General features: G+C 71.7%; 50 protein-coding genes and 1 riboswitch. Of the genes, 22 read left to right on the top strand and 28 right to left on the bottom strand.

From position 1 onward, the window contains the following. From ACIPSA_RS46145 to ACIPSA_RS46125, 5 genes are all read left to right on the top strand, one after another. The coding region (locus ACIPSA_RS46145; protein ID WP_402646961.1) for a pectinesterase family protein at positions 1-858 on the top strand (858 nt) is incomplete at its 5' end. 2 nt (positions 859-860) lie between these two features. Continuing rightward, positions 861-1913, top strand: coding sequence for a pectinesterase family protein (locus tag ACIPSA_RS46140; protein ID WP_402646958.1), 1053 nt, complete (start codon positions 861-863; stop codon positions 1911-1913). A gap of 23 nt (positions 1914-1936) precedes the next feature. After that, on the top strand, positions 1937-3052 hold the full coding sequence (locus ACIPSA_RS46135) for a chondroitinase-B domain-containing protein (protein ID WP_402646957.1): 1116 nt from the start codon (positions 1937-1939) through the stop codon (positions 3050-3052). 99 nt (positions 3053-3151) lie between these two features. Further along, positions 3152-3949, top strand: coding sequence for an HAD family acid phosphatase (locus ACIPSA_RS46130; protein WP_402646954.1), 798 nt, complete (start codon positions 3152-3154; stop codon positions 3947-3949). Positions 3950-4094: 145 nt separating this feature from the next. Then, a complete protein-coding gene (locus ACIPSA_RS46125) occupies positions 4095-5249 on the top strand; it encodes a right-handed parallel beta-helix repeat-containing protein (RefSeq protein ID WP_402646953.1) in 1155 nt (384 codons plus the stop codon). A gap of 238 nt (positions 5250-5487) precedes the next feature. Here the strand turns inward: ACIPSA_RS46125 and ACIPSA_RS46120 are convergent, their stop codons facing one another. The 3 genes from ACIPSA_RS46120 to ACIPSA_RS46110 all read right to left on the bottom strand — a co-directional run bounded on the left by ACIPSA_RS46120 (position 5488) and on the right by ACIPSA_RS46110 (position 7820). Then, positions 5488-6318, bottom strand: coding sequence for a pectate lyase (locus tag ACIPSA_RS46120; protein ID WP_402646952.1), 831 nt, complete (start codon positions 6316-6318; stop codon positions 5488-5490). An 84-nt stretch (positions 6319-6402) separates the two neighbouring features. Beyond that, complete coding sequence (locus ACIPSA_RS46115) at positions 6403-7254, bottom strand: hypothetical protein (RefSeq protein ID WP_402646951.1); 852 nt, start codon at positions 7252-7254, stop codon at positions 6403-6405. Next, positions 7251-7820 (bottom strand): SigE family RNA polymerase sigma factor, encoded by a 570-nt coding sequence (locus ACIPSA_RS46110; protein ID WP_402646949.1) that lies wholly within the window; start codon positions 7818-7820, stop codon positions 7251-7253. Before ACIPSA_RS46110 ends, ACIPSA_RS46115 begins: the two co-directional genes overlap by 4 nt. Positions 7821-8058: 238 nt before the next feature. Here ACIPSA_RS46110 and ACIPSA_RS46105 point away from each other — a divergent pair, with 238 nt between their 5' ends. Then, positions 8059-9510 (top strand): NCS2 family permease, encoded by a 1452-nt coding sequence (locus ACIPSA_RS46105; protein ID WP_402646947.1) that lies wholly within the window; start codon positions 8059-8061, stop codon positions 9508-9510. 70 nt (positions 9511-9580) lie between these two features. On the opposite strand, the gene ACIPSA_RS46100 is transcribed toward ACIPSA_RS46105, so the two are convergent. The 5 genes from ACIPSA_RS46100 to ACIPSA_RS46080 all read right to left on the bottom strand — a co-directional run bounded on the left by ACIPSA_RS46100 (position 9581) and on the right by ACIPSA_RS46080 (position 14890). Further along, entirely contained in the window at positions 9581-11035 is a 1455-nt protein-coding gene (locus tag ACIPSA_RS46100; protein ID WP_402646945.1) for a peptidoglycan D,D-transpeptidase FtsI family protein, read from the bottom strand. Positions 11036-11089: 54 nt separating this feature from the next. Next, on the bottom strand, positions 11090-11761 hold the full coding sequence (locus ACIPSA_RS46095; RefSeq protein ID WP_402646942.1) for a response regulator: 672 nt from the start codon (positions 11759-11761) through the stop codon (positions 11090-11092). Beyond that, complete coding sequence (locus ACIPSA_RS46090; protein ID WP_402646939.1) at positions 11758-13068, bottom strand: sensor histidine kinase; 1311 nt, start codon at positions 13066-13068, stop codon at positions 11758-11760. The genes ACIPSA_RS46095 and ACIPSA_RS46090 overlap by 4 nt, the downstream gene beginning before the upstream one ends. Continuing rightward, positions 13065-14030: a hypothetical protein gene (locus tag ACIPSA_RS46085; protein ID WP_402646937.1), complete on the bottom strand. Its 966-nt coding sequence runs from the start codon at positions 14028-14030 to the stop codon at positions 13065-13067. Before ACIPSA_RS46085 ends, ACIPSA_RS46090 begins: the two co-directional genes overlap by 4 nt. 86 nt (positions 14031-14116) lie before the next feature. Next, positions 14117-14890: an IclR family transcriptional regulator gene (locus tag ACIPSA_RS46080; protein ID WP_316762132.1), complete on the bottom strand. Its 774-nt coding sequence runs from the start codon at positions 14888-14890 to the stop codon at positions 14117-14119. A gap of 163 nt (positions 14891-15053) precedes the next feature. Between ACIPSA_RS46080 and ACIPSA_RS46075 the strand changes: the two genes are divergently transcribed. The 7 genes from ACIPSA_RS46075 (at position 15054) to ACIPSA_RS46045 (ending at position 21472) form a co-directional block, all read left to right on the top strand. Continuing rightward, entirely contained in the window at positions 15054-16583 is a 1530-nt protein-coding gene (locus ACIPSA_RS46075) for an aldehyde dehydrogenase (NADP(+)) (protein WP_402646935.1), read from the top strand. 73 nt (positions 16584-16656) lie between these two features. Then, the gene (locus ACIPSA_RS46070) at positions 16657-17265 is read left to right on the top strand and encodes a DUF1349 domain-containing protein (RefSeq protein ID WP_402646933.1); all 609 of its coding nucleotides are present in this window, start codon (positions 16657-16659) and stop codon (positions 17263-17265) included. A 44-nt stretch (positions 17266-17309) separates the two neighbouring features. Then, entirely contained in the window at positions 17310-17813 is a 504-nt protein-coding gene (locus ACIPSA_RS46065) for a GNAT family N-acetyltransferase (protein WP_402646930.1), read from the top strand. A 75-nt stretch (positions 17814-17888) separates the two neighbouring features. After that, positions 17889-18614: a DsbA family oxidoreductase gene (locus ACIPSA_RS46060; protein ID WP_402646927.1), complete on the top strand. Its 726-nt coding sequence runs from the start codon at positions 17889-17891 to the stop codon at positions 18612-18614. A 96-nt stretch (positions 18615-18710) separates the two neighbouring features. Further along, positions 18711-19772 (top strand): aminotransferase class V-fold PLP-dependent enzyme, encoded by a 1062-nt coding sequence (locus tag ACIPSA_RS46055; RefSeq protein WP_402646925.1) that lies wholly within the window; start codon positions 18711-18713, stop codon positions 19770-19772. A gap of 58 nt (positions 19773-19830) precedes the next feature. Then, complete coding sequence (locus tag ACIPSA_RS46050) at positions 19831-20445, top strand: RNA polymerase sigma factor (RefSeq protein WP_402646922.1); 615 nt, start codon at positions 19831-19833, stop codon at positions 20443-20445. Positions 20446-20470: 25 nt separating this feature from the next. Then, positions 20471-21472: a maleylpyruvate isomerase family mycothiol-dependent enzyme gene (locus tag ACIPSA_RS46045; RefSeq protein ID WP_402646919.1), complete on the top strand. Its 1002-nt coding sequence runs from the start codon at positions 20471-20473 to the stop codon at positions 21470-21472. 27 nt (positions 21473-21499) lie between these two features. On the opposite strand, the gene thpD is transcribed toward ACIPSA_RS46045, so the two are convergent. From thpD to ectA, 4 genes are read right to left on the bottom strand one after another with little or no spacing between them, the layout of a single operon-like run. Next, complete coding sequence (gene thpD / locus ACIPSA_RS46040; RefSeq protein ID WP_402646917.1) at positions 21500-22384, bottom strand: ectoine hydroxylase; 885 nt, start codon at positions 22382-22384, stop codon at positions 21500-21502. A gap of 5 nt (positions 22385-22389) precedes the next feature. After that, complete coding sequence (locus ACIPSA_RS46035; protein ID WP_402646914.1) at positions 22390-22794, bottom strand: ectoine synthase; 405 nt, start codon at positions 22792-22794, stop codon at positions 22390-22392. 20 nt (positions 22795-22814) lie between these two features. Next, positions 22815-24086, bottom strand: a complete 1272-nt coding sequence (ectB, locus tag ACIPSA_RS46030) for a diaminobutyrate--2-oxoglutarate transaminase (RefSeq protein WP_402646912.1) — start codon at positions 24084-24086, stop codon at positions 22815-22817. A 13-nt stretch (positions 24087-24099) separates the two neighbouring features. Next, the gene (gene ectA / locus ACIPSA_RS46025; RefSeq protein WP_402646910.1) at positions 24100-24618 is read right to left on the bottom strand and encodes a diaminobutyrate acetyltransferase; all 519 of its coding nucleotides are present in this window, start codon (positions 24616-24618) and stop codon (positions 24100-24102) included. 476 nt (positions 24619-25094) lie between these two features. Here ectA and ACIPSA_RS46020 point away from each other — a divergent pair, with 476 nt between their 5' ends. The 5 genes from ACIPSA_RS46020 (at position 25095) to ACIPSA_RS46000 (ending at position 29774) form a co-directional block, all read left to right on the top strand. Continuing rightward, complete coding sequence (locus ACIPSA_RS46020) at positions 25095-25949, top strand: transporter substrate-binding domain-containing protein (protein ID WP_402646907.1); 855 nt, start codon at positions 25095-25097, stop codon at positions 25947-25949. Between the two features lie 4 nt (positions 25950-25953). Beyond that, on the top strand, positions 25954-26787 hold the full coding sequence (locus tag ACIPSA_RS46015; RefSeq protein WP_402646904.1) for an amino acid ABC transporter permease: 834 nt from the start codon (positions 25954-25956) through the stop codon (positions 26785-26787). Then, positions 26784-27593 (top strand): amino acid ABC transporter ATP-binding protein, encoded by an 810-nt coding sequence (locus ACIPSA_RS46010; RefSeq protein WP_402646902.1) that lies wholly within the window; start codon positions 26784-26786, stop codon positions 27591-27593. The genes ACIPSA_RS46015 and ACIPSA_RS46010 overlap by 4 nt, the downstream gene beginning before the upstream one ends. Positions 27594-27615: 22 nt before the next feature. Continuing rightward, on the top strand, positions 27616-28713 hold the full coding sequence (locus ACIPSA_RS46005) for an amidohydrolase family protein (RefSeq protein WP_402646900.1): 1098 nt from the start codon (positions 27616-27618) through the stop codon (positions 28711-28713). 149 nt (positions 28714-28862) lie between these two features. Continuing rightward, positions 28863-29774 (top strand): SCO1860 family LAETG-anchored protein, encoded by a 912-nt coding sequence (locus ACIPSA_RS46000; RefSeq protein ID WP_402646897.1) that lies wholly within the window; start codon positions 28863-28865, stop codon positions 29772-29774. 129 nt (positions 29775-29903) lie between these two features. Here ACIPSA_RS46000 and cobC read toward each other — a convergent pair whose 3' ends face one another. Genes cobC through cobM form a run of 6 tightly spaced genes read right to left on the bottom strand, consistent with a single transcriptional unit; the run spans position 29904 to position 36224 of the window. Then, positions 29904-30980, bottom strand: a complete 1077-nt coding sequence (gene cobC, locus ACIPSA_RS45995; RefSeq protein ID WP_402646894.1) for an Rv2231c family pyridoxal phosphate-dependent protein CobC — start codon at positions 30978-30980, stop codon at positions 29904-29906. Then, the gene (locus tag ACIPSA_RS45990) at positions 30964-31899 is read right to left on the bottom strand and encodes a sirohydrochlorin chelatase (protein ID WP_402646893.1); all 936 of its coding nucleotides are present in this window, start codon (positions 31897-31899) and stop codon (positions 30964-30966) included. The genes cobC and ACIPSA_RS45990 overlap by 17 nt, the downstream gene beginning before the upstream one ends. Continuing rightward, positions 31896-32480 (bottom strand): precorrin-8X methylmutase, encoded by a 585-nt coding sequence (locus ACIPSA_RS45985; protein ID WP_402646890.1) that lies wholly within the window; start codon positions 32478-32480, stop codon positions 31896-31898. The genes ACIPSA_RS45990 and ACIPSA_RS45985 overlap by 4 nt, the downstream gene beginning before the upstream one ends. Next, positions 32477-34171, bottom strand: coding sequence for a precorrin-3B C(17)-methyltransferase (cobJ, locus tag ACIPSA_RS45980; protein WP_402646889.1), 1695 nt, complete (start codon positions 34169-34171; stop codon positions 32477-32479). The genes ACIPSA_RS45985 and cobJ overlap by 4 nt, the downstream gene beginning before the upstream one ends. Beyond that, positions 34168-35400 carry a precorrin-6y C5,15-methyltransferase (decarboxylating) subunit CbiE gene (cbiE, locus tag ACIPSA_RS45975; protein WP_402646966.1) on the bottom strand — a complete coding sequence of 411 codons (1233 nt, stop codon included), beginning with the start codon at positions 35398-35400 and terminating at the stop codon, positions 34168-34170. Before cbiE ends, cobJ begins: the two co-directional genes overlap by 4 nt. A 5-nt stretch (positions 35401-35405) precedes the next feature. After that, positions 35406-36224, bottom strand: coding sequence for a precorrin-4 C(11)-methyltransferase (gene cobM, locus ACIPSA_RS45970; protein WP_402646886.1), 819 nt, complete (start codon positions 36222-36224; stop codon positions 35406-35408). A gap of 95 nt (positions 36225-36319) precedes the next feature. Here cobM and ACIPSA_RS45965 point away from each other — a divergent pair, with 95 nt between their 5' ends. Then, complete coding sequence (locus tag ACIPSA_RS45965; RefSeq protein ID WP_402646884.1) at positions 36320-37048, top strand: ZIP family metal transporter; 729 nt, start codon at positions 36320-36322, stop codon at positions 37046-37048. Positions 37049-37068: 20 nt separating this feature from the next. On the opposite strand, the gene cobI is transcribed toward ACIPSA_RS45965, so the two are convergent. From cobI to ACIPSA_RS45915, 10 genes are all read right to left on the bottom strand, one after another. Beyond that, a complete protein-coding gene (gene cobI / locus ACIPSA_RS45960) occupies positions 37069-37818 on the bottom strand; it encodes a precorrin-2 C(20)-methyltransferase (protein WP_402646883.1) in 750 nt (249 codons plus the stop codon). Then, a complete protein-coding gene (locus ACIPSA_RS45955; RefSeq protein ID WP_402646881.1) occupies positions 37815-39200 on the bottom strand; it encodes a cobyrinate a,c-diamide synthase in 1386 nt (461 codons plus the stop codon). The genes cobI and ACIPSA_RS45955 overlap by 4 nt, the downstream gene beginning before the upstream one ends. Continuing rightward, complete coding sequence (gene cobO / locus ACIPSA_RS45950) at positions 39200-39799, bottom strand: cob(I)yrinic acid a,c-diamide adenosyltransferase (protein ID WP_402646878.1); 600 nt, start codon at positions 39797-39799, stop codon at positions 39200-39202. Before cobO ends, ACIPSA_RS45955 begins: the two co-directional genes overlap by 1 nt. After that, on the bottom strand, positions 39799-41799 hold the full coding sequence (locus tag ACIPSA_RS45945) for a putative cobaltochelatase (protein WP_402646876.1): 2001 nt from the start codon (positions 41797-41799) through the stop codon (positions 39799-39801). The genes cobO and ACIPSA_RS45945 overlap by 1 nt, the downstream gene beginning before the upstream one ends. Beyond that, positions 41796-45449 carry a cobaltochelatase subunit CobN gene (gene cobN / locus ACIPSA_RS45940; RefSeq protein ID WP_402646873.1) on the bottom strand — a complete coding sequence of 1218 codons (3654 nt, stop codon included), beginning with the start codon at positions 45447-45449 and terminating at the stop codon, positions 41796-41798. Before cobN ends, ACIPSA_RS45945 begins: the two co-directional genes overlap by 4 nt. Further along, positions 45446-46954 (bottom strand): cobyric acid synthase, encoded by a 1509-nt coding sequence (locus ACIPSA_RS45935; protein WP_402646871.1) that lies wholly within the window; start codon positions 46952-46954, stop codon positions 45446-45448. The genes cobN and ACIPSA_RS45935 overlap by 4 nt, the downstream gene beginning before the upstream one ends. Next, positions 46951-47901, bottom strand: coding sequence for a cobalamin biosynthesis protein (locus ACIPSA_RS45930; RefSeq protein WP_402646870.1), 951 nt, complete (start codon positions 47899-47901; stop codon positions 46951-46953). Before ACIPSA_RS45930 ends, ACIPSA_RS45935 begins: the two co-directional genes overlap by 4 nt. 102 nt (positions 47902-48003) lie before the next feature. Beyond that, positions 48004-48146, bottom strand: a riboswitch (cobalamin riboswitch). A gap of 128 nt (positions 48147-48274) precedes the next feature. Next, entirely contained in the window at positions 48275-48502 is a 228-nt protein-coding gene (locus ACIPSA_RS45925; protein ID WP_402646868.1) for a hypothetical protein, read from the bottom strand. 43 nt (positions 48503-48545) lie between these two features. Next, positions 48546-49793: an anion permease gene (locus tag ACIPSA_RS45920; RefSeq protein WP_402646865.1), complete on the bottom strand. Its 1248-nt coding sequence runs from the start codon at positions 49791-49793 to the stop codon at positions 48546-48548. 144 nt (positions 49794-49937) lie between these two features. Continuing rightward, entirely contained in the window at positions 49938-50687 is a 750-nt protein-coding gene (locus tag ACIPSA_RS45915; RefSeq protein ID WP_402646863.1) for a lysozyme, read from the bottom strand. 197 nt (positions 50688-50884) lie between these two features. Here ACIPSA_RS45915 and ACIPSA_RS45910 point away from each other — a divergent pair, with 197 nt between their 5' ends. The 3 genes from ACIPSA_RS45910 to ACIPSA_RS45900 all read left to right on the top strand — a co-directional run bounded on the left by ACIPSA_RS45910 (position 50885) and on the right by ACIPSA_RS45900 (position 54527). After that, on the top strand, positions 50885-51616 hold the full coding sequence (locus ACIPSA_RS45910; protein ID WP_402646861.1) for a class II aldolase/adducin family protein: 732 nt from the start codon (positions 50885-50887) through the stop codon (positions 51614-51616). Between the two features lie 162 nt (positions 51617-51778). Then, entirely contained in the window at positions 51779-52906 is a 1128-nt protein-coding gene (locus ACIPSA_RS45905; RefSeq protein ID WP_402646859.1) for an alpha/beta hydrolase family protein, read from the top strand. 190 nt (positions 52907-53096) lie between these two features. Next, the gene (locus ACIPSA_RS45900) at positions 53097-54527 is read left to right on the top strand and encodes a hypothetical protein (protein WP_402646856.1); all 1431 of its coding nucleotides are present in this window, start codon (positions 53097-53099) and stop codon (positions 54525-54527) included. Positions 54528-54545: the final 18 nt, after the last annotated feature.

The following is a 54545-nucleotide window of genomic DNA, read 5'->3' as shown; positions in this document are numbered from 1 at the left end:
GCCTCAAGCGCTACGTCATCCGCGAGGTCTACCACCTGCTCCGACCCGCTCCACGGACAGCCTCCGGAGCGAGTTGACAACTATAGGAGCGTCAACGCGGCCGGCAGCCCCAAACCCGGCGGGGGCACGTACGGCACCACGGGATCCGCCACCACGACCGTGCAGGCGGACGGCTTCACGGCTCGCTGGATCACCTTCGCCAACGACTGGCTGCGCGCCGACCACCCGGAGATCACCGGCACCCAGGCGGTCGCCGTCAAGGTGCAGGGCGACCGGAGCACCTTCACGCACTGCCGGTTCCTCGGCCACCAGGACACCCTCTACGCCGACTCGATCGCGCTCGGCGTCTTCGCCCGCCAGTACTACCGCGACTGCTATGTCGAGGGCGACGTCGACTTCGTCTTCGGCCGGGCGACGGCGGTCTACGAGCGGTGCCACTTCCGCACCCTGAACCGCACCGACCTGGCCACGGCACCGTACGGCTTCGTCCTCGCCCCCTCCACGGCGGTCGCCAACCCGCGGGGTTACCTCGTCACCCGGAGCCGGATCAGCAGCGAGGCCCCGGACGCCTTCTACAAGCTGGCCCGCCCCTGGGTACCCGGCTCCGACCCCACCGCCCGCCCGATGCTCACCGTCCGGGACACCTGGCTCGGCCCCGGCATCGATCCGGTCGCGCCCTACACCGACATGTCGGCCGGTCATCCGTGGCAGAGCCAGCGGTTCGCCGAGTACCGCAACACGGGTCCGGGCGCCGGGATCACCGTCCCGGAGAACCGGCCCCAGCTCACCGACGAACAGGCCGGTTCGGCGATCCGCGAGGCCTACCTCGGCGACTGGACCCCGTGGAAGGAGTGCTGACGATGCGCAGACGCACCCTCCTCGCCGGTGGCGCCGGGGCCTTGGCCGCCGGGGCCCCGGGCGCCGCCGGTGCCGGCCCCGCCCTCGCCCGCGACCGCCGTGTCCTGCACGTTCGGCCCGGTGGGTCGGTGCAGGCGGCGGTGGACGCGGTGGACGGTCCGGGACGGACGATCGTCGTGCATCCGGGAACGTACCGCGAAGTCGTCAACGTCCCGGTCGGCAAGGTGGAGTTGACCTTGCGGGGAGCCACCCGTGACCCCCGTGCCGTCGTCATCGTCCACGACAACGCCAACGGGACGCAGAAGCCCGACGGTTCGGGCACCTACGGCACGGCGGGCTCCGCCACCTTCACCTCGGCCGCCGCCGGGCTGACCGTGCGCGACCTGACCCTCGCCAACGACTGGCTGCGCGCGGACCACCCGGAGATCACCGGCACCCAGGCGGTCGCCGCCTGTGTCACCGGGGACCGCTCGCACTTCGAGAACGTCCGGCTGCTGGCCCACCAGGACACGCTCTTCGCGGACACGACCGCGCTGGGCGCCTTCGACCGGCAGTACTTCCACCACTGCTACATCGAGGGCGACGTCGACTTCGTCTTCGGCCGGGCCACCGCCGTCTTCGAGCACTGCCACTTCCACACGCTGCAACGGGACGTCCCCTTCACCCCCAAGGGCATGGTCTTCGCCCCGTCCACGGCCCGTGCCAACCCGCACGGGATCCTCGCGGTCCGCTCCCGGATCACCTCCGGCGCACAGGACGGGGCGTACAAGCTGGCCCGGCCGTGGGTGCCGTCGTACGAGACGACGGCCTGGCCGTCCCTCGTCGTCCGGGACACCCGGATCGGGCCCGGCGTCGACCCGGCCGCGCCCTACACGAACATGCGGGACGCCTACCCCTGGCAGTCCATGCGTTTTCGCGAGTACCGCAACACCGGGCCGGGCGCGGTGATCACCGTCCCCGACAACCGGCCCCAGCTCACCGACGCCGAGTCGGCACTGCACACCCCCGCGGCCTACCTCGGCGACTGGCACCCCCGACCCATCCGCCCGCTCTGAACCGACGAAAGGACCCGCACGTCATGCGTCGTATCAAGAGCACCGTCACCGCACTCTCGGTCGCCGCCGCGTCCGTCGTGCTCGGTCTGGCCGCCACTGAGGCGCACGCCGCGACCGTGGTGGTCAGCAACTCGACCGACCTGTCCAATGCCATCAAGAACGCCACCGCCGGCACCGTCATCCAGGTCCGCGGCGGCACCTACTACCCGACGGCCACGCTCCAGTCGACGGCCAACGGCACCTCGTCCTCGCCCGTCACGCTCACCGCGTACGGCTCGGAGACGGTGAAGATCGACGGCTCGTCGCTGCCCTCCGGGGACTGGATCTTCAAGCTCACCGCGGACTACTGGAACGTCTCCAACCTCACCTTCCAGAACTCCCCGGACAGCGCCGTCGTCTGCCAGTCCTGCACCGGCACCAACTGGAACAACATCAAGACCGTCAACGGCGGTGACTCCGGCTTCACGCTCACCGGCGACGGCACCGTGAACAACACGGTCAGGAACATCGACTCGTACGGCAACTACGACGCCGCGAACCACGGTGAGAACGCCGACGGGATCGCCATCAAGTACGGCTCAGGCACCGGGAACCTGGTCACCGGAGCCCGCCTCTACAACAACTCGGACGACGGGATCGACTTCTGGTCCTTCTCCTCGCCCGTCACCGTCGAGCACACCTGGTCCTTCGGCAACGGCGTCAACCGCTGGTCCGACTCGGCCTTCGCGGGCGACGGCAACGGCTACAAGCTGGGCGGCGACGGCGAGGTCGTCGCGCACGTCGTCAACAACTCGGCCGCCTGGGGCAACGCCGGCAACGGCTTCACCGAGAACTCCAACACCGGTGCCATCGTCATCAACCGCACCACCGCCTACGCCAACGGCAACCGGGGCTACTACTTCGCCACCAGCGCCGCCCGCCTCGGCAAGAACCTCGCGGTGAGCAACGGCAGCGGCCCGGTCACCAAGGGCTCCTCGGTGGTCTCCGCCGGCAACAACTGGGACTCTGGCATCGCCACCCCGTCCTTCGTCTCCACCGACGCGTCCACGACGTACAACTCCCGTAAGTCGGACGGCTCCCTGCCGACGACGACGTTCCTGACGACGGGCAGTACGACCATCGGGGCGACCATGAACTGAGCCGGAAGGGTGAGGTGAGGCCCGTGTCACCTGCTGGCTTGATATCGATCAGGCAACGGGCCTCGCGCTCACCAGGGCGACGCGCGTAGAACCTTTGTCATGCATAAATCACTGCGTCTCGCGGCGATCACCGCCGCCTGTGCCGTCGTCGGCGGCGCCCTGTACGGGGCCGGCGCGGCCACCGCTCACCAGTCGACGGCGAACTCCACCCACGAGCCCTACAACATCGGGCAGTTGGTGAAGGACATCGACACGTACTACGGCACCACCGCCGACAGCAACGGTGTGTACCAGGCGTCCCCGGACAGCCCCTACGCCAAGGACCTGGCGAACCTCGACGCCGCCGCCAAGCGGTACATCGACCGCGCCGCACGCAAGGCGCACCACTGGGGCGAGAAGCCCGCGGTGGTCTTCGACATCGACGACACGCTGCTGCTCAGCCTCGACTACGAGAAGCGCTACAACTACACGTACAACTCGACCACCTGGGCCGACTACGTGAACAAGGCCGACCGTCCGGCCGTCTTCGGCAGCCCCGAGCTGGTCCAGTACGCCGAGTCCAAGGGCGTCGAGGTCTTCTACAACTCGGGCCTGTCCGAGGCGCAGCGCACCGCCGCGGTCGCGAACCTGAAGAAGATCGGTGCCGATGTGAACCTCGACACCGACCACATGTTCCTCAAGGACAAGGCCAACCCGCCGGCCTACCTGAGCGCCTGCGCCACCCCGGGCACCTGGACCTGCACGACCGTGCAGTACAAGTCCGGCACCCGCAAGCACATCGAGGACGACCTCGGGTACGAGATCATCGCCAACTTCGGCGACCAGTACTCCGACCTGGACGGCGGCTACGCCGACCAGACGTACAAGATCCCGAACCCGACCTACTTCGTGAGCTAGTACTCGGGACGGTCGAACAGGACCGTCCCCGCCGGGTCCATGATCCGAGCGGGGACGGTCCTGCTTTTTTGTCCGGACGCGGCAACCTCTTCCGGCCACGGCGGCAACTGGAATGCGTCCCAACTCCCTAGGAAAGGAACGCCCAGTGCGGCACAGCACCGGACGCCACCGCAGGACGCGCACCCTCTCGATCGCTGCGGCGGTGGCCGTCTCCGCCGGGGCCGGCGGCGTCTACCTCGGCCTGTCGAACAGCGGTGCCCAGGCCGCCACCACGACGGTCACCGTGTCCAGCACGGCCCAGCTGGAGTCGGCCGTGAGGAACGCGACCGCCGGTACCGTCATCCAGGTCCGCGGTGGGACCTACTACCCGGCGGCCACCCTCAAGTCCACGGCCGGCGGCACGAGTTCCAACCGCATCACCCTTGAGGCCTACGGCAGTGAGAAGGTGAGGATCGACGGCTCCAAGCTGCCCGCCGGCTCCTGGCTCGCCGGGATCTACGGCAGCTACTGGACCGTGCAGAACCTCACCTTCCAGAAGTCCCCGGCCCAGGGCTTCGTGGTCACCTCCTCCACCGGCGGTGTCTTCAAGAACCTGGTGACCGCGAACAACGGTGACTCGGGCTTCACCCTGCGCGGCGACAACACCGTGAACAACCTCGTCCAGAACCTCGACAGTTACGGCAACTACGACGCCTCCGGGCACGGCCAGAACGCCGACGGCATCGCCATCAAGTTCGGGTCCGGGACCGGGAACAAGGTGACGGGCGCCCGTCTCTACAACAATTCGGACGACGGCCTCGACCTCTGGCAGTTCTCCTCGCCGGTCACCATCGAGCACTCCTGGGCCTTCGGCAACGGCAAGAACCGCTGGAACGACTCGGCCTTCGAGGGCAACGGCAACGGGTTCAAGCTGGGCGGCGGAGGCGTCGCGGTCGCGCACGTCGTCAACGACAACGCGGCCTGGGACAACACCCTCAACGGCTTCACCGAGAACTCCAACACCGGCGCGATCGTGCTGAACCGCAACACCGCCTATGCCAACACCGAGGCCGGCTTCTACTTCGCCACGGGCAAGGCGCGGCTCGCCCGCAACCTCGCCGTGAGCGACAAGGGCGGCCTGGACAAGCTCGGTCCGTCCACCGTCTCCGCCGCGAACAACTGGGACAGCGGCGTCAGCACCCCGTCCTTCAAGTCGACGGACGCGGCCACGGCGTACGGCACCCGTGGCGCGGACGGCTCGCTGCCCGCGACCACCTTCCTGACCTCGGGCTCGACCACCATCGGCGCGACGATGAACTAGGACGGATTCCGGCGCGGCGCACCCGCGCGAACGCCCCCGCCGGTCGTCACCGGCGGGGGCGTCCGTCTGCCGGCCGAGGGGGGCTCTGGCCGGCGTGCTGGCCGAGGGGGGCTCAGGCCAGCAGATCACGCACTAGAAGGGACGCTGAAAATGGAGGTGTGGTTGTTTCCCCGGTCACCTCGACCCGCAGCGTGCGCGCGGCCGCGGTCTGCGCTTTGCGTCATGGCTGAACGATCACTCACTGGTACGTGATGTCCGACGCGGAGAAGAGGCAGGAGATTCCGTCGGGGCCGGTGCCCAGTTCCGTGGGCTCCTTGCCGGTGTTGTTGCCCTTGAAGCGGACGCAGGTCTTGACCTTCTTCTTGGTGTCGCCGTGGATGCGGATCTTGCGCAGCGACGCCGTGTCCCCGAAGTTGGAGTTGACGCCGACGATCGCCTTGAGGGGCGCGGTGACGTCCACGTCGTTGATGATGACCGTCCGCTTGAACTGCTTCTTGCAGTTGCCGCAGGAGCGCACCAGCTTGCCGGAGTTCTCCACCTGGAACTTGCTGACCACGAGCTTGCCCGCGCCGTTGAACTGCAGCACCTTGTCGTCGGCGTTCTTCGCGCCGCCGCCGTAGACCGTGTACACGGCCGAGGCGGACGTGCCCTTGAAGGTGGCGGCGTCCTCGCCGACGTCCAGCCACCACACGTTCTGCAGCGTGCAGCTGCCCAGGCAGTGCACGCCGTCGGCGGCCGGGGTGCCGATGATGACGTTCTTCAGGGTCGCGCCGTCGGCGAGCTCGAAGATCGGGCCCTGGTTCTCGTCCTGGCTGTCGGTGCCCAGGGCGCCCGAGCCGACGAACTTGGTGAGCTTGCCGTCGTAGGTGCCCGACACCTCGATCGTCTTCGACACGGCCTTGCTGCCCTTGGCCGTCGGCCAGGTGGTCGCTGCGCCCGCGGTGGACAGCAGTGTCGTAGTGACGATCGCGGCGCCGGTGATGCCGAGGGCGGCGGAACCGGCGATCAGCGCCCGTCGCTTCGTGACCCGGCGGCGGTGGCGGACGCGCTGTTCAGCTCGTGCAGTCATGCCCATTCCTTGCGTGGGAGAGGAACCTTGCGCTTCCTGGTCGCCACCGGTGGGGAAAGGGTTGCCGCGTCTCCGGGATCTTTTTTACGAGTCGCCGGCGGTGGTGTCGTGCGCCGCGAAGTCCCCGGTCACGGCGTACTGTTTGCCGCCCGCGCCGCCCGTGATGGTGTAGCGGTCGTCCTTGGCGTCCCGGCCGCCGCGCTCGTGGTTGTACTGCCCCGCGAACACCCACTCACCCACCGCGACCTTGCGGCCCTCCTTCAGCGTCCACGTGTAGACCAGGAAGCCGTCCTTCTCGGTCACCGTCTGCGTGAAGTCGGTCTCCGGCAGCGAGCGCCAGGCGCCGGCCGAGGACACCCCTCCGGTCTGCGCGACCTTCAACTGCACGGTGAGCGCGGTCAGCTGCCGCGAGACCTTCAGGGTCACATTGCTCTGTGCCCAGAAGTCGTTGCTGTGCGGGTCCACCGAGCCGTCCGACCACAGCGGCCCGTCCTGTTCGCCCTGGGGGGTGGGCGCCTGGGCCGAGGCCGAGGACTTGGGGGTAGGCGTGCGGGAGGAACTCGGCGTGCGGGACGGGTGCGTGGCGCCGGAGCTGGGCGGCGGAGCCGCCGAGTGGACCGGAGGCCGCATCGTCGCGTCGGGCGACGATGTGGGCGTCGGCGACACCGCGACCGTCTGCTGCGGAGGTTTGTCCTCCTTCACCGCGGACGCCACCGCGTACCCGCCGATCGCGAGGACCCCGGCGACCGCGGCCGTGGCGCTGACCACCCGCACCCAGCCGAACACGGGCGGACGCGTCGCGCGGTGGTCGGGGCGGGCCTTGGCGGCCATGCCCCGTTCGACCCGGGCAAGGATGCGCGCGCGGTCGGGTTCGTGCGCCTCGGCCGCCTCGTGCAGCCGGGCGCGCAGCTCGTCGTGCACGTCCTGCTGCCTCATCGGTTCCTTCCTCCGCTCTCGCCGCCACGCGCCGCCATCGCCGCGTGCACCTTATGCGGAACGCCCTGGGTGCCGAGCACCTTCTTCAGCTCGGCGATTCCCTTGGACGTCTGGCTCTTAACCGTACCCACCGAGATCCCGAGGGCGAGGGCGGTGTCTTTCTCCGACAGGTCGAACGCGTGCCGAAGCACCACACACGCCCGTTTCCGGAAGGGCAGCTGGCGTAGCGCGGACTGCACGTCCACCACGCCCGCCACGTCGGGGTTCTCGGTCTTCTCCTCGCGGTGCGACCAGAACAGCGCGATCCGGCGGCGCTCGCGCACCGCGCTGCGGATGCGGGTGCGGGCCAGGTTGGCGACGACGCCGCGCGCGTACGCCACGGGATGGTCGGCCGCGCGCACCCGGTCCCAGCGGTGCCACAGCGCGAGCAGCGCGTCCGCGGCCAGATCGTCGGCGGCGTCCGCCTCGCCGGTCAGCAGGTGGGCGAGACGCGAGAGTTCGGCGTAGTGGCGTTCGAAGAAGGCATGGAACTCCACGGAGGCGGCGTCGTCGACGACTGTGCCCACGGGTGACCTCTTCTGTCTGTGCGTGTCATGTGAATGACATGTGAACGGCCGGAGGGTGCCCGGACGAGATCGGGAAGCGTAGCAGTGATCATTTTGCCGTCTTCGTACGGGGTCTCGGACAAGGTGTGGCAGGCCGAACCCGATTCCGTAACACGGTGAAAACCTGAAACGGGTTCAACGGGGGAACAATCCAGCCAGCATCCGCGCACCGATCGCTCACGTAACGAGGAGTACGACCATGTCCGAGACAGAGAAGGCGGCCGACCGGCCAAGTCTCGCGCCACCGGCGGTGAACAGCGTCGACCGGTACTTCAGGATCTCCGAACGAGGGTCCACCTTCGGCCGGGAGATACGCGGCGGCTTCGCCACGTTCTTCACCATGGCGTACATCCTTGTCCTGAATCCCATCATCCTGGGCAGCGCCAAGGACAAGTTCGGCCACACGCTCGACACCGGCCAACTGGTCACCGCCACCGCGCTGGTGGCCTGTGTGATGACGATCATCATGGGCGTCGGCGGCAACCTCCCGCTCGCCATCGCCGCCGGCCTCGGCCTCAACGCCGTCGTGGCCTTCCAGTTGGCGCCGCTGATGAGCTGGGCCGACGCCATGGGCCTGGTCGTCCTCGAAGGCCTCCTGATCTGCGTCCTGGTCCTCACCGGACTCCGGGAAGCGATCATGAACGCCATCCCGCAACAGCTCAAGCAGGCCATCGGCGTCGGCATCGGCCTGTTCATCGCGTTCATCGGCTTCGTCGACGCCGGGTTCGTCAGCCGCATCCCGGACGTCGCGAACACCACCGTGCCGGTGCAGCTCGGTGCCGTCGGCCGGCTCACCGGCTGGCCCGTCCTGGTCTTCTGTCTCGGCGTGCTGCTGACGATCGCGCTGATCGCGCGCAAGGTGAAGGGCGCGATCCTCATCAGCATCGTCACCATGACCGTCGTCGCGATCGTCATCAACGCCGTCGCCGACATCAAGAGCTGGGGTCTGACCACCCCGAAGGTGCCCGACAAGATCGTCGACAGCCCCGACTTCGGACTCGTCGGTCACTTCAGCCTGTTCGGCGGCTTCGCCAAGGCCGGTGTGCTCACCGCGATCCTGCTGGTCTTCACCCTGATCCTGTCGGACTTCTTCGACGCCATGGGCACCATCGTCGGCATCAGCGCCGAGGCCGGACTGCTCGACGAGAAGGGGCAGGTGCCGGGCATCGGCCGCGTCCTGTTCATCGACGGCGCCGCCGCGGTCGCGGGCGGAGTGGGTTCCGCCTCCTCCAACACCGCCTATATCGAGTCCGCGGCCGGCGTCGGCGAGGGCGCCCGCACCGGCTTCGCCAACCTGATCACCGGCGGCCTCTTCGGCCTCGCGCTCTTCCTCACCCCGCTGCTGACCATCGTCCCGCTCCAGGCCGCGGCGCCCGCGCTGATCGCGGTCGGCTTCCTGATGATGACCCACGTCAAGCACATCGACTGGGACAAGTACGAGATCGCGATCCCGGCGTTTCTGACCATCGCCGCGATGCCGTTCACGTATTCGATCACCGACGGCATCGGTGCGGGCTTCCTCTCCTACGTCGTCATCAAGACGGTGCTTGGCAAGGCGAAGGAGGTCAACTGGCTGCTGTGGTGTGTCTCGGCGCTGTTCCTGGTGTACTTCGCGATCGATCCGGTGGAGCAGGTTCTCGGTGTGAAGTGAGGGACGCTGCGCGATCGGCCGCGGGTTGTCGGTGGCTGATCGCGCAGTTCCCCGCGCCCCTACGGGGCGCTTACTTCAGCGCCGCTTGCATCATCGCCTTGGCCACCGGGGCTGCCAAGCCGTTGCCGCTGACCTCCGACCGCGCCGCGTCCGACTGTTCCACCATCGCTGCCACGGCAACCTCCTTGCCGCTGCTGTCGGACTTGCCGTACGAGGTGAACCAGGCGTACGGCGTCTTGCTGTTGTTCTCGCCGTGCTGGGCGGTACCGGTCTTGCCGCCCACGGTCACGCCGTCGATCAGCGCGTTCGTACCGGTGCCGTCCTTCACCACCGTCTCCATCGCCGACCGCAACTGCTCGGCGGTGGAGGAGCTGACGATCTCCTTGCTGTCCGTGCTGTCGTCGTAGTTCTTCAGCACATCGCCGCCGCTGTCGGTGATCTGCGAAACCATGTGCGGCGAGACCAATTTGCCGTCGTTGGCCATGACCGCCGACACCATGGCCATCTGGAGAGGGGTCGCCGTGACGTCGAACTGGCCGATGCCCGACAGGGCCGTCTGCGCCTTGTCCATGCCCGACGGGTACACGCTCGCCCAGGCGCGCACCGGCACGTCCTGTTCGTCGTCGTCGAAGCCGAACTTCTCGGCCATCGCCTTCACCTTGTCCTGGCCGAGGTCGACGGCCATCTTGCCGAAGACGTTGTTGCAGGAGTACCGCAGGGCGGTGCGGATCGAGGCGTTCTCACAGGGCGCCGACTTGTTCTCGTTGGCGAGTTCCCGGGTCGTGCCCGGCAGCGTGTACGGGTCGGGGCTGTCGGTGTGCTTGTCCACGTTCTCGTACAGCCCGTCCTCCAGCGCGGCCGCCGCCACGACCAGCTTGAACGTCGAGCCCGGCGGCAGCGGCTGGCGCAGCGCGCGGTTGGTCAGCGGCTTGTCCGAGTCGGCGTTGAGCTGCTTCCAGGCGGCCCCCGCGGTGTTGGCGTCGGTGAGCGCCGTGGGGTCGTACGACGGGGTCGACACCACCGCGAGGATCTTCCCGGTCTTCGGGTCGATCGCGACGGCCGCGCCCTTGTTGCCGCCCAGCGCACGGTAGGCCGCCTTCTGCACGTCCGGATCGATCGTCGTGACCACGTTGCCCGGGGCGGCGCGCTCGCCGGTGACCGTGTCCATGACGGTCTTCAGCTGGTTGTCCGTGCCGTTGAGCAGGTTCTTGTAGATGCCCTCCAGCTGGGTCGGGGCGTAGGCCTGTGAGGCGTAGCCCGTGACCGCCGCGTACAGCTTGCCGTTCTTGTACGTCCGCTTGTACGCGAGGTCGCCGCCCTTCGTCCGCGCCGAGCCGGTGACGGAGTCGCCGGCCACGATGATGTTCCCGAGCGGCTCCGCGTACGTCTCGATCGCGTTGCGCCGGTTGTCCTTGTCGTCCGCGAGGGCCTGGCCGTCGTAGTACTGCACCCAGGTCGCCCTGACCAGCAGAGCGAACACGAGCAGCAGCGTGAAGACGGACGCCCGCCTGATCGTCTTGTTCATCCCGGACAGAAGACGAGCGCAACGGGGGCAGTCGTTCCCGTACGCCCGCTTTTCTCATCGCGGGTTCATGAAGCCCGCCTCGTACGCGGCGATCACCGCCTGTGTCCGGTCCCGTGTGCCGGTCTTGGCCAGGACCGCCGCGACGTGTGTCTTCACGGTGGCGGGGCCGACCTCCATGTGCCGGGCGATCTCGGCGTTGGTGAGCCCCGCGGCCATGTGCCGCAGCACCTCGCTCTCCCGTCCCGTGAGCCTCGCCACCCAGGCCGGAGGCGCCGGACACACGCGCGCGTGCTCCGCGGCCAGCCCCCGCACGGCCGACGGGAACAGCAGGCTGTCGGTGCGCGCCACCAGTCGTACCGCCTGCACCAGCGCGTCGGCTTCGGCCCGCTTGAGCAGGAACCCGGAGGCTCCGGCGCGCAGCGCGTCGTACACGTAGGAGTCGTTCTCGAAGGTGGTCACGACGACAATCCGCGGAGCATCGTCGAGCGTGGTCAGGATCTGCTCGGTGGCCCGGATGCCGTCGACCTCCGGCATGCGTACGTCCATGAGGACGACGTCGGGCCGCAGCTCCCGTACGACCGACACGGCCTCGGCCCCGGTCGCCGCCTCACCGACCACCTCCATGTCGGGCTCGGCGGAGAGAATGGCGCGCAGGGCCGTGCGGACCATGCGCTCGTCGTCGGCGAGGACGACCCGGATCGCCCGGATCGCCGGCGGATGGGTCATGCGGGTCCCTTCATCGGCAGTCGTACGTGCAGCCGCCACATCCCCTCGGCCGGGCCGGCCGTAACCGTGTCGGCCGTCACCGTGCCGGCCGTCACCGTGCCACCCGTCACCGTGCCGGCCGTCACCGTGCCGCCCAGGAGACGGACCCGGTCGGCGATGCCGCGCAGTCCGTGGCCGCCTCCGGGCCGCGAGGGGCAGGGGCCGCTCAGCGGGTTCTCCACAGTGATCGCCAGGTGCCCGTCGGCGGCCTCAATCCGCAGGGCGGCCTCGACCCGCGCGCCCGCGTGCTTGAGGACGTTGCTCAGGCCTTCCTGCACGATGCGGTAGGCCTCGCGGGAGAGCGGCGGCGGAAGCGTCGCCGGGTCGGCCGTGACGGTGGCCGTGACGCGCTGCCCGCCCGCCCGGGTGCGCCGCAGCAGCCCGTCCAGGTCGGCCGCGAGGGTCGGCGCGGGTGCCGTGCCGGGCGCGTCGCCGTCCCGCAGCACGCCGAGCACCGCGTCGAGTTCGCCCACCGTGCGCCGGGTGGTGTCCTCGATGGCGGCGAGGGCCTCGCGGACGAACTCCGGGTCGCTGTCGAGGACCCGGCGGGCCGCGCTCGCCTGCAGGGTGACCGCGCTCAGGGCGTGGCCGACGGAGTCGTGCAGCTCGCGGGCGAGCCGGTTGCGTACGGCGAGATCGGCGGCGCGCGCCTCGGCCGCCGCGAGCCGGTCCTCGGGGGTGGGCCCGAGCAGTGCGGGCGCCCAGCGGGCGAGGAGCGCGCCGCACCCGGCCGCGCACCCGGCGAGCGCGAGCAGCATGGCGACACCGGCGACCGGCGCGAGCGCCAACGCCCAGGTGTGGTCGAGTACTTCGGGCAGTGCGAGCCGTGTGTCGCGCAGCCACGAGAAGAGCGGCAGCACGATCAGCACCACCGCGAACGGCGGCACGGCGAGGGACATCCCCGAGATGATCCCGCCGAACCCCAGGTGCAGCGTGAACCAGGCCGCCGTCCGCCCCCTCGCGGCCCGGGTCCGGGCGGGACCGTGGGCCAGCGCGTCCGGGGGCACGCCGCACAGGGCGCGGACGGCACCCGCCTCCAGCGGGCGGGTCGGCGGAAACAGGGAGGTGACCGCGGCGATCGGCAACCCCACGGCGAAGGAGCCCAGTTGGACGGGCAGGTCGCCCCAGAAGCGGTCCGAGCCGAGGAGCGGCCCGACGACCACCTCGCCGACGAAGACGTACGGCATGGCGAGCGCGCCGCCCAGGATCAGATGGATCCAGCGGCGGCGCGCCGTGCGGCCGAACAGCGGCCGGGCGAGCGTCCTCACCGCGCGGGCCGCTTCGGGGCCCGGGCGGACCGCTCGGCGAAGAACCGGGCGCCGAGGACCGCGACGAGGATGCCGGTGATCGTCTGGCCGGCGTAGGCGAGGTTCTGCAGCTGTGTCGGGCCGTCGGCGCTGTCGTCCACCCCGGCGAGCGGGGTCAGTGACAGCCAGGCGCCCCAGCAGGCCGCCGCCCCTGAGCCGACCCAGGCCAGGGCGAGCGGCACGGTGACCGGCAGCGGGCGGCCGCGGCGGAAGGCGAGCTGCCAGGCGCCGGTGACGGCGGCGGCCAGGAAGCCGAGGAACACCACCTCCATCAGCCGGTTGCCGCCGGCCCGTCCGGTAGTGAACCCGCAGGCCCACAGCAGCCGGAGCGTCCCCGGAACCAGCGCGAGCACGGCCGCTGTCACGGCGGTGGCCCGCTGCGCGGCCGGCGCGCTCCGCGCGGGCAGCTCCCGCACCCGCCCCTGCCACAGGTGTCCCCACCGCTCGCGGGCATACCCGACGAAGAGCGCCCCCAGAGCGAGCCCCTGCACGATGAACCCCCCATACACGACCCCGAACACCCACCCGTCGAGGAACGGCCGGTCGTCCCCGCTGTTCGTACCCCCGTGGACGACCATCTGCAGCGGAAATCCCACCATGATCGGCGCGAGAAGTCCCGTGGCGACCCACATCGGCGCCGCGAGCAGCCAGGAGGGCACCCGTCGTCCCCACTGCTGGGTCAGCAACAGCGCCAGCACGATGACAGCCGCGTCCATCAGCACGGTGAGCCCGTTGGCGACCACCATGGTCACCCGGTGCTTCAGCAACGGACTCCCGTCCGGGATGCCGAGGTGACTCCCGGCGATCCAGGCGAGCTTGAGGCACAGATACGGCAGACAGGCGACGATGGCCACGAGCCGCAACAGGCGGCGGCGGGGGCCGGTGGCAACGAGGGCCGGGGCGGGCGCGGTCGATGAGGTCATGCCTCAACGCTCCCGCGCCGCCCGGCGGGTTCACCTCCTGCACGACGACGATCCGCCTCCGCCGCGCGGGGGAGACGCCGTCCTGCTCACAGCCTCCGCGTCGCCAGCGTCAGCCGGTCCCGCGCGTCGAACAGGGCGTCCTTGATCATCTGCTCGTGGGCGGGGGTCAGCCGGGCCACCGGTACCGAGCAGCTGATGGCGTCGCGGGCCGGGGTGCGGTAGGGGATCGCGACGCCGAAGCAGCGCAGCCCCAGCGTGTTCTCCTCGCGGTCGACGGCGAAGCCCTGCTCGCGGACCTGGTGCAGCTCCTCGATGAGCTTCTCCCGGTCGGTGATGGTGTGCTCGGTCAGCGCCGGGAGGGTCTCCGGCAGCAGTTTGCGGACCTGTTCGTCGGTGTGGGTGGCGAGCAGCGCCTTGCCGAGGGACGTGGAGTGGGCGGGCAGCCGGCGGCCGACGCGCGTGAACGGACGCAGGTAGTGCTGGGACTGGCGGGTGGCCAGGTACACGACGTTCGTGCCGTCCAGGCGGGCCAGGTGGATGGTCTCCGTGGTGTCGTCGGAGAGACGGTCCAGCGTGGGCCGGGCCGCCGCGACCACCTCGTCGCCGTCGATGTAGGAGGTGCCGACGAGCAGCGCCCGCACCCCGATGCCGTACCGGGTGCCCGTCGCGTCCGTCTCCACCCAGCCCAGCTCCACCAGCGTGCGCAGCAGCATGTACAGACTGGACTTGGGATAACCGACAGCCTCCTGGACCGCCGCGAGGGAGTGCATACCGGGCCGGCCGGCGAAGTATTCGAGCAATTCAACGGTCCGCACCGCGGACTTGACCTGCGCCCCGCCGCCTGTCTCGCCTGCCGACATCGCCCTTGACCCCTTCGTTCGACGAGAAGCTGGAGATATAGTCTCCGACAGCATATTCACCATCAGAGACAGCGTTCAGTATATCGAACATCCCTGGTGAGTGACCTGGAAACTGCGGCATTGCAGCGGCAATGCATCCGCAATGAACGTGGAGGGACCCGCGGTGGCAGCAGCACCAGTCTGGAGCGTCGACCCGCGCACCGGGAAGCAGCGTGAACAGGTTGCGGTGGAGGCCACAGCACAGGAGGTGGACGCCGCCGTCCGGGCCGCCCACGCCGCGCGCGGCTCCCTCGCCGACCGCGCCGTCCGCTCGGCCTTCCTGCGTTCCGCCGCCGCGGGTCTGGACGCGGCCAAGAACCAGCTGGTCGAGGCCGCCGACGCCGAGACAGCCCTGGGTCCGGTCCGGCTGACCGGCGAACTCGCCCGCACCACCTATCAGTTGCGGGCCTTCGCGGACATCGTCGACGAGGGCGCCTTCCTCGACGTCATCATCAACCACCCCGACGACACCGCGACCCCGCCGATCCCGGACCTGCGCCGCTACAAGGTCCCGCTGGGCGTCGTCGCCGTCTACTCGGCGTCCAACTTCCCCTTCGCCTTCTCGGTCGCCGGCGGCGACACCGCGAGCGCGCTGGGCGCGGGCAATCCCGTGGTCGTCAAGGCCCACCCCGACCACCCGGCGCTGTCCGAGCTGGTCGCCAAGGTGCTGCGCCGGGCCGCCGCCGAGCACGGCATCCCGGAGGGCGTGCTCGGGCTGGTGCACGGCTTCGAGGCGGGCGTCGAGCTCATCAAGCACCCGCTGGTCGCGGCGGCCGGCTTCACCGGTTCCGTACGGGGCGGACGTGCCCTCTTCGACGCGGCCGCCGCCCGGCCGGTCCCGATCCCCTTCCACGGGGAGCTGGGCTCCCTGAACCCCGTCGTCATCACCGAGGCCGCGGCCGCCGAGCGTGCCGAGGCCATCGGTACCGGTCTCGCCGGGTCGATGACCCTGGGCGTCGGCCAGTTCTGCGTGAAGCCGGGTCTGGTGCTCGCCCCGGCGGGTGCGGCGGGCGACCAGCTGCTGAAGTCCCTCACCGACGCCGTCAGCAACACCGAGGCCGGGGTCCTCCTCGACCACCGCATGCGGGACAACTTCGTCGCCGGCGTCGCCGAGCGCGCCGGGCTGGACGGCGTCGAGTCCCCGGTGACGCCGGGCGCGGGCGGCGAGCACACGGTGAGCGCGGGCTTCCTGACGGTTCCGGCGAGCAGGCTGGCGGCCGAGGGATCGTACGACCTGCTCCTGGAGGAGTGCTTCGGCCCGGTGACGGTCGTCGCCCGCTACGAGGACGAGAACGAGGCGACCGCCGTCCTGTCCCGGCTGCCCGGCAACCTCACCGCGACCGTGCACCTCTCGACGGAGGAGGCGGCGGGCGAGGGCCGTGGGGCGGAGATCCTGGCGGAGCTGACCCCGCTGGCGGGCCGCGTGCTGGTCAACGGCTGGCCGACGGGCGTCGCGGTCGCACCGGCCCAGCACCACGGCGGTCCGTACCCGGCGACGACCTCCACCTCGACGTCCGTGGGCGGCACGGCCATCGAGCGCTGGCTGCGGCCGGTCGTCTACCAGAACGCCCCCGAGGCGCTGCTCCCCGCGGAGCTGAAGGACGACAACCCGCTCGGCCTGCCCCGCCGCTACGACGGCCGCCTCGAACGCTGAACACCCCTGGCCGAACACCACTGGCCGAACACCCCGGCCCGTGACGGAGATCGGAAGCTGAGACACTCTGGCCATGGACGTGGAACTTCCCGAACTGCCCTTCCCGCTCCGTACATACGGGCCCGACGGCCACTGGTCCTACGAGGACGGCGTCCTCACCGGATGGGCCGGCCCCCGGCAGGACCGGTTCGTGCCGCCCACCGCCGAGGCGCTGGACCCGGCCTCCGACGCGCCCCGGCTGCTCGGGGCGCCGGAGGGGGACTTCCAGCTGATCGCGCGGGTCACCGTGGGCTTCGCCGCCGGCTTCGACGCGGGCGTGCTCTATGTCCACGTCGGCGACCGGGCCTGGGCCAAGCTCTGCCTGGAGTACTCCCCGGATGTGCCCACCGTGTGCACGGTGGTCACCCGGGGACACTCCGACGACGCCAACTCCTTCACCGTGGAAGGCAGTTCGGTGTGGCTGCGGATCAGCCGCACCGGCCGCGCCTTCGCCTTCCACGCCTCGCGCGACGGCGAGCGCTGGACCTTCGTCCGGCTCTTCACCCTGGGCGGGGAGAAGGAGACGGACGCGGCGCTGGTCGGCTTCATGACCCAGTCGCCGATGGGGGAGGGGTGTGTCGTCACGTACGACCACATCGAGTTCAGGCCCGCCTGGCCGGACGACCTGCGGGACGGGAGCTAGGCGGGAACCGGAACCGCACCGGCCCCGGTCACGTCCTCTGTTGCATGATCAGTGAACGAGTGACCGGTGGCCGGGTGATCCGCACGGCCCTGCCCGCCGAAGCCGAGATCATCGCCGACCTGCACTTCCGGGCGCGTTCGACGTACTACCCGGACGGCGTCCCGCAGGACGACTTCGACTGGGCCGAGGCGTGGCGCGGTTCCATCGAGCGCCCCGACGGTCATGTGCTGTGCGTCGTCGAGCAGGGCCGGATCGTCGGCATCGCCTCCTTCCGCACCCCGGAGGACGCCTCCACGGAAACGGTCAAGCTGTTCCAGTTCCACGTCGACCCCGACCGCTGGCGCTCCGGCCTCGGTACGGCCCTGCACACGGCCTGCGTCGAGGAGTGGCGGGCCGACGGCAAGCGGACCGCCGTGCTCGACGTGCACGTGGACAACACGCGTGCCCAGGCCTTCTACGCCCGCCAGGGCTGGGTCCCGGACCCGGAGAACCCGCCCGTCGAGGGAGACCACCACCTGGACCTGCGCTTCTCGGTGCCCGGGGAATGAAACCAGCTGCTTGAACGTTCATGCACTCGGCGGAGGGGGTCTCCGTACCCGAACGAGCTGGAGAGAGCCGAGAGCATGCGCGTCGAAATCTGGTCAGACATCGCCTGTCCCTGGTGCTATGTCGGAAAGGCCCGCTTCGAGAAGGCGCTGGCGGCCTTCCCGCACCGCGACGAGGTCGAGGTGGTGCACCGCTCCTTCGAACTGGACCCGGGCCGCGCCAAGGGCGACGTCCAGCCGGTGATCACCATGCTCACCCGGAAGTACGGCATGAGCGAGGCGCAGGCCCAGGCGGGCGAGGACAACCTGGGGGCACAGGCAGCCGCCGAGGGCCTGGACTACCAGACCCGGGGCCGCGACCACGGCAACACCTTCGACATGCACCGCCTGCTGCACCTCGCCAAGGAACAGGGCAGGCAGGACGAACTGATCCAGATCCTGTACCGGGCCAACTTCGCCGAGGAGCGGTCGGTCTTCACCGAGGGCGACGAGCGGCTGGTGGAGCTCGCCGTCGAGGCGGGCCTGGACGCCGACGCCGTCCGCGAGGTGCTCGCCGACCCGGCCGCGTACGCCGACGAGGTCCGCGCCGACGAGCGCGAGGCCGCCGAGCTCGGCGCGAACGGCGTGCCCTTCTTCGTCCTCGACCGCAAGTTCGGCGTCTCCGGCGCCCAGCCCGCCGAGCTCTTCACCCAGGCACTGAGCCAGGCCTGGGGCGAGCGTTCCCCGCTGAAGCTGGTCGGGACAGGTGACCAAGGGGACGGGGCGGCATGCGGCCCGGACGGGTGCGCGGTGCCGCAGCACTGAAAACCGCAGGTCGGCGCGGACGTATAAGCGTTCCTAAGCGGATCCACGCAAAAATCCGCAATGGACCACGACTTCATCGGGCCGCAGAGTGGACCCATGGAGACCACGGAGACGTTCGAGAGCCTCGTCCGCGCCGAGTTCACCCCGAAGACGACCTACCTCAACACCGCCAGCAACAGCCTGCTGCCGGCCCGTACCGTCACCGCCCTGCACGAGGCGGCGCTGCTGCGGGCCGAGGGCCGGCCGCTGACCCCGCTGTACGAGGACGTGGAGGCATGCCGGGCCGCATACGCCCGGCTCGCCGGAGTCCCGGCCACCCGGGTCGCGGCGGGCGCCTCGGTCGCCGCACACACCGGGGTGATCGCCGCCTCGCTGCCCGCCGGCGCCGAGGTCCTCACCGCCGAGGACGACTTCACCTCCGTGCTGAACCCGTTCCACGTCCGCGGCGACCTCAAGGTCCGCTCGGTGCCGCTGGAGCGCATCGTCGAGTCCGTCCGCCCGGGCACCACGCTGGTCGCGGTCAGCGCCGCCCAGTCGGCGGACGGCCGCGTCGCCGACCTGCCCGCCCTGCGGGAGGCCGCCCGCGAGCACGGGGCACGCACCTACGTCGACTTCTCCCAGGCCGCGGGCTGGCTGCCGATGGACGCGGGTGCCTACGACTTCACCGCCGCCGTCTCCTTCAAGTGGCTGCTCGGCCCGCACGGCACGGCCTTCCTCACTGTCCCCGAGGACTTCGGCGGGCTGACCCCGCTGCTCGCGGGCTGGACCGCGGGAGAGAAGCCGTGGGACAGCTGTTACGGCCCGGTCGCCGAACTCGCCCACTCCGCCCGGCGCTTCGACCTCACCCACGCCCTGTTCACCTTCGCGGGCCTGCGCCGTTCGCTCGACCTGATCGAGGAACTCGGCGTGGCCGCCGTCCACGCCCACGACGTGGCCCTCGCCGACCGGTTCCGGGCCGGGCTCGCGACGCTCGGCCACGCGCCCGTGCCCGCCCCCGGCTCGGCGATCGTCTCGGTCCCCGGGCTCGGTGACCGCCAGCCCGAGCTGAGCCGCGCCGGCATCGAACTCTCCAACCGCGCGGGCAACCTGCGCGCCTCCTTCCACCTGTACAACACGTCCGCCGACGTCGACCGTCTGCTGGACGTCCTGTCGGGCTGACCCACTGGCGCGGGCCGCCCCGGGACGCTAGGAAAGGCACCGGGGGGTGGTGGTGCCGGTGACCGACTCCGCAGACAACACGGACAAAGGGTCCGCCGATGCCGACCTGCACCGGCGGCTGGTCTACGGCGACGAGACCGCGCTGGCCGAGGCGTACACGGCGTACGGCGGGCTGGTGCGGCGGGTCGCCGTACGGGTCACCCGCAGCCCGGCCGCCGCCGAGGAGGTGGCGCAGGAGGTCTTCGCCCACCTGTGGAGCAGACCGTACGCCTTCGACGCGCGCCGTGGCTCGCTGCGCACCTGGCTCTCCGTGCTGGCCCACCGGCGGGCCGTGGACTGGGTGCGCGGCGAGGCCCGGCACCGCAAGGACGTCCGCGCCGACGACGCCGAACTGCACGCCATCCCGGAGCCCGGCCCCGGCCCCGACGAAACCGTCGTGGACCGTGAACGCTCCCTGCTCCTGCACTCCGCCCTCGCCGAACTCCCGCAGCCCCAGCGGGAGGTGGTCCACCTCGCCTACTTCGCGGGCCGCAGCTACCGGCAGGCGGCGGTGGAACTGGGCATTCCCGAGGGCACCGCCAAGACCCGGCTGCGCACCGCGCTGCGCACCTTGGCCGCGTCCCTGGCGGATTTGGCCGACCCGCAGGATCCGGCGCTGGAAAGGGGCGCATGATGGCTGGGGAAGGAGGCGCGCGGTGATGACCGAACACGACGGCGTACGGGACCTGCTGGCCGCCTGGGCCTTCGGTGCTCTGCCGCCCGCGGAGGAGAGAACGGTTCCCCCGCACCTGGCCGAGTGCGAGACCTGCGCGGCGGAAGCGGAACGGCTGCGGGAGACGGTACGACTCCTGGACGGCCCTGCCCGGAACGGCACCGGCGACCGGCCCGGCAACGGTGTGCTCTTGGCCGCCCTCTCCCGGCGGCGCCCCACCGCGACCCGAGTGGCCGGACACGCCGCCCCCTACGCCGCCGCCGTCTCCGCTCTGGCCGCGCTCCTGCCCGAGGCCGACGCACGGTGGGACACCCCCGTGGTCCACGACTGGGACGTGCACGCGACCGTCGCCCATCTCCTCGCCGCCGACGAGCACCTGGCCCTGCCGCTCGGCCTCGACGCGCGGGTGCCGCTCTCCCCGGCCGAGGGCGCGGGCTGGGAGGACGCCTGGAGCCGGCGGACCGCCGACGTGATCGCCCACGAGCGCGGCCGCGCCCCGGATCAGACCGTCGAGGCCTGGTCCGCGCAGGCGCACGCCCTGCTCGGCACGCCCGAGGCCCGCGACCCCGGGCGCGCCGCCCGCGCCGTGACACTGATGGGCGTACGGCTGCCGGTGGCCGACCACTTCCTGGTGCGGGCCTTCGAGACCTGGATCCACACCGACGACATCGGCAGCGCCCTCGGGCTCGCCGTCCCGCCGCCGCCCGAGCAGCACCTGAGCCGACTGGTCCGCCTGGCCGTGCGCATCCTCGGCTGGGCCCTCGGCCCCGCCGCCCCACCGGTGCTCTTCTCGGTCACCGGCGGGGAGGAGTGGGTCCTCGGCTCCGAGGACGAGCCGGTGCGCGCCGAACTCGCCCTGGACCCGGTCGACTTCTGCCTGCTCATCGGCGGCCGGTACGCCCCCGACGCCGTCCCGCGCGGCAGCGCGGGCGACGAGGGGGCCGTACGGCACGTACTGGAGCGGGCGGCCTCCCTGGCCTGGCTGTAGCCGAACGCAGCAGCTCGCAGCGGCAGCTCAGCGCACCGGAGTGAAGTCCCGCGCCCCGATGAACTCCGGCCGCCGTACCGGAGCCGCGAAGGGCTCGACCGCCGCGTTCTCCACGCTGTTGAACACGATGAAGACGTTGCTGCGCGGGAACGGCGTGATGTTGTCGCCGGACCCGTGCATGCAGTTGCAGTCGAACCAGGTCGCGGAACCGGCCCTGCCGGTGAAGAGCCTGATGCCGTACTCGCCCGCCATGCCGGTCAGCGCCTCGTCGGACGGCGTGCCCGCGTCCTGCATCTGCAGCGACTTCTTGTAGTTGTCCTCGGGTGTCGCTCCCGCACACCCGAGGAACGTCCGGTGCGAGCCCGGCATGATCATGAGCCCGCCGTTGGTGTCGAGGTTCTCGGTCAGCGCGACCGACACGGACACCGTCCGCATGTTCGGCAGACCGTCCTCCGCGTGCCAGGTCTCGAAGTCCGAGTGCCAGTAGAACCCGCCGGCCCCGAACCCCGGCTTGACGTTGATCCGGGACTGGTGGACGTACACGTCCGAGCCGAGGATCTGCCGGGCCCGCCCGACGACCCGCTCGTCCCGTACCAGGGCGGCGAACACCTCGCTGATCCGGTGCACTTCGAAGACGGAGCGGATCTCCTTGGACTTCGGCTCCACGATCGACCGCTCGTCGGCGCGGATCGCCGGATCCGACACCAGCCGGTCCAACTCCCGCCGGTAGACGGCCGTTTCGTCATCGGTGATCAACTGGTCGACGGTGAGGAAGCCGTCGCGCTCGTACGCCTGGAGACCGGCGGTCGGGATCGGGCCAGGAGTGTCGGGGGCGCCCCAGACGACGGGGTCCTGGCGCGGCACGGACACCTCGGCGGCGCCGCGGCTGGGGTAGAGATCGGTGACGGTCATGGTCCTCACACCTCCTCGGGTTCGGTGAGCAGGGGGTAGACGCCGTTCTCGTCGTGGTCCTCCCGGCCGGTCACGGGCGGGTTGAACACACAGATGCAGCGGAAGTCCTCCTGGACGCGGAGCGTGTGCCGCTCGTGCCCGTCGAGGAGGTACATGGTCCCGGCGGTGATGGAGTACGTCCTCCCGGTCTCGTGGTCGGTGAGTTCGGCCGCGCCCTCGACGCACACGACGGCCTCGACGTGGTTCGCGTACCACATCGACGTCTCCGTCCCCGCGTACAGGACGGTCTCGTGGAGGGAGAAGCCGACCCGCTCCCGGGCGAGGACGATGCGCTTGCTCTCCCAGGTGCCGGACGCCGACCTCACATGCCGGTCGGTGCCTTCGATGTCCTTGAACGAACGGACGATCACGGTGGTGCACAGCCTCCTTGCTAGACGGTTTCGCGAACGGCGCGGGCGAGGACGCTCAGTCCCTCGTCCAGTTCGTCGGGGGTGACGGTGAGGGCGGGCAGCAGCTTGACGACCTCGCCCTGAGGGCCGGACGTCTCGATGAGCAGCCCGAGTTCGAAGGCGCGCCGCGCGACCCGGTCGGCGCGTTCCCTGTCGTGGAACTCCAGGCCCCACACGAGCCCCCGGCCCCGGTACTCCTTCACGTCGGCGACGTTCTCCTCGGTGACGGCGACGAGCGCCTGCTCGATCCGCTCGCCGCGGGCCCGGGTCTGCTTCTCCATGGCGGAGCCGTCGGCCCAGTACGTCTCCAGGGCCGCGGTGGCGGTGACGAACGCGGGATTGTTGCCGCGGAAGGTGCCGTTGTGCTCGCCCGGCTCCCAGATGTCCAGCTCGGGCCTGAACAGGCACAACGACATGGGCAGTCCGTATCCGCTGATGGACTTCGACACGGTGACGATGTCGGGCACGATCCCGGCCTCCTCGAAGGAGAAGAAGGCCCCGGTGCGCCCGCATCCCATCTGGATGTCGTCGACGATCAGCAGCATGTCCTGCCGCTCGCACAGCCCGGCCAGGGCCCGCAGCCACTCCGGACGCGCGACGTTGATCCCGCCCTCGCCCTGCACGGTCTCCACGATCACGGCGGCCGGCTTGTTGAGCCCGGACCCCTGGTCCTCCAGGAGCCGCTCGAACCAGAGGAAGTCGGGGACCGTGCCGTCGAAGTAGTTGTCGAACGGCATGGGCGTCCCGTGCACCAGCGGTATCCCGGCGCCGGCCCGCTTGAAGGCGTTGCCGGTCACGGCCAGCGAGCCGAGGGACATTCCGTGGAAGGCGTTGGTGAACGACACGATCGCCTCGCGTCCCTTCACCTTCCGGGCCAGCTTCAGCGCGGACTCGACCGCGTTGGTGCCGGTCGGCCCCGGGAACATGACCTTGTACGGCAGGTCGCGGGGGCGCAGCACCAGATCCTGGAAGGTCTGCAGGAAGGACCGCTTGGCCGTGGTGGACATGTCGAGCCCGTGGGTGACCCCGTCCCGCGTCAGGTAGTCGATCAACGCCCGTTTGAGAACGGGGTTGTTGTGCCCGTAGTTGAGCGAGCCCGCGCCGGCGAAGAAGTCGAGGTACCGGTGCCCGTCCTCGTCGTACATCAGGCTGCCCCGCGCACGGTCGAAGACGGTGGGCCAGCCGCGGCAGTAGCTGCGCACCTCGGACTCCAGGGTCTCGAAGACGCTGAGGTCGGGCTGGGTGATGGTCACGGTTGATCGCTCCTCAGTGCGACGGGTGGGGGGTCAGCGGCCCGATGCGGTACAGGACCTCGGGCTCGTGCGGGCCGTCGGGGAACAGGCCCGCGTCGAACAGCACCTCGCGGGTGACGGAGGCGCCGTGCCGTGCGGCGTACGAGGTGAAGAGGCGCTCGGAGGCGGTGTTGTCCGGGGTGATGGTCGTCTCGACGCGGGTGATCCCGCGTTCGGCGCCGAGCCGCGCGGTCAGCCCGTCGAGCAGGGCGGCGGCGATCCCGCGACCCCGGTGTGCCGCGTCGACCGCCACCTGCCAGACGAGCAGGGTGCGCGGGCGCTCCGGCCGTATGTACCCGGTCACGAACCCGACCGGGCCCCCGCCCGCCCCGCGCGCCACCGCCGATGTGCCGGCGAAGTCCCGGCACCACAGCAGATAGCTGTACGAGGAGTTCAGATCGAGGGTTCCGGAATCCTTGGCGAGACGCCAGAGCGCGGCCCCGTCCGTCACCTCCGGACGGTCGATGAGCAGGTCTGCTTGTGCGGCAGTCATGCGGCTTGAATTTAGCGAGGCAAATTCGAAAATGCACGGACAGGAGTTTCGTGAGCTCGACGACCGGTGAAGAAATGTGCCGTTTTATACCGCACAAAAGCGGGCGAATGCTTCTGTTGTGTGGAGTGTGTCACAGGGTTGAAACCCGGACGAAATTCCCCCTGTTTAGCTCCGCAAAATGCGGGCAGAAGAACTCGGGAAAGCTATCGCCGGAAAGGGATTTCGGAATTGCTTTGAATTCATGCCCCGGTTGCTCCGTCGATACGCTGCCGCAGGATGGGCGCGTCGGGCCCGGCGAACGCCCGAACGGCCCCCTGATCCCGATCCCGGTCTCCGGGGCCTCGACGGTGTCAGGCCGATCACTCCTCCGACCGGCGACTTCCCAGGCCCGACGACCCCGAAGCCATGGGTTTGGTTTGAGGAACTCAAACTTCTCCTTATAATCGGAACCCACAGTTCCATCACAGGAGATCCCCATGAACACGCTCCTCGCGCGCCGGACCCGCGTTCTGGCCGCCACCACCGCGACGGCCGGGCTGCTGCTCGTGGCCGGCTGCTCCTCGAGTGACGGCGGGAGCGGCAAGACCACCGTCAAGGGGGTCCACCTGGTCAAGGCGGGCCAGCTGACCACCTGCACCCACCTGCCGTACCCGCCCTTCCAGTCGGAGATCGACGGCAAGGTGCAGGGCTTCGACGTGTCGCTGATCGACCTCGTCGCCAAGAACCTCGGTGTGAAGCAGCAGATCGTCGACACGCCGTTCGAGAACTTCAAGACGGGCGCGTTCCTGAACTCCGGCCAGTGCGACCTGGCCGCCGCCGGCATGACGATCACGGCCGAGCGCAAGAAGAACGTCGACTTCTCGGACCCGTACTTCGACGCCACCCAGGCCGTCCTCGTCGACAAGAAGAGCGGCATCAACTCGCTCGCCGACGTCAAGGCCAAGGGCAAGAAGCTCGGCGCCCAGGCGCAGACCACCGGCGAGGACTACGCGAAGAGCAAGGGCTACGACCCGATCTCCTTCGAGTCCTCCGACGCGGTCCTCAACGGGCTGCGCACCGGACAGGTCCAGGCCGTCGTCATCGACTATCCGGTGGTCCAGGGCTGGCTGAAGGACAAGGCCAACGCCGACGCCTTCAAGGTGGTCGACAACCTCAACACCGGCGAGCAGTACGGCTTCACGGTGAAGAAGGGCAACGCCGAGCTGCGCGCCGCCATCAACAAGGCGCTCGCGGACGCCAAGGCCGACGGCACGTACAAGAAGCTCTACGAGCAGTGGATCGGCCCGTACACCGCGTCCGCGTCCGCCTCCACCTCGCCCTCCGCCTCCTGACCCCATGGCCGGCACAGACGTACCACTCCAGCCGAAGAAAAAGGGTCTGACCCGGCGCCAGAAGCGCAGTCTGTCCCGGGGCGTGCAGTACACCGTCTTCGTGGCCGCCGTGATCGCCTTCGCGGTCGCGGCGGACTGGGGACGGCTGCAGAACCAGTTCGCGCAGCCGGACATCGCCAGGCAGATGTTCCCCGACGTCATCACGCTGGCGCTGAAGAACACCGTGCTCTACACGGTGTCCGGCTTCGTGGTCGGAGTGGCCCTCGGTCTGGTCGTCGCGCTGATGCGGCTGTCGTCCGTGGGCCCGTACCGCTGGGTCGCGAGCGTCTACATCGAGGTCTTCCGCGGCCTGCCCGCACTGCTGATCTTCGTCTTCATCGGCGTGGCCGTCCCGCTGGCCTTCCCCGGCACGGAGATTCCCGGCGGCACCTACGGCAAGGCGGCCCTCGGGCTCGGCCTGATCGGGGCCGCCTACATGGCGGAGACCTTCCGCGCGGGCATCCAGGCGGTCCCCAAGGGGCAGATGGAAGCGGCCCGCTCGCTGGGCTTCTCACCCGCCCGCGCGATGGTCTCGATCATCATCCCGCAGGCGTTCCGGATCATCCTGCCGCCGCTCACCAACGAGTTCATCATGCTCTTCAAGGACTCCTCCCTGGTCCTGCTCCTGGGTGTGACCCTGGAGGAGCGCGAACTGTCCAAGTTCGGCCGTGACCTGGCCAGCACGACCGCCAACTCCACGCCGATCCTGGTGGCGGGTCTGTGCTACCTGCTCGTCACGATCCCACTCGGCTTCGTCGCGCGGCGTCTGGAGGCCAATGCCCAGGAGGCCGTCAAGTGAGCACCCCCGTCATCCCTGGCACCGCTGAGATCCAGGTCCGCGGCCTGCACAAGTCCTTCGGCGACAACGAGGTGCTGCGCGGCATCGACCTGGAGATCGCCCAGGGCGAGGTCGTCTGCGTGATCGGCCCGTCCGGCTCCGGCAAGTCGACCCTCCTGCGCTGCGTCAACCTTCTGGAGGAACCCACCAAGGGCCAGGTCTTCGTCGGCGGCACCGAGGTCACCGACCCCGACGTCGACATCGACGCCGTACGCCGCCGTATCGGCATGGTGTTCCAGCAGTTCAACCTGTTCCCGCACCTGTCGGTGACCGAGAACCTCACCCTGCCGCAGCGCCGGGTGCTCCGGCGGGACAAGGCCACGGCCGCCCGGATCGCCGCCGAGAACCTGGAGCGGGTCGGCCTGTCCGAGAAGGCGGACGCCTACCCGTCCTCCCTCTCCGGCGGCCAGCAGCAGCGCGTCGCCATCGCCCGCTCGCTGGCCATGGGCCCCGAGGTCATGCTGTTCGACGAGCCGACCTCGGCGCTCGACCCCGAGCTGGTGGGAGACGTCCTCGCCGTCATGCGCATGCTCGCCAACGAGGGCATGACCATGATGGTCGTCACCCATGAGATGACCTTCGCCCGCGAGGTCGCCGACCGGGTCGTCTTCATGGACGGCGGTGTGATCGTCGAGGAAGGCAGCCCCGGCCAGGTCATCGGCGACCCCCGGCACGAACGCACCCGCCACTTCCTCTCCCGCCTCCTCGACCCCGCGATGGCGGACGTCGAGGAGGAGACCTCCGACCAGGTGGGCAAGGACGGCTGACCCGTTCATTAAGGTGCGGTACATGAGCGATCACGCGGTGCTGCACGTGAAGGGGCGGATCCTCGTCGGTCCGTACGACGAGAGTGTCCGCGACGAGCTGTGGGTCGTCGGCGGACGGATCTCTTACGACCGTCCCGCCGGCGCCCAGGACGTCCGGACCGTCGAGGGCTGGGCGCTGCCCGGCCTCGTCGACGCCCACTGCCATGTGGGCCTCGGCGCCCACGGCCCGGTCGACGCCGACGTCGCGGAGAAGCAGGCGCTGACCGACCGCGAGGCGGGCACCCTGCTCATCCGGGACGCGGGCTCACCCTCCGACACCCGCTGGGTCGACGACCGCGAGGACCTCCCGAAGATCATCCGGGCCGGCCGGCACATCGCCCGTACCCGTCGCTACATAAGGAACTACGCGCACGAGATCGAGCCGGACGAGCTGGTCGCGTACGTCTCTCAGGAGGCCCGGCGCGGTGACGGCTGGGTGAAGCTGGTCGGCGACTGGATCGACCGCGATCTCGGCGACCTGTCGGCCTGCTGGCCGCGGGAGGCGGTGGAGGCGGCGATCGCGGAGGCCCACCGCCTGGGCGCCCGCGTCACCGCACACTGCTTCGCCGAGAGCTCGCTGCGGGACCTGGTCGAGGCGGGCATCGACTGCATCGAACACGCCACGGGCCTGACCGAGGACCTGATCCCCCTGTTCGCCGAGCGCGGCGTCGCGATCGTGCCCACCCTCGTCAACATCGCCACCTTCCCCAAGCTGGCCGACGGCGGCGAGTCCAGGTTCCCGCGCTGGTCCGCGCACATGCGGCGACTGCACGAGCGGCGCTACGACACGGTGCGCGGCGCGTACGACGCCGGGATCCCGGTGTACGTCGGCACGGACGCCGGGGGTTCGCTGGCGCACGGCCTGGTCGCGGGCGAGGTCGCGGAACTGGTCACCGCCGGCATCCCGCCGGTCGACGCCCTGTCGGCGACGGCCTGGGGTGCCCGGAAGTGGCTCGGGCGGCCCGGTCTGGAGGAGGGGGCTCCGGCAGACCTGGTGGTGTACGAGGGCGATCCGCGGGCGGACGTACGGGTGCTGGCGGCACCGCGACGGGTGGTGCTGAACGGGCGGGTCGTCGAGTAGGGGAGCGTAGGGGAACGCTTGTGCCGGGGGATTCGAAAGGGTTGGCGGAAAGTCCACTATGGAGTGAAGTAACGCAGGATTGCTGACCGTTCACCCACAGTGCGTAATTCTTGCCGGGTCCCGAGCAAGTCTCGTCTGGGGGTCCCACCTTGAACGGCAACAACTTCCGCATGCCCGCACGCCGTCTCGCGACCGTCGCGACGGCCACGGCCCTCGCCGCGGGTCCCGCGGTACTGGCCGGCGCGGGCTCCGCGCACGCGACCACCGACCACGGTCGCGCGAGCGCCGTCGTTCTGCGCACCGGGCTCGATGTGTCCCTGCTCGACAAGTCCGTGAACGTCCCGCTCGCGGTCTCGCTCGACGAGGTCCAGGCACCGCAGAGCGCGGAGAAGACCGCGCTGACCACCCGGATCGACGGCGTGGCCGGCGGAAAGCCGTTCGCCGTGCTGGGCGCGGACGTCGCCGCGGCGAAGGCTACGGTGTCCGCGAGCCGCGCCGAGGGCTCCGTCCGCCTCGCCCACGCCGAGCTCCACGTTCCCGGTCTGCCCCTGCTCTCCCTCGTCGAGGTCGACGCGGTCACCGCCAAGGCGACCTGCGAGGCCGACAAGACGCCCGTGGCCTCGTCCCATGTGCCAGGCACGGTGACGGTGCTCGGGAAGAGGGTGACACTCACCGCGGGCGGCCCGACGGACGTGAAGGTGCCCGGGGTCGGTGAGGTGCGTCTCGATCTCTCCCAGCGGGAGACCACGTCCCGCACGGCCGCCGCCACCGCCCTGGAACTCAAGGTCTCCGTCAATCCGCTGAAGCTCAACGTGGCCGATGTTGAAGGAACGTTGACCCTGGCCAAGGCGACCTGTGAGAGCCCTGCCGGCCCGGCGAAGTCCGTCTCCGTTTCGCCGAGCGCCGATCCGGCGGCCGACGTCAAGGCGCAGGGTGCTCCGGCCGAGGCGGATCTCGCGGAGACCGGTGGTGGCTCGACGACGCCCTACGTCGTCGGCGGGGCGCTCGCGCTGGTCGTGGCGGGCGGGGGAGCGGTGGTGGTGGCCCGTCGGCGGGGCTGAGCGACGGGAGGGTTTCGCCCCCGCCGCCCCTGCCCTTCCCGTCCCTGGGGGCTGCTGCCCCCAGACCCCCGCTTCGGCCTGAACGGCCTCGTCCTCAAACGCCGGACGGGCTGATATTGCCCGGCGTCCTCACTGCCCAGCCAGCGTCACCGCCTTGTCCAAGGCCTGCAGGAAGCCGTTCACCGTCGTGCGGTCCCGCACCGCAAGGCGGAGCCACTCGTCGTCCAGCCCGGGGAAGGTGTCACCGCGCCGGACCGCATAGCCGAGGTTGCGCAGGTGGCGGCGGACCGTGGACGCCCGGGGCAGGCGTACGAGGACGAAGGGGCCCTCCGCCGGAGTCACCACCCGTAGCCCCTCCGGGGCGAACTCCTCCAGGCCCGCGACGAGATGAGCGCGGTCCGCCGCGATGCGGTGGGCCGCGTGGGCCGCCTCCGCCAGCGCCTGGGACGCCACGCACGCCCGCGCCGCCGCCAGCGCGGGGGTGGACACCGGCCACAGCGGCTGGGCCCGTTCCAGCTCCTCGATCGTCTCCGGTGCGGCCAGGACGTAGCCGATCCGCAGCCCGGCAAGGCCCCAGGTCTTCGTCAGACTGCGCAGGACGACCAGACCGGGTACGTCGGTCCGGCCGGCCAGCGCCTCCCGCTCACCCGGCACCGCGTCCATGAAGGCCTCGTCGACCACCAGCGTCCGCCCGGGCCGGGCGAGCCGGGCGATCGTCGCCGCCGGGTGCAGCACCGACGTCGGGTTCGTCGGGTTCCCGAGCACCACCAGGTCGGCGTCCTCGGGCACGGCCGCCGGGTCCAGCCGGAAGCCGTCCTCCTCCCGCAGCAGCACCCGGTCCACGGTGTGGCCGGCGTCGCGCAACGCCGCCTCCGGCTCCGTGAACTGCGGATGCACGACGACCGGCCGACGTACGTCGAGGGCCCGCGCGAGCAGTACGAACGCCTCGGCCGCGCCCGCCGTCAGCAGCACTCGCTCCGGCGGGACACCGTGCCGTGCCGCCACCGCCGCCCGCGCGGACCGCCCGTCCGGGTAGGCCGCGAGACCGGTCAGCGACTCGGCGATCCGCTCCCGCAGCCACACCGGAGGCGTGTCGGCACGGACGTTGACGGCGAGGTCGACCAGCGCCGACCCGTCGTCACGGACCTCGGCGTCACCGTGGTGGCGCAGATCGTGCCCGGTGGTGTCCTCAGTGCGCATGGGCATGTCCGCCGTGATGGTGATGCCCGTGCCCGTGGTGGTCGTGACCGTCGTCGTCCGGGTGGAAGTGCGGCTGCTGCGGCACGCCCACCTTGTTCTCGAAGCCGGGCAGCGCGATGCGGTACACGCACGAGTCGCAGTTCATCCGCAGGTCGCCCTTGACGGCCTCCTCGTAGCGCTCCATCACCAGGTCGAGCAGCTCGGGCTCGGGTCCGATGACATCGGCCGACCGCACGTCGATCTCCGGGTGCGCGGCCGCCCAGCCCTCCGTCTGCTGCCGCACACGGTCGGGCAGGATGCCGGTGAAGAGGAAGTAGGGCAGGACGACGATCCGGCGCGCCCCGAGCTTCGCGCAGCGGTCGAGGCCGCTCGGCACGTCCGGCGCCGCCAGCGACACGAACGCCGTCTCCACGCCCGCGTACCCGCGCCCCTCCCACAGCAGGCGGGCCGCCTTGTGCACCTCGGCGTTGGCGTCCGGGTCCGTCGAACCGCGCCCGACCAGCAGCACGGTCACGTCCGCCCGGTCCAGCGGGGCCCGCCCGCCCTCGGCGCCGAGGGCCTCGTCCAGGCGCCGCTCCAGCACGTTCAGCAGTGCCGGATGCGGGCCCAGCGGGCGGCCGTACGTGTACGTGATCCCGGGGTGCCGCTCCTTCTCGCGGCTCAGCGCGGCCGGGATGTCGCCCTTGGCGTGCCCGGCGGACACCAGCATCAGCGGGACGGCGGCGAAACGGCGCACGCCCCGCTCGACCAGCTCGGTCACGGCCTCGCCCAGCGGCGGCGGGGACAGCTCGATGAACCCGCCCGCGACGGGCAGTTCGGGGTGGCGGCGCCCCAGCTCCCGTACGAAGTCGCGGAACGCCTCGGCTCCGGCATCGTCCCGGGTGCCATGGCCGGCGATGAGCAGGGCGGGCGGCGGGGTGGTCACGCGTTCTCCTTCGAAGTGGGGTGGTACAGCAGGGCGTTGAGCGCGGCGGCGGCCACCGCGGAACCGCCCTTCTCGGACACGTTGCTGACGGCGGGCAGCCCGCTCTCGCGCAACGCGGCCTTGGACTCGGCCGCGCCGACGAAACCTACGGGCAGCCCGATGACGAGCGCCGGCGAGGCGTCCAGGGCGAGCAGCTCCTCCAGGGCGGTCGGCGCACAGCCGATCACCCAGAGCGCGCCGGGCCCGACCTGCTCGTACGCCAGCCGGATCGCGTGCGCCGAACGGGTCAGCCCCGGCCCGGCCTCGGCGTCCCCCAGCCGGCAGACGGTCTCCCGCCGGGTGATCCCGGCCGCGACCATCTCCACGTCCACGACCACGGGCGCCCCTGCGTGCAGCGCGGTGTGCGCCTTCTCCAGGTCGCCCTCGGCCATGACGAGGTCGGTCGCGTACTCCAGGTCGGCGGCGGAGTGGATGACCCGCTCCACCACCGCCCGGGTCAGCGGCGCGAAGTGCGAGGTGTCCAGGCGGGCGCGCAGCCGCCGGAAGGACTCCTGCTCGATCGGATGAACGACACGGTTCACTTGGCCTCCTCCTGGGAGCCTTCCTGCCAGCGGTAACCGCGCGGGGTGACCATGCGCCCCGCGATGTCCCGGGTCGCCGTGTTGCCCACGGTCACGACCGTCATCATGTCGACCGTCGCCGGGTCCAGGGCGACCAGGGTGGTCAGGCGGCTGGACTCGTCCGGCCGCGAGGCGTTGCGCACGACACCGACCGGCGTCGTCGGCTCCCGGTGCTCCGCGAGGATCGCCAGGGCCTTCGGCAGTTGCCAGTCCCGGCCCCGCGAGCGCGGGTTGTAGAAGGTCACCACGATGTCCGCCTCCGCCGCGGCCCGCACCCGCCGCTCGATGACCTCCCACGGCGTGTGGAGGTCGGAGAGGCTGATCGACACGTGGTCGTGGCCCAGCGGCGCGCCCAGGATCGCCCCGGCCGCGAGCGCCGCCGTCACACCCGGTACACCGATCACGTCGATGTCGTCGGACGCCTCGGCGAGCGCGGGGGAGGCCATCGCGTACACCCCCGCGTCCCCGCTGCCGATCAGCGCGACCGCATGGCCCGCGCGGGCCTCGGCGACCGCCGTCCGGGCCCGCTCCTCCTCGGCCCCGAGACCCGACTCCAGGATCCGGGTGCCGGGCCGCAGCAGGTCGCGGATCTGGTCGACGTACTGGTCGAGGCCGACGAGCACGGAGGCGCGCCGCAGCTCCGCCTCGGCGCGCGGGGTGAGCAGATCCCGGGCACCCGGCCCCAGCCCGACCACCGCGAGCCGCCCACGCCCCGGCCGCCGTACGACCGCACAGGTCGCCATCGCCGGCTGTGCCTCGGACTTGCGCTTGGGGACGAGGAGTTCGCCGCCGCGGACGAGGGCGGCGGCCTCGGCGACGGAAGGGGTGCCCACGGCGACGAGCGGCGCGTCGGAGGGGTTGGGCACCTCGACCTTCGCCAGCTCCTCGGCGGAGTACGTCACCAGGGGCACACCGAGGCGCTCGGCGGCGGCGACGATGCCGGGCTCGCCGGACTTGGCGTCGACGGTGGCGAGTTCGGCGACGGACGCGGCGGAGAGTCCGGCGTCCCGCAGCGCGGCCTCGACCAGCCCCAGCACCTCCTCCACGGGAGCGCCCTTCGACGCGCCGACACCGACGACCAGGGACGGCGGGCGCAGCAGCACCTCGCGCTCGCCCGGCTCGACGGCCCGGTCGGTCAGCCGGATGGTGTACGACCCCCGCGGCGCCGTCGGCAGCGCCGGCAGCGGCCACGGCAACTCGGCCTCCAGCGCGACGGGTTCACCGTCCAGCAGGGCCCGGGACACGGTCGCGACGGACCCCTCGAAGGGAAACCCGAGCGTGTCGAGGCCCGGCAGCCCGGCGGCGTCGGTCGCGGTCGTCACCACGGGCTCGGCACCGAGCAACCCGCCCACCGCGCGGGCGAGTCCATTGGCCCCGCCGCCGTGCCCGCCCAGCAGCGACACGGCGAACCGCCCGCCCTCGTCGACGCACACCACACCGGGGTCGGACGCCTTGTCGCCCAGCAGCGGCGCGACCAGGCGTACCACGGCCCCGGTGGCGAGGAAGCACACCAGCTGCTCGCACTCCGCGAACGCGGCCCGCACGGCGTCCCCGACGGGACCCTCGTACACCCGCGTACGGTCCGGCCAGGCGGCCGCCAGCCGGTCGCGCGCCGCCGCGCCCGCCGCGGTGGCGGAAATCAGGCCGATCACAGGGCAACTCCTTCGGTACGGGCTTGAGGCCGGACGCCCCACAGCAGAAACACTGGATTGGTGGCCGCGAGCCGGGTCACGTCCCCAGGCAGCGGCGCCAGCCGCGACGACTGCAGCAGCACGCCGTCACACGAGAACCCGGCGCCGGTGAGCGCCTCGCGGGCGGCCGGTACCCGGTCGAGCGCGGCCATCGCGATCACCACCGTCCGCCGGGCCCGCCGCGCGCACGCGGCCACGATCGCGGGCAGTTCGCGTCCCCCGCCGCCGATGAACACGGCGTCGGGGTCGTCGAGTCCGGACAGCGCGTCCGGGGCCTGACCGTGCACCACACGCACGTCCACGCCGTGCGCCGCCGCGTTGGCACGGACCCGCTCGACCCCGTCGGAGGTCTTCTCGACCGCGACGGCGGCGGCACCGAGCCGCGCGCACTCGACGGCCACGGACCCGGAGCCCGCGCCGACGTCCCAGACCAGGTCGCCGAGCCGGGGCCCCAGCCTGGCCAGCGCCAGGGCCCGCACCTCGAACTTGGTGATCATCGAGTCGCGGTGCGCGAACTCGGCCTCGTCCAGGGCCCACCGGGCGGGCCGGTCGGGTCCGCCGGCGACGGTCCGTACGGCCCCCAGCGCCCGTGCCTCGTCCAGGCACAGCACCACGCTCACCGCCGTACCCCAGTCCCGGACCGCGGCCTCGGCGGGCGTCACCCGCTCCACGCGCTCGCGCTCCGGATCGCCGAGCGCGCTCGCCACGACGAGGACCCGGTCTCCGGGAACCGCCGCGCCCAGCTCGGCGGGACCCGCCCCCGGCCCGGTCAGCACGGCCACCTTGGGATGCGCCCGGCACGCGTTGACCGCCGTGCGCAGGTCCCGCCCGTGCGCGCTGACCACCACCGCGTCGTCCCAGGGCAGCCCCAGCCGCGCGAAGGCCGTCGCGACGGACGAGACACCGGGGCGTACGTCGAGCCGCCCGGCTCCGAACCGCTCCGCCAGCGCCCGCACGATCCCGAAGAACCCGGGATCCCCGGAGGCCAGCACGACGACCCGGGTGTCCTTGTCGAGATACCGCTCGACGGCGTCCAGTGCGGGCGCCAGCGGCCCGAGGACGATCCGCTCCGCCGCCTCGGGCAGCCGTACGGCCTCCAGATGGCGCCGCCCGCCGACGACCAGCCCGGCCCCGGCGAGGACGTTCTCAGGAACCGGCACCCCGGTCCCCGTACCGACGACGGTGATCAGCGGGGTCATGTGCTCGCACCCCGCTCGCGCAGCTCCTTGCGGGCCTGGGGGTCGGCCTTGCGGTAGCCGTGGAAGTGACCGGGGTGGTAGAGGTGCGAGCGGGTGCCGTGCGCGTCCAGGGCCGGGCCGACCAGGAACAGCGTGTGCTTCCAGAGCTTGTGCTCCTTGACCGTCTCCTCCAGCGTGCCGATCGTGCACTTCACGACCAGTTCCTCGGGCCAGGTCGCCTGGTAGGCGACGACGACCGGGGTGGTCGTCGGATAGCCGCCCTCCAGCAGCTCCCGCACCAGCTGCCCGCTGCGGGCGGCGGACAGGAAGATCGCCATGGTCGTGCCGTGCCGGGCGAACTCGCGCACCTCCTCGCCGGGCGGCATCGGCGTCTTGCCGCCGCCCAGCCGGGTGAGGACCACGGACTGCGCGATCTCGGGGATGGTCAGCTCGCGCTGCGCGAGGGCGGCCACGGCGGAGAAGGAGGAGACGCCGGGCACGATCTCCGTCTCGATCCCGATCTGAGCGCACCGGTCGACCTGCTCCTGCGTACCGCCCCACAGGGCCGGGTCGCCGGAGTGGATACGGGCCACCTTCAGGCCCTCGGCGCGCGCACGCCCGTAGACGGCGACGACGTCCTCCAGGGACATGGCCGCCGAGTCGAGGATCTCCGCGTCCTCGCGGGCGTGCTGGAGGACCTCCGCCTGGACCAGGCTGGCCGCCCAGATCACGACGTCGGCCTCGGCGATGGCGCGCGCGGCCCGGAACGTCAGAAGGTCGGCGGCGCCGGGGCCGGCACCGACGAACGTCACCTTGCCGGTGGGGGCATCGGCCATGGGAAGGGGTCCTCTCGTGCGAAATGTCATGGTGTGGGTGGGTGGAAGTGTGGCCGGATGTGCGCGATCGGGGTGCGATCGGATAGCAAGGCCCCATGGCGGTCTTCGTCGCGCTCGGCGCGTTCCTGATGACGCTGGTCGGCGGATGGACGGCACAGCGCGTGACCGACCGTCGCCACCTCGTCCTGGGCCTGGCCGGCGGTCTGATGCTCGGTGTGGTCGGCCTGGACCTGCTGCCGGAGGCCCTGCGCGCGGCGGGCCGGCCGGTTTTCGGCGTGCCGGTGGCCCTGCTGCTGTTCGTGGCCGGTTTTCTCGCGGCCCATCTGGTGGAACGTCTCCTCGCCGCGCGGCAGGCCGCGCACGGCGGAGAGGAGCACGGTCACCGAGCGCCCGAGGTGGGCCTCGCGGCGGCCGCGGCGATGGTCGGCCACAGCGCCATGGACGGCGTGGCCATCGGCGCGGCCTTCCAGGTGGGCGGCGGCATGGCCGCGGCGGTCGCGCTCGCCGTGATCGCCCATGACTTCGCGGACGGCTTCAACACGTTCACCATCACGCGCCTGTACGGCAACGCCCGCCGCAAGGCGGTCGCCATGCTGGTGGCGGACGCCTGCGCACCGGTCCTCGGCGCGCTGTCGACGGCCTTCCTCACCATCCCGCAGCAACTGCTCGGCGGCTATCTCGGCCTCTTCGGCGGCGCGCTCCTCTACCTCGCCGCCGCCGAGATCCTCCCCGAGGCCCACCACGAGCACCCCGCCCGCTCGACGCTGCTGTGCACGGTCGCGGGCGCGGCGTTCATCTGGCTGGTGGTGGGCATCTCCGGCTGAGCCGTGCGGTGCGCGTGCCGTCACAGCTTGCTGCCCCGGCCGCCGTCGCGCCGCGCGGGCGCGATGAGCGTGGAGAGGTACGGCAGCGGGGCCCCGTCCAGGTCGCCGGCGGGCCGGATGGACTCCTCCGGCAGCCCCAGCGCCGACCCCCACACCGCGTCACCGATCCGCCCGGTCTCCCGCAGCGCCTCGGCCACCTCCCGGGCCTGCCGCCCGAACTTGTACGCCACGACCGTCCCCGGCCCGTTCAGGGCCTCCTTGAGCACCTCGGCCCCGGCCGTGACCGGCACGAGCGTCAGCGGCTCGGTGCCCTCGGTCAGCACGGCCCCGGACCGCGCCGCGAGATCCTGCATGGCGGTGATCCCGGGCACGGTCTCGACGACCGTCCCCGGCACCAGCTCCACGATCGTCTGCGCCAGATAGGTGAAGGTGGAGTACACGTTCGGGTCACCGATCGTCGCGAAGGCGACGGACCCGTGCCCCCGGAGCAGCTCGGCGACCCGTTCACCGGCCGCGTCCCAGGCGGCCTCCCGGCGCCCCCGGTCGGTCCGCTCGTTGAGCGCGAACACCACCCGGACGACCTTCTCCTCGGGCACGTAGTGCAGCACGGTCGCCTCGGCCCGCCCGCGTTCCCCCCCATCGGTTCCATCAGACGCAGCCATGACGGGTACGACGACGACAGCCGCCGCGCGCAGCGCGTTGACGCCCTTGACGGTCACCAGCTCCGGATCACCGGGCCCGACCCCGACTCCGACCAGCCTGCTGCTCATGACGTCCGGCACCTCTCCACGAACCGACGGGCCACACCGGGCACGGACGCCCAGTGCGTGTGCAGATAACTCGCGTGCACACCTTGTTGTACGAAACCTTCGACGCGCCGGTCGGGGGCGCGCACGCCCCAGGCCGGAGCCGCCCCCGAGCCGGGCTCGACGACCGTCCGATGGAACTCGTGCCCGCGCATCCGGGTTCCGGCGGCGGCGAGTGAACTGTCCGACACTGCCACGGCGTCGCGATAGCCGAGGGTGAGCCGTTCATTCATGCGGGCGGTGGCGTCGAGCACCCCGCACATCGGCTCCCCGTCGAGCTCCCGGCACAGATAGAGCAGCCCGGCGCACTCGGCGGCGACGGGAGCACCGCTGAGCGCGAGCCCGGCGACGGCCTTCCTGAGGGGCTCGTTGGCGGACAGCTCGGCCGCGTACACCTCGGGGAACCCCCCGCCTATGACCAACCCGCTCGTCCCGTCGGGCAGTTGCTCGTCCCGGAGGGGGTCGAAGGTGACGACCTCGGCCCCGGCGGCGGTGAGGAGTTCGGTGTGCTCGGCGTAGGAGAAGGTGAACGCTTCCCCGCCGGCAACAGCCACCACGGGCGCCCGCTTCTCGGCCGGCCGAGTCGGGTGGTCGTGGGTGGGCGAGGCGACGGCCTCAGCCGCGTCCCAAGCCGCAGCCGACAACGCACCGGCACTCCGTGCCAGCGCCGTCAGCGCATCCAGATCACACCCGTCGGAGACCTGCGCCGCCATCGCGGCAACGGCCTCCACCGCCGACGCCCTCCGCTCGGCGACCGGTACCAGCCCGAGATGCCGTGACGGGGTATCGACCTGAGCCACCCGCCGCAGCGCCCCCAGCACGGGCACCCCGGCCGAGTCCAACGCGTCTCGCAACAGGGCCTCATGCCGGTCCGACGCGACCTTGTTCAGGATCACGCCCCCGACCCGCACCTCCGGATCCCAGGAGGCGAACCCGTGCACCAGCGCGGCCACCGACCGCGACTGCGACGAGGCGTCCACGACCAGCACCACCGGTGCCCGCAGCAGCTTCGCCACATGGGCGGTGGACGCCAGCTCACCCTCCCCGGCGGCCCCGTCGTACAGCCCCATCACACCCTCGACGACGGCGATGTCGCACCCGCGCGCACCGTGCGCGAACAGCGGACCGATCAGGCCCGGCCCGCACAGGTACGCGTCGAGGTTCCGCCCCACACGCCCGGTGGCGAGCGCGTGATACCCGGGGTCGATGTAGTCGGGCCCGACCTTGTGCGGGGACACGGCGAGCCCCCGCCCGGCCAGCGCGGCCATCAACCCCGTGGCAACGGTGGTCTTGCCGCTGCCCGAGGCGGGCGCGGCAACGACCAGCCGGGGCACGGAGGAGGACATCACCACTCGATGCCCCTCTGGCCCTTCTGGCCGACGTCCATGGGGTGCTTGACCTTGGACATGTCGGTGACGAGGTCCGCGAAGCCGACCAGCTTCTCGGGCGCGTTCCGCCCGGTGATCACGACATGCTGGGTGCCGGGCCGGTCGCGCAGCACGTCGATGACTTCGTCGGTGTCGACCCACCCCCAGTGCATGGGGTACGCGAACTCGTCGAGCACGTACAGCCGGTACGTCTCGGCGGCCAGGTCACGCTTGACCTGCTCCCAGCCCTCCCGGGCCTTCTCCTCGTTGTCCATCTGGGCATCGCGCTGCACCCACGACCAGCCCTCGCCCATCTTGTGCCAGTCGACGGTCCCGCCCTCGCCGGAGGCGCCCAGCACCTTGAGCGCGTTCTCCTCGCCGACCTTCCACTTGGCCGACTTGACGAACTGGAACACCCCGATGGGCCACCCCTGGTCCCAGGCGCGCAGCGCGAGCCCGAAGGCCGCGGTCGACTTGCCCTTGCCGATCCCCGTGTGCACGACGACGAGCGGCCGGTTGCGCCGCTGCCGCGTCGTCAGTCCGTCGTCCGGGATCACACTCGGCTGCCCCTGAGGCATTACGCGGCCCTCCTCGAAGTCCCCTGCACATTCCTGACCAACCCGGCGATGCTGTCGGCCCGCAGCTCGTCCAGCGTCACCGCCGTACCGCCCAGCTCACCCGCGAGTCCTCCGGCCAGCCCCAGCCGCACCGGCCCCGACTCGCAGTCCACGACCACGGAGGCGACCCCCTCGGCCGCGAACAGCCGCGCCGCACGCCCCGCCAGGGCGACCGGCTCGGGACCGCCCGTGGCCCGCCCGTCGGTCACCACCACGACGAGCGCCCGCCGCGCCGGATCCCGCAGCCGCTCGACCCGCAGCACCTCGTGCGCCTTCAGCAGTCCGGCCGCGAGCGGAGTCCTCCCGCCCGTGGGCAGCGACTCCAGCCGGGCCGCCGCCGCGTCCACGGACGAGGTCGGCGGCAGCGCGACCTGCGCGTCCTTGCCGCGGAAGGTCACCAGGCCCACCTTGTCCCGCCGCTGGTAGGCGTCGAGCAGCAGCGACAGCACGGCTCCCTTCACGGCACTCATCCGCTGCCGGGCCGCCATGGACCCGGAGGCGTCGACCACGAACAGCACGAGGTTCCCCTCGCGCCCCTCACGGGTGGCCTGCCGCAGATCGTCCCGGCGCACGACCAGCCCCGGCCCGGAGCGGCCCCGCGCCCGTTGATGCGGCGCCGCCGCCTGGACGGTGGCCGCCAGATGCAGCTTGGAGAGCTTCCCCTGCGGCCTCCGTGCGCCCGTTGTCCGCCCGTGCTCGGTCCGCGCCCGCGAACGCCGCCCGGCGGCACCCTCGCCGATCCCGGGCACGCTCAGCACCTTGGTGCGGAACGGCTCGGCAGCCCGTGCGGGGGCCTGCTCGCCCGAGCCGGCACCGGAGGCCTGCGGCTCCCCGCCCTCCCCGGCCTCGGGCCGGGCGGACGTGTCACCGCCCTGCGGACCGCTGTCGGGCGTGGGCTGCCCACCTCCGCCACCGGGCCCGTCCGGGTCGGGATCCTCGTCCTCGGGGGAGCCCCCGAACTCCTCCAGCGTCTCGTCGAGCTTGTCCTCGTCGAGTCCCGGCGCGTCGAACGGATTCCGCCTGCGCCGGTGCGGCAGCGCCAGCAGCGCCGCCTGCCGCACGTCCTCGGCGAGCACGTCGGTGCGCCCCGCCCAGGCCGCCAGCGCCGTCGCCGTACGCGCCATCACGATGTCGGCCCGCATGCCGTCCACCTCGAAGGCGGCACAGGTCGCCGCGATCTGCCGCAGCGCCCCGTCGCCGAGCCGCACGGACGGCAACAACTTCCGTGCGGCGATGATGCGTTGACGTACGTCCGCTTCCTCGTCCGCCCACCGCGCAGCGAACCCGCCCGGGTCGTCGTCGTACGCCAGGCGCCGCCGGACGACCTCCACCCGCTGCTCCGGCTCCCGCGAGGCCGCGACCTCCACGGTCAGCCCGAACCGGTCGAGCAACTGCGGCCGCAGCTCGCCCTCTTCGGGGTTCATGGTGCCGACGAGCAGGAAGCGGGCGGCATGCCGTACGGACACACCCTCCCGCTCGACGTACGACGCGCCCATCGCGGCCGCGTCCAGCAGCAGGTCGACGAGGTGGTCGTGAAGCAGGTTGACCTCATCGACGTACAGGATCCCGCGGTGCGCGTCGGCCAGCAGGCCGGGCTCGAAGGCCTTCACGCCCTCCGCGAGCGCCCGCTCGATGTCGAGGGCGCCCACGAGCCGGTCCTCGGAGGCGCCGACCGGCAGCTCCACCATGCGCGCGGGCCGCCCCGTACCGGCACCCGCCTCGTGCGGACCGTCCGGGCACCCGGGGTCGGGGGAGGCCGGGTCGCACGAGAACCGGCATCCGGGGACCACGTCCACCGCCGGCAGCAGCGCCGAGAGCGCGCGGACGGCCGTGGACTTGGCGGTGCCCTTCTCGCCGCGCACCAGCACACCGCCGACCGCCGGGGACACGGCGTTCAGCAGCAGCGCGAGCCGCAGGTCGTCCTGGCCGACGACGGCCGTGAACGGAAAGGGGGTACTCACTTCTCGTCGTCCTCCAAGTCGCCTTCCAGCTCCAGATAGGTGGCGCGCAGCCGCTCCAGCGTGTCCGCGTCCGGCTCGGCCCACAGCCCGCGGTCGGCGGCCTCCAGGAGCCGCTCCGTGATCCCGCGCAGCGCCCAGGGGTTGGACTTCCGCATGAAGTCCCGGTTCTCGGCGTCGAAGACGTACTCGGCGCTGAGCTTCTCGTACATCCAGTCGTCCACGACCCCGGCCGTGGCGTCGTACCCGAACAGGTAGTCCACGGTCGCCGCCATCTCGAAGGCGCCCTTGTAGCCGTGCCTCCTCATGGCGCTCATCCAACGCGGGTTGACCACGCGCGCCCGGAAGACCCGGTGGGTCTCCTCGCCCAGCGTGCGGGTCTTCACCTGGTCCGGTACGGCCGAGTCGCCGACGTAGGCCTCGGGGCTCGCCCCTGTCAGGTGCCGCACCATGGCGACCATGCCGCCGTGGTACTGGAAGTAGTCGTCGGCGTCGACGAGGTCGTGCTCGCGGGTGTCGACGTTCTTCGCTGCCACCGCGATCCGCCGGAACGCCGTCTCCATGTCCCCGCGCGCCGCCCGCCCGTCCAGCCCGCGCCCGTAGGCGTAGCCGCCCCACACCGCGTACACCTCGGCCAGGTCCGCATCGGACCGCCAGTTGCGGGCGTCGATCAGCGGCAGCAGACCGGCGCCGTACGCACCCGGCTTGGAGCCGAAGACACGGGCCGTCGCGCGCCGCCGGTCGCCGTGCAGCGCAGCGTCCTCGTCCACGTGCGCCCGTACGAAGTTGGACTCGGCGGACTCCTCCAGCTCCGCCACCGCCCGCACCGCGTCGTCGATCAGCCCCACCACGTGCGGGAACGCGTCCCGGAAGAAACCGGAGATGCGGACCGTGACGTCGATGCGCGGGCGCCCCAGCTCCTCCAGCGACACCACCTCGAATCCGGTCACCCGGCGCGACGCGTCGTCCCACACCGGACGGCAGCCCAGCAGCGCCAGGATCTCGGCGATGTCGTCGCCCTGGGTGCGCATGGCGGACGTGCCCCACACCGTGAGGCCGACCGACTTCGGGTACTCGCCGGTGTCGCTCAGATACCGCTGCACCAGCGAGTCGGCGAGCGACTGTCCGACCTCCCAACTCAGCCGGGACGGAATGGCCTTGGGGTCGACCGAGTAGAAGTTCCGGCCGGTCGGCAGCACGTTCACCAGGCCGCGCGTCGGCGAACCCGACGGGCCCGCCGGGACGTAACCGCCGTTCAGCGCTCGGAGGATGTGGCCGATCTCGTCGGTGGTCCGCGCCAGCCGCGGCACCACCTCGGTGCAGGCGAACTCCAGCACGGCGACGGCGTCGGGGAGTTCGGTGCCGAGTACGTCACGGACCAGGGCGGGCACCGCCGTGACGTCCCACGCCCGCGCTTCCATGCCCTCGGCGACCCGCCGGCACAGCTGCTCCAGCAGGTCGATCGCGTCGGCGGCCGTGCGCGAGGGGCCCTCGGCCAGATCCGTCAGCTCCACCGGTACCTTCACCGGCGCGCCCGGCTCGGCGAGCAGCTCCTTCTCCACCAGCCCGAAGTGCTCGGCCAGCGAAGCCCTGAGCCCCGGCAGGGCGTTCGCCTGCCCGCCCCACACCTGCGAGGCGCGCAGCACGGCCAGGACCAGGTTGACGCGCGGCTCCGCGACCGGGCCGCCGCCGAGGATGTGCAGGCCGTCCCGGATCTGCACGTCCTTGATCTCGCACAGATAGCCGTCGATGTGCATGACGAACTCGTCGAAGTCGCCCTCGTCCGGCTGCTCGTCGACGTGCAGGTCGTGGTGGAGCTCGGCGGCCTTGACGAGGGTCCAGATCTGGGCGCGGACGGTCGGCGCCTTCGTCGGGTCCAGGTCGGAGACGAGCGCGTACTCGTCGAGCAGCTGCTCCAGCTTGGCCAGGTCGCCGTACGTGTCGGCACGGGCCATGGGCGGTACGAGGTGGTCGACGACAGTGGCGTGGCCCCGGCGCTTGGCCTGGGTGCCCTCGCCGGGGTCGTTGACGATGAAGGGGTAGATCAGGGGCAGGTCGCCGAGAACGGCGTCCGGCGCGCACCCGCGCGACAGGCCCAGCCCCTTGCCCGGCAGCCACTCCATCGTGCCGTGCTTGCCCATGTGCACGATCGCGTCCGCGCCGAAACTGTTCTCCAGCCACCGGTACGCCGCCATGTAGTGGTGCGACGGCGGCATGTCGGGGTCGTGGTAGATCGCGATCGGGTTCTCCCCGAAGCCGCGCGGCGGCTGGATCATGACGACGACGTTCCCGAACCGGAGGGAGGCGAGGACGATCTCGTCCCCGTCGACGTACAACGAGCCCGGCGGCTCGCCCCACGCCTCCAGCATGGCGTTCCGGAGCTCCGGGTCGAGCTTGTCGAACCACGCCCGGTAGTCGGCGAGCGGCACGCGCGCGGGCGCGGCGGCCAGCTGCTCCTCCGTGAGCCACTCGACGTCGTGGCCGCCGGCCCCGATGAGCCGGTGGATCAACTCGTCGCCGTTGTCCGGGTACTCGGTCAGCGCGTACCCCGCGTCCCGCAGCGCGTCCAGCACCCGTACCGCCGAGGCCGGTGTGTCGAGCCCCACCGCGTTGCCGACCCGCGAGTGCTTGGTCGGGTAGGCCGTGAAGACGAGCGCCACCTTCTTCTCGGCGTTCGCCTTGTGCTTCAGCCGCGCGTGCCGTACGGCGATTCCGGCGACGCGCCCGGCGCGCTCGGGGTCGGCGACGTACACCGGGACGTCGTCGGGACCCTGCTCCTTGAAGGAGAACGGCACGGTGATGAGGCGGCCGTCGAACTCCGGGATCGCGACCTGCATCGCCGCGTCCATGGGGGAGACGGCGGCGTCGGACTCGTCCCACGCGGCACGGGAGGAGGTCAGGCAGAGGCCCTGCAGCACCGGGATGTCCAGGTCGGCGAGGGCTCCGATGTCCCAGGCCTCCTCGTCGCCGCCCGCCGACGCCTGCGAGGCGTGTGTGCCGCCCGCGGCGAGGACCGTGGCGACGAGGGCGTCGGCGCGGCCGAGGATCTCGTACAGCCCGGCGTCGGCACCGCGCAGTGAGCCGCAGTACACGGGAAGGGCGTTGGCGCCGTGCGCCTCGACCGCGTCGCACAGCGTGTCGAGGAAGGCGGTGTTGCCGCTCAGTTCGTGGGCCCGGTAGAAGAGCACCCCGATGGTCGGACGGCCCTCGACGTGGTCGCGCTCGCCGTGGACGCCGTACTCGGGCATCTTCCGCGGCTCGACGAACCCTTCGCCCGTGAGCAGCACGGTGTCGGACAGGAACCGGGCGAGTTCGGTGAGGTTGGCGGGCCCGCCCTCGACGAGGTAGCGCAGCGCCTCGGCCACGACGCCGGCCGGCACGGACGAGTCGGCCATCAGCTCGGCGTCGGGCACCGACTCCCCGCCCAGCAGCACGGTCGGGATCCCCGCGGCCTTCAGCGCGGCGAGCCCGTCCTCCCAGGCGCGCTTTCCGCCGAGCAGCCGTACGACGGCGATGTCGGCCCGCCGGACGAGTCCCGGAAGCTCTTCGGCGACGTCGACCCGGGTCGGGTTGCCGATCAGGTAGGACGCGCCGGAGGCCCGGGCCGCCAGCAGATCGGTGTCGGCGGTCGACAACAACAACACTGTGCTCATGCGGGCGCTCCCGGTGGAATGAAAGGCAGTCCTTGCGGCGCGCCCGACTCGATGAGCCGCCAGAGCGCGTCGGTGTCCGCGTGCTGTTCGATCAGGTCGCCGAGCCGGTCGAGCTGCTCCTCGCGCAGCGCGGCGAACGAGGTGTCGGCGGCCGGGACGAAGCGGCGGCCCGCGGCGGCCGCCACCTCGCGCAGGAAGGCCCGCCGGAAGCCGTCCGACTCCAGGGAGCCGTGCCAGTGCGTGCCCCAGGTCTGGCCGACCCGGCAGCCGTCCAGGAAGGGTTCACCTCCGGCCATGGAGGCGACCCCGTGGTGGATCTCGTACCCCTCGACGTGCTCACCGAGGGCTTCCCCCGTCGGCCGGGTCAGGGTCTTCTCCCGGGCGAACCGCACCCGGACGGGAAGGAGGCCGAGCCCGTCGACATGCCCCCGCCGGCTCTCGACCTCGTCCTCGATGTGCTCGCCAAGGATCTGGAAGCCGCCGCAGATGCCGAGAACGGGCCTCTGCTCGGCGGCCCTTCGGACGAGGGCCTCGGCGAGACCGCGCTCCCGCAGCCACTCCAGCGCGCGGACCGTTCCCCGGGTGCCCGGGATCACGACGAGGTCGGCGTCCGCCAGTTCCTCCGGCCGGTCCACGAAGCGCACCACGACACCCGGTTCGGCGGCCAGCGCGTCCACGTCCGTGAAGTTGGACATGAGGGGGATGGCGCACACGGCGATCCGCAGCACGTCCTCCCCGACGGGCGCGGAGACGTTCGACTCGCGCACGGTGCCGCGCAGCGACACGCGCAGCCCGTCCTCCTCGTCGATCCCGAGCCCGTGCCGGAACGGCAGTACCCCGTAGGTGTGCCGCCCGGTGAGGCCGTGCAGCATGTCGAGTCCCGGCTCCAGGAGGCTGACGTCCCCCCGGAACTTGTTGACGAGGAATCCGGCGACGAGTTCCTGGTCCTCGGGGGAGAGCAGGGCGACGGTCCCGAAGAAGGAGGCGAAGACGCCCCCGCGGTCGATGTCGCCGACGACGAGTACGGGGAGCCGGGCGTTCCGGGCGATCCCCATGTTCACGATGTCGGTCCTGCGCAGATTGATCTCCGCGGGCGAACCGGCCCCCTCACAGATCACCGCGTCATACCTGCCCCGCAACTCGGCGAGACAGTCGAGAACGGTCCCGAGGAGTTGCTGCTGCCGTCCGCCGTGGTAGCCGCGCGCGCTGAGTTCGCCGACGGGCTTGCCCAGCAGCACGACTTGGCTGCTCTGCTCGCCACCGGGCTTGAGCAGCACGGGATTCATGAGCGCGCTGGGCTCCACCCGGCACGCCTGGGCCTGCATGGCCTGCGCCCGCCCGATCTCGGCGCCCTCCCGCGTCACGAACGAATTGAGGGACATGTTCTGCGCCTTGAAGGGCGCGACCTTGACTCCCTGCCGCACGAGCCACCGGCAGATCCCCGCCGTCACGACGCTCTTGCCGGCGTCGGAGGTGGTACCGGCGACGAGTAGACCACCGTTCATGACCTGCGCCCCCTTGTCTTCGCCACGATGGCGCGCGCGGCGATGCCGGTGCCGAGCGCGAGCAGACCGACCCGACGGGAGAGCCGTACGGCCCGGTCGATGTCCTTGGTGGTCACGGCGCGGCCGTCACCGTTGAGCACGGGCCGGTGCTCGACCCGCCCGCCGTAGGAGAGGGTTCCGCCGAGCCGTACGCCCAACGCCCCCGCGAAGGAGGCCTCGACGGGCCCCGCGTTGGGACTCGGATGTCTGTGCGCGTCCGCCCGCCAGGCACGGAGCGCTCCGCGTGGATCCGGGCCCGCGGCGGCGGCCAGTACGGCGGTGAGCCGCGCCCCCGGCCACCCGGCGACGTCGTCGAGCCGGGCGGAGGCCCACCCGTAGCGCCGGTACCGGGGGGACTTGTGCCCGACCATGGCGTCGAGCGTGTTCACGGCGCGGAAACCGAGGAGACCGGGCACGCCGGCCACGGCACCCCACACCAAGGCCCCCACGACCGCGTCGGACGTGTTCTCCGCGACGGACTCCACCACCGCCCGCGCGATTCCGTCGGCGTCGAGGGCCTGTGGGTCCCGCCCGCACAGATGGGGCAGCCGGGCACGTGCCCCGTCCACATCGCCCGCCTCCAGGGCACGCCCGATGACCCGGGCCTCCCGGGCGAGCGAAGTCCCCCCGACGACCGCCCAGGTGGCGGCGGCGGTGAGCGCGACGGAGGCGGCCGCTGACGTGCGCACGCCGCTTTGGGCGAGGGCGCCGAGGGCGGCGGTGCCACCGACGCAGACGGCGGTGTGCAGGGCGCCCCACCCCCGGTGGTCCCGCCACAGCAGCTGTTCCACGGCTCCCGCCGCACGGCCGAACGCGGCGACCGGATGCCCGCGGCGTGGATCGCCCAGGAGCAGGTCGCCGAGGAGGCCGGCGGTGGCGCCGTACGCGAAGACGCGATCGGCACGCATCGGCTCAGCCGGCCGTGGGGTCGGGCAGCGTTCTTCCGGTGCGGTGCCTCAACGGCCGTGCGAGCATGGCGATATGTCCTCACTCAGGGTGTCCGCGCCCTGGTTCGACGAGACCGGCGGTGAGAGTTCCTGGCTCCCGGGGATTGCTACCCCGGTGACAGTGGCGGGACCGCGCCGGATTCACACCGGCTTCCTCTCTTGCCGCCGTACATGGCTCGGGCAGTCCACCACGCCCCCGGAAGGGCCGTCAACTTGCTGTTGACCTGCGGGGGAGGAGTGTGCTGAGCCCCACACCGACACTGCCCGGGCCGGTGTGGCGGCATGCGAAAGGCTCCTCCCTGAAGGTGTCAGGGAGGAGCCCGGTGAACCTCGGTCAGGCCTTGGCCATGATCAGGTAGATGCCGTACGCCACCGCCGCCGCGCAGGCCGCGAAGCACGCGTACGCTGCCGTGGCCGCGAGTCCGGCGGAGCCGCCCTGGGCCGCGGCGCGCTCGCGGTGCGCGAGGCCCTTGACGCCCAGGGTGAAGAGGGCCACGAGGCCCACGGTGACCACGAGGCTGACGCCGAAGACGGAGCCGAGGGCTGCCCAGTCGATCTTCATAACAGAGCTGCTTTCTTGTGTCCGGAGTAGCCGGGGCTCGGGGTCAGACGGCGGCGGCCGGAGGGGCGGCCGGGTCGATGGCGGGGGTGGTCGCCGGGGACGGGATGGTGGCCGTCAGGTCCTCGGCCACGGTGCCCGCCGGGGGCGGCGTCACGGCGGCGATCGCCGTGGTCACCACACCGGCCGGCTCCTCGGCGTCGTTGACGTTGCTGTGGTCGACCACCTCGCGGCGGGAGACCTTCCAGATCGCGGCGCTGGAGGCGATCAGGAAGACGGCGACGAGTGCGGTGCCCCAGTCGCCCAGGTCGGTCACGGACTCCGCGAGCGCACCGACCAGCGCGGCGGCCGGCAGTGTCAGCGCCCAGGCGACGAACATGCGGGTCGCCGTGGACCAGCGGACCACGCCGCCCTTGCGGCCCAGGCCCGCGCCCATCACGGAGCCGGAGACGGAGTGCGTGGTGGAGAGGGAGAAGCCCAGGTGGGAGGAGGCCAGGATGACCGTCGCGGCGCTGGTCTGGGCGGCGAAGCCCTGCTGCGGCTGGAGTTCGGTCAGGCCCTTGCCCATGGTGCGGATGATGCGCCAGCCGCCGAGGTAGGTGCCGAGCGCGATGGCGAGACCGGCGGAGAGGATCACCCAGACGGGAGGGTTGGAGCCCGGGGCGATGCTGCCACCGGCGATCAGCGCCAGGGTGATGATGCCCATCGTCTTCTGCGCGTCGTTGGTGCCGTGGGCGAGGGAGACCAGGCCCGCGGAGGCGATCTGGCCGGCGCGGTAGCCCTTGCGGGTGGCCTCGCCGTCGGTGTCCTTGCTCAGCGCGTAGGAGAACCTGGTGGCGAGCATGGCCGCCAGGCCGGCGACGATCGGGGCGGCGATCGCCGGGATCAGCACCTTGGTGACGAGGACGTCCCCGTGGACGGCACCCGTGCCGGCCGAGGCGATCGTGGCGCCGATCAGGCCGCCCATGAGGGCGTGCGAGGAGCTGGACGGGAGTCCGACCAGCCAGGTCAGCAGGTTCCAGAGGATCGCGCCGACGAGGGCGGCGAATATGACCTCGGGACGTATGCCGTTCTCATCGACGAGACCCTTGGAGATCGTGTTGGCGACCTCCACGGAGAGGAAGGCGCCTACAAGGTTGAGCGCGGCGGACATGGCCACCGCGACCTTGGGCTTGAGTGCACCGGTCGAGATGGTCGTGGCCATCGCGTTGGCGGTGTCGTGGAAACCGTTCGTGAAATCGAACGCGAGTGCAGTTACCACCACAATCGCGAGGATCAGCGAGAAGCTTTCCATTTACCCAGGCATTCGTTCAGAGGTCATTGGCTGGTTGACCGTAGGCAACCTGGGTGAACGGAAGGTGAACTGGGATGGTCTTGGGGGTGTAGTCAGGGAGGGTCGTCGCTCCACTCCGGCTCGACGGCTCAAGCGCCCCTTGGGTTAGTAGCCCCGGGCGAACGTCTTCAGCCGGCTCGGCGACCCGTTGAAGAGATTCTGGTCACCCGGGAGGCTGCCGCCGTTGTCGTACTGCCAGAAGGTCCAGAACGACCATCCGGCGGGCAGTGGTCCCGCGTCCGGGGAGCCGTGGCGGGCGATCCACAGGGCGTGGTTCGCGGCGAAGGCGCTGCTGCCGCCGGTGCAGGCGTTCCACCAGTGGGTGGTGGTGTAGATCACCGGTCGGCGGCCGGTCTCCCGCTTCAGCTCGTCGCTGAAGGCCTTGATCCAGCCGACCATCTTCGCCTTGCTCAGGCCGTAGCACTGGTGCTTCCTGTCGTACGGGTTGTATTCGATGTCGAGCGCGGGCGGCAGCGTCCGGCCGTCCGCGGTCCAGGTGCCGCCGTTGCGCACGAAGTACGCCGCCTGCGCGGCACCGGACGACTTGTCCGGCAGGGCGAAGTGGTACGCGCCCCGGATCAGGCCCGCGTCGCGCGAGCCGTTGTACTGCTGGGTGAAGTAGGGGTTCCGGTAGTTGGTGGACTCGGTGGCCTTGATGTAGACGAACCTGGCGCCCTTCGCCTTCGAGCCCGCCCAGTCGACGTTCTTCTGGTGGGCGGAGACGTCGTGTCCCTTCGGCAGGCCCGCCGCGGACGCCGGGGATTCGGCGAGCGCGGTCCCTGCGATGGTGAGCGCCGCCACGGACGCCGCGATCACGCGGGCGCGGTGGCGGGACGGTTTGCGATCACGGGCCATGTATCCCCCCGGAATGGCTTCGTGCACGACAAATCGGTCCAGAGAGTAGTGGAGGGCCATCAGAAGTCGGTTGATCTCCGGCCAAGCCCAGCGAGAGTCGTATTTGTGGCTTTATGTGGTCTTTCGGAGGCATGGCTTCCGGCCTAAAGTGCCCCGCTCCGGGCGCCCGTCGCGGGGCCTGCTGGCAGGATCGCCGCATGGCTGAACAGCGGCGGGGCGAGCGGGACGGGCGGGACGGCCGGGAGGGTGCACAGGGTGTGCCGGAGGCGCGGAGGAGGGGTGTGCTCGACGAGGAGGCGCTCGCCTGGGAGGCACTCGTCGCCACGGCCCGCCGTACGGTGTCCGACGGACTGGTCGTCGGCACCTCCGGCAATGTCTCGGTGCGTGTCGGCGACACGGTGCTGGTCACACCGTCGGGCGTCCCCTACGACCGGCTGGCGCCGGACGACGTGACCGGGGTGGACCTCGACGGGCGACAGGTGCTCGGCACCCTCGTCCCGACCAGCGAGCTGCCCATGCATCTCACCGTCTACCGCACCACCGACGCCCGCGCCGTCGTGCACACCCACGCCGTCCACGCGACCGCCGTCTCGACTCTCGTCACCGAGCTCCCGTTGATCCACTACATGGCCGCCGCCCTCGGCGGGCCCGTCCGGGTTGCCCCGTATGCGACGTACGGCACCGACGAGTTGGCCGAGAACATGCTCCAGGCCCTGGCCGACCGCTCGGGCTGTCTCCTTCGGAACCACGGCACCCTCACCTACGGTGCCTCCCTGGACCAGGCCTACGACCGCACGGCCCAGCTGGAATGGATGTGCCGCCTGTGGCTCACGGCGTCCTCGGTACCGGGTCTGACCCCGTCGCTCCTGTCGGAGGAACAGCTGGCCGAGGTGGGCGAGCGACTGCGGGGATACGGCCAGCGGCACTGACGTCCTGGTGCCCGAGGTTCTGCTGTCCCAAGGTCCCGCTGTCCCGAGGTCCCGCTGTCCCGCTGTCCCGTGCCGGTTCGTCCGGCCTTCGGAAGCGCCCGGCGTCACACGGCGGACGCCCTTCCGCTGGCCGGTGGCCGGGTGCGCCGGGACACTGGACCCGTGCGCACTGTCAAAGCGACGGCGGCTGCCGTCACAGCTGTCCTGGCGGCCGGCGCGGTCGGCGTCGCCGCCGGGCGAATAGCCAGCGACGCGGCACTCAAGGCGCCGCCCGGCCGGCCACTGCCCACCGAACCCCGGCTCACCGTGCACGGCACGGCCGCCGGCCGGATCACCCTCACCCGCGACCTGGCCTCCTTGCGCCCCGGCACCTACGGCCTCTCCGGTGACGGCTCGCACGCCGTCGTCGGCCCCGTCCTGGAGTCCGCCGAGCACACCGCCGACGCCGTCGTGCGCCGCCTGGACCGCGTCACGCACGGCACCCTCCAGTCCGGCGACAAGGTCTGGCTCACCCCGAACGTGTACATCGGCAACCCCGGCACCGCCCTCGGCCTCGACCACGCCGACATCGACGTGCCCGGTGAGTTCGGCGCGCTGCCCGCCTGGTTCGTGCCCGGGTACCGGGACACCTGGGTGATCACCGTGCACGGCCTGGGCACCACCCGCGAGCATCCCCTGAACGTCATGGGGTTCCTGCACCACAGGCGCCTCCCGGTGCTCGACCTCGCCTACCGCGGCGACCTCGGCGCGCCCCGCCCGCCCGACGGCCTCAACCACCTCGGCGAGACCGAGTGGCGCGACCTGGACGCGGCGGTCCGCTACGCCGTCCGGTACGGCGCCCGCCGCGTCGTCCTGTACGGCTGGTCCACCGGCGCCACCATGGCCCTGCGCGCCGCCCTGCACTCCTCCGTCCGCGACCGTGTCGCCGGGCTCGTCCTGGACTCGCCGGTGCTCAGCTGGGAGGCCACGCTGCGCGCCCTGGCCACGGCCCGGCACACACCGGAGGCCCTGCTGCCGCTCGCGGTACGGGCCGCCCAGGGCCGGGCCGGCCTGCACACCGACCACGTCGCCGAGACCGCCGACCCCGCGCTGCTCAGGGTGCCCACCCTGATCATCCACGGCCCCGACGACGAGGTGGCTCCCTGGGCCCACTCCCGCCGCCTCGCCGCCCTCCGCCCCGACCGCGTCGCCCTCCACACCGTGCCGCACGCCCCGCACGGGGCGATGTGGAACGCCGACCCGAAGGAGTACGAGGAGCGGCTGCGCCGTTTCCTGACGCCGCTGATGTGACGCTTCCCGGACCCTCACACCCGCCGGGGGCGGCGGCCGGAAGGCCGGTCCCGGCCATTCCGTTTAACCCCGTACGACTGGCCTGATCCCGTCTCCTCGGCCCCCGTCGGACCGCGTGCGTTGGCCAGCCCCGTCGCCCGCCGTGACATTCCGTTTGGGTTTTCGGACCGTCAACCGGAAGACTGCACCCGTGACGTCCCGTATCCCGCGCGACTCCAGGCTTCGACTTGTCCGACCGCGACCCCTGGCCGCCGCCCCCCGAGCGATGAACCAGCGGCGCTCGCGCCGCCCCGCACCCCGTCCTCCGGAGGGCACGCCGGCCCCCGCGGAGCTGGCCAGAATGGCGCGCTCCGGCCTGGCCGGCGCGGCCCGCGTCGCCCACTGGGCCGACGCCGCCCTCGGCCCCGGCCGCGACGCCGCGACCGACGACGGCAAGGCCACTCTCTCCGACGCGACCGCCGTACGGGCGGCCGCCGATCTGGGCCTGACCGTGGCCCAGGTCCGCGCCGACTGGGACACCGCCCGCCTCGCCGGCCTGGTCGAGGTGCACGGCGACAGCGCGCGCCCCGGCTGGCGCCTGCGCGCCTGGGACCGCGACGACAGCGCCGTACTGCGCGGCTGGGTCGCCCTCTTCGACGCCTGGTCGCTCGCCTACCCGGAACCCCCGGACCACGAGCCCGCCGCGGTCGCCGAGGTCGTCTCGGCCATGCCCCAGGTGCTCTCCTTCCTCCAGCTGTCCGCCGGTCCCGTCCCGGTGGAGCAGCTTCTCGACCTGCTCCAGCAGCGGGTCACCGAGCTGCGTACCCAGCGCTGCGAAGTGCCCTACGAGCCCGGACCCGCGAGCCCCACCGCCGCCGCGCCCTCCGCCGCCGACCCGGCGGCATCCGCGCCCGCCGAGGAGACGTCACTCGCGCCCCTCCTCGACTGGTCCCTGCACGCCCTCGCCTCCGTCGGAGCCCTCACCTGCGGCGACGGCCAGGCCACGCTGACCCCGCTGGGCAGCTGGGCGGTCTGGGTCAAGCTGGAGCAGATCTGCGTGGCCGCGCAGAGTCCCGCCGGGAACATCGAGCAGGGTGCCGAGGACATGCTCCGCGGCTGCGCCCAGCTCCGCCCCAACGCCGCCCGCGCGGAGTACCGCGCCTGGCTCGCCGCCCGCACCGTCGGCAGCGCCGTCACCGAGCTCGTCGAGGCCGCCCGCGGTGAGGACGCCCTGCTGCGCGGCCTCGCCTTCGAGGCGCTGCGCGTCGTCGGCGCTCCCGCCGAACCGGACGTACACGCGGTGCTCGACGATCCGACCCTGCGGCCGTACGCCCTGCTGTGGCTCGCCGAGCACGACGGCGCCGACCCGGAGGACGCGCACGAGGTCCTCACCCGGGAAGAGGCCACCTGGCTCTGGGTGGACACCGCCGCGGCCGTCGCCGACCACGGCGAGGCCCCGCTGCTCGTGCAGCACCTGGAGTCCGCCGTGCAGCCCACCGTCCCCCAGCTGCTGGACGAGGTGCGCGCGGTCGGCCATCCCCGCACCGTGCAGGTCCTGGTGGCCCTGGCCGCCGCTCACCCCGACCCGGCCCTGGCCAAGGCCGTGCGCCGCGCCGCCTTCCAGGTCCACACCGGGGGATAGCCCGGCAAGGGGGAGGGG

Source organism: Streptomyces sp. NPDC086549 (genome assembly GCF_044746205.1).
GTDB lineage: Bacteria > Actinomycetota > Actinomycetes > Streptomycetales > Streptomycetaceae > Streptomyces.
The sequence above is the reverse complement of the archived record's forward strand: the minus strand, read 5'-3'. Positions and strand labels throughout refer to the sequence as shown.

Coding starts and splice junctions, on each gene's coding strand:
- ACIPSA_RS46085 (WP_402646937.1), bottom strand. CDS start 14,030: ATGACCTCATCGACCGCGCCCGCCCCGGCCCTCGTTGCCACCGGCCCC.
- ACIPSA_RS46070 (WP_402646933.1), top strand. CDS start 16,657: ATGGACGTGGAACTTCCCGAACTGCCCTTCCCGCTCCGTACATACGGG.
- ACIPSA_RS45965 (WP_402646884.1), top strand. CDS start 36,320: ATGGCGGTCTTCGTCGCGCTCGGCGCGTTCCTGATGACGCTGGTCGGC.
- ACIPSA_RS45920 (WP_402646865.1), bottom strand. CDS start 49,793: ATGGAAAGCTTCTCGCTGATCCTCGCGATTGTGGTGGTAACTGCACTC.
- ACIPSA_RS46055 (WP_402646925.1), top strand. CDS start 18,711: ATGGAGACCACGGAGACGTTCGAGAGCCTCGTCCGCGCCGAGTTCACC.
- ACIPSA_RS46005 (WP_402646900.1), top strand. CDS start 27,616: ATGAGCGATCACGCGGTGCTGCACGTGAAGGGGCGGATCCTCGTCGGT.
- ACIPSA_RS46135 (WP_402646957.1), top strand. CDS start 1,937: ATGCGTCGTATCAAGAGCACCGTCACCGCACTCTCGGTCGCCGCCGCG.
- cobC (WP_402646894.1), bottom strand. CDS start 30,980: ATGCCCATGCGCACTGAGGACACCACCGGGCACGATCTGCGCCACCAC.
- ACIPSA_RS46115 (WP_402646951.1), bottom strand. CDS start 7,254: ATGAGGCAGCAGGACGTGCACGACGAGCTGCGCGCCCGGCTGCACGAG.
- cobI (WP_402646883.1), bottom strand. CDS start 37,818: ATGAGCAGCAGGCTGGTCGGAGTCGGGGTCGGGCCCGGTGATCCGGAG.
- thpD (WP_402646917.1), bottom strand. CDS start 22,384: ATGACCGTCACCGATCTCTACCCCAGCCGCGGCGCCGCCGAGGTGTCC.
- ACIPSA_RS46130 (WP_402646954.1), top strand. CDS start 3,152: ATGCATAAATCACTGCGTCTCGCGGCGATCACCGCCGCCTGTGCCGTC.
- ACIPSA_RS46080 (WP_316762132.1), bottom strand. CDS start 14,890: ATGTCGGCAGGCGAGACAGGCGGCGGGGCGCAGGTCAAGTCCGCGGTG.
- ACIPSA_RS46105 (WP_402646947.1), top strand. CDS start 8,059: ATGTCCGAGACAGAGAAGGCGGCCGACCGGCCAAGTCTCGCGCCACCG.
- ACIPSA_RS46060 (WP_402646927.1), top strand. CDS start 17,889: ATGCGCGTCGAAATCTGGTCAGACATCGCCTGTCCCTGGTGCTATGTC.
- ACIPSA_RS45910 (WP_402646861.1), top strand. CDS start 50,885: ATGGCTGAACAGCGGCGGGGCGAGCGGGACGGGCGGGACGGCCGGGAG.
- cobN (WP_402646873.1), bottom strand. CDS start 45,449: ATGAGCACAGTGTTGTTGTTGTCGACCGCCGACACCGATCTGCTGGCG.
- ACIPSA_RS45955 (WP_402646881.1), bottom strand. CDS start 39,200: ATGTCCTCCTCCGTGCCCCGGCTGGTCGTTGCCGCGCCCGCCTCGGGC.
- ectA (WP_402646910.1), bottom strand. CDS start 24,618: ATGACTGCCGCACAAGCAGACCTGCTCATCGACCGTCCGGAGGTGACG.
- cobO (WP_402646878.1), bottom strand. CDS start 39,799: ATGCCTCAGGGGCAGCCGAGTGTGATCCCGGACGACGGACTGACGACG.
- ACIPSA_RS46120 (WP_402646952.1), bottom strand. CDS start 6,318: ATGACTGCACGAGCTGAACAGCGCGTCCGCCACCGCCGCCGGGTCACG.
- ACIPSA_RS45930 (WP_402646870.1), bottom strand. CDS start 47,901: ATGCGTGCCGATCGCGTCTTCGCGTACGGCGCCACCGCCGGCCTCCTC.
- cobM (WP_402646886.1), bottom strand. CDS start 36,224: ATGGCCGATGCCCCCACCGGCAAGGTGACGTTCGTCGGTGCCGGCCCC.
- ACIPSA_RS46015 (WP_402646904.1), top strand. CDS start 25,954: ATGGCCGGCACAGACGTACCACTCCAGCCGAAGAAAAAGGGTCTGACC.
- ACIPSA_RS45935 (WP_402646871.1), bottom strand. CDS start 46,954: ATGAACGGTGGTCTACTCGTCGCCGGTACCACCTCCGACGCCGGCAAG.
- ACIPSA_RS45915 (WP_402646863.1), bottom strand. CDS start 50,687: ATGGCCCGTGATCGCAAACCGTCCCGCCACCGCGCCCGCGTGATCGCG.
- ACIPSA_RS46045 (WP_402646919.1), top strand. CDS start 20,471: ATGACCGAACACGACGGCGTACGGGACCTGCTGGCCGCCTGGGCCTTC.
- ACIPSA_RS46065 (WP_402646930.1), top strand. CDS start 17,310: ATGATCAGTGAACGAGTGACCGGTGGCCGGGTGATCCGCACGGCCCTG.
- ACIPSA_RS46140 (WP_402646958.1), top strand. CDS start 861: ATGCGCAGACGCACCCTCCTCGCCGGTGGCGCCGGGGCCTTGGCCGCC.
- ACIPSA_RS46095 (WP_402646942.1), bottom strand. CDS start 11,761: ATGACCCATCCGCCGGCGATCCGGGCGATCCGGGTCGTCCTCGCCGAC.
- ACIPSA_RS46020 (WP_402646907.1), top strand. CDS start 25,095: ATGAACACGCTCCTCGCGCGCCGGACCCGCGTTCTGGCCGCCACCACC.
- ACIPSA_RS45925 (WP_402646868.1), bottom strand. CDS start 48,502: ATGAAGATCGACTGGGCAGCCCTCGGCTCCGTCTTCGGCGTCAGCCTC.
- ACIPSA_RS46100 (WP_402646945.1), bottom strand. CDS start 11,035: ATGAACAAGACGATCAGGCGGGCGTCCGTCTTCACGCTGCTGCTCGTG.